The sequence below is a fragment of the Shimia sp. R9_3 genome, from assembly GCF_017743755.1.
Lineage (GTDB): Bacteria > Pseudomonadota > Alphaproteobacteria > Rhodobacterales > Rhodobacteraceae > Shimia.
In genome coordinates, this window is record NZ_JAGHRP010000001.1 from 911,601 (window position 1) to 959,491 (window position 47,891).

General features: G+C 60.4%; 52 protein-coding genes and 1 tRNA gene (1 of these 53 only partly in view). 33 read left to right on the plus strand and 20 right to left on the minus strand.

Annotated elements, in window-relative coordinates:
- The 5 genes in view from cofE to cofG are tightly spaced (each overlapping or abutting the next) and all read right to left on the minus strand, a layout consistent with a single transcriptional unit that may run on beyond the window.
- A protein-coding gene (gene cofE, locus J7412_RS04270) for a coenzyme F420-0:L-glutamate ligase (protein WP_209077373.1) crosses the window boundary here: on the minus strand, nt 1-293 show its 5' portion. The gene continues 472 nt to the left of window position 1, outside the view; the window shows 293 of its 765 coding nt (coding positions 1-293); its start codon is at nt 291-293; its stop codon lies off the left edge, out of view.
- Complete coding sequence (cofC, locus tag J7412_RS04275) at nt 290-919, minus strand: 2-phospho-L-lactate guanylyltransferase (protein ID WP_209077374.1); 630 nt, start codon at nt 917-919, stop codon at nt 290-292. The genes cofE and cofC overlap by 4 nt, the downstream gene beginning before the upstream one ends.
- Entirely contained in the window at nt 916-1,887 is a 972-nt protein-coding gene (gene cofD / locus J7412_RS04280; protein ID WP_209077376.1) for a 2-phospho-L-lactate transferase, read from the minus strand. The genes cofC and cofD overlap by 4 nt, the downstream gene beginning before the upstream one ends.
- Nucleotides 1,884-3,140, minus strand: a complete 1,257-nt coding sequence (gene cofH, locus J7412_RS04285) for a 5-amino-6-(D-ribitylamino)uracil--L-tyrosine 4-hydroxyphenyl transferase CofH (RefSeq protein ID WP_209077378.1) — start codon at nt 3,138-3,140, stop codon at nt 1,884-1,886. The genes cofD and cofH overlap by 4 nt, the downstream gene beginning before the upstream one ends.
- On the minus strand, nt 3,119-4,267 hold the full coding sequence (gene cofG / locus J7412_RS04290; protein ID WP_209077380.1) for a 7,8-didemethyl-8-hydroxy-5-deazariboflavin synthase CofG: 1,149 nt from the start codon (nt 4,265-4,267) through the stop codon (nt 3,119-3,121). The genes cofH and cofG overlap by 22 nt, the downstream gene beginning before the upstream one ends.
- A gap of 471 nt (nt 4,268-4,738) precedes the next feature.
- Between cofG and J7412_RS04295 the strand changes: the two genes are divergently transcribed.
- From J7412_RS04295 to J7412_RS04325, 7 genes are all read left to right on the plus strand, one after another.
- Nucleotides 4,739-5,572, plus strand: coding sequence for a xanthine dehydrogenase family protein subunit M (locus J7412_RS04295; RefSeq protein ID WP_209077382.1), 834 nt, complete (start codon nt 4,739-4,741; stop codon nt 5,570-5,572).
- An 11-nt stretch (nt 5,573-5,583) separates the two neighbouring features.
- Nucleotides 5,584-6,078, plus strand: coding sequence for a (2Fe-2S)-binding protein (locus J7412_RS04300; RefSeq protein ID WP_209077384.1), 495 nt, complete (start codon nt 5,584-5,586; stop codon nt 6,076-6,078).
- Nucleotides 6,075-8,504 (plus strand): aerobic carbon-monoxide dehydrogenase large subunit, encoded by a 2,430-nt coding sequence (locus J7412_RS04305; protein WP_209077386.1) that lies wholly within the window; start codon nt 6,075-6,077, stop codon nt 8,502-8,504. The genes J7412_RS04300 and J7412_RS04305 overlap by 4 nt, the downstream gene beginning before the upstream one ends.
- Before the next feature lie 80 nt (nt 8,505-8,584).
- Entirely contained in the window at nt 8,585-9,451 is an 867-nt protein-coding gene (locus J7412_RS04310) for a MoxR family ATPase (protein ID WP_209077388.1), read from the plus strand.
- On the plus strand, nt 9,451-10,653 hold the full coding sequence (locus tag J7412_RS04315; protein ID WP_209077390.1) for a VWA domain-containing protein: 1,203 nt from the start codon (nt 9,451-9,453) through the stop codon (nt 10,651-10,653). Before J7412_RS04310 ends, J7412_RS04315 begins: the two co-directional genes overlap by 1 nt.
- Before the next feature lie 27 nt (nt 10,654-10,680).
- The gene (locus J7412_RS04320) at nt 10,681-11,451 is read left to right on the plus strand and encodes an XdhC family protein (RefSeq protein ID WP_209077392.1); all 771 of its coding nucleotides are present in this window, start codon (nt 10,681-10,683) and stop codon (nt 11,449-11,451) included.
- Nucleotides 11,452-11,566: 115 nt separating this feature from the next.
- Nucleotides 11,567-12,019, plus strand: a complete 453-nt coding sequence (locus J7412_RS04325; protein WP_209077394.1) for a carbon monoxide dehydrogenase subunit G — start codon at nt 11,567-11,569, stop codon at nt 12,017-12,019.
- 76 nt (nt 12,020-12,095) lie between these two features.
- On the opposite strand, the gene J7412_RS04330 is transcribed toward J7412_RS04325, so the two are convergent.
- Nucleotides 12,096-12,172, minus strand: a tRNA-Met gene (locus J7412_RS04330).
- 300 nt (nt 12,173-12,472) lie between these two features.
- Between J7412_RS04330 and phnC the strand changes: the two genes are divergently transcribed.
- From phnC to J7412_RS04355, 5 genes are all read left to right on the plus strand, one after another.
- A complete protein-coding gene (phnC, locus tag J7412_RS04335; RefSeq protein ID WP_209060066.1) occupies nt 12,473-13,297 on the plus strand; it encodes a phosphonate ABC transporter ATP-binding protein in 825 nt (274 codons plus the stop codon).
- A gap of 58 nt (nt 13,298-13,355) precedes the next feature.
- The gene (gene phnD / locus J7412_RS04340; protein WP_209060068.1) at nt 13,356-14,258 is read left to right on the plus strand and encodes a phosphonate ABC transporter substrate-binding protein; all 903 of its coding nucleotides are present in this window, start codon (nt 13,356-13,358) and stop codon (nt 14,256-14,258) included.
- 71 nt (nt 14,259-14,329) lie between these two features.
- Nucleotides 14,330-15,232: a phosphonate ABC transporter, permease protein PhnE gene (gene phnE / locus J7412_RS04345; protein WP_209077396.1), complete on the plus strand. Its 903-nt coding sequence runs from the start codon at nt 14,330-14,332 to the stop codon at nt 15,230-15,232.
- Nucleotides 15,229-16,554, plus strand: coding sequence for a phosphonate ABC transporter, permease protein PhnE (phnE, locus tag J7412_RS04350; RefSeq protein ID WP_209077398.1), 1,326 nt, complete (start codon nt 15,229-15,231; stop codon nt 16,552-16,554). Before phnE (J7412_RS04345) ends, phnE (J7412_RS04350) begins: the two co-directional genes overlap by 4 nt.
- Nucleotides 16,555-16,682: 128 nt before the next feature.
- Complete coding sequence (locus tag J7412_RS04355) at nt 16,683-17,300, plus strand: chloramphenicol acetyltransferase (RefSeq protein ID WP_209077400.1); 618 nt, start codon at nt 16,683-16,685, stop codon at nt 17,298-17,300.
- A 33-nt stretch (nt 17,301-17,333) separates the two neighbouring features.
- On the opposite strand, the gene J7412_RS04360 is transcribed toward J7412_RS04355, so the two are convergent.
- Complete coding sequence (locus J7412_RS04360) at nt 17,334-18,515, minus strand: alpha-D-ribose 1-methylphosphonate 5-triphosphate diphosphatase (RefSeq protein WP_209077403.1); 1,182 nt, start codon at nt 18,513-18,515, stop codon at nt 17,334-17,336.
- A gap of 84 nt (nt 18,516-18,599) precedes the next feature.
- A complete protein-coding gene (gene phnF / locus J7412_RS04365; protein WP_209077405.1) occupies nt 18,600-19,331 on the minus strand; it encodes a phosphonate metabolism transcriptional regulator PhnF in 732 nt (243 codons plus the stop codon).
- Between the two features lie 96 nt (nt 19,332-19,427).
- On the opposite strand from phnF, the gene phnG reads away from it, so the two are divergent.
- Genes phnG through phnN form a run of 8 tightly spaced genes read left to right on the plus strand, consistent with a single transcriptional unit; the run spans nt 19,428 to nt 25,067 of the window.
- Nucleotides 19,428-19,871: a phosphonate C-P lyase system protein PhnG gene (phnG, locus tag J7412_RS04370; protein ID WP_209077407.1), complete on the plus strand. Its 444-nt coding sequence runs from the start codon at nt 19,428-19,430 to the stop codon at nt 19,869-19,871.
- Complete coding sequence (gene phnH / locus J7412_RS04375) at nt 19,871-20,440, plus strand: phosphonate C-P lyase system protein PhnH (RefSeq protein WP_209077409.1); 570 nt, start codon at nt 19,871-19,873, stop codon at nt 20,438-20,440. Before phnG ends, phnH begins: the two co-directional genes overlap by 1 nt.
- Nucleotides 20,440-21,534 carry a carbon-phosphorus lyase complex subunit PhnI gene (locus tag J7412_RS04380; RefSeq protein ID WP_209077410.1) on the plus strand — a complete coding sequence of 365 codons (1,095 nt, stop codon included), beginning with the start codon at nt 20,440-20,442 and terminating at the stop codon, nt 21,532-21,534. Before phnH ends, J7412_RS04380 begins: the two co-directional genes overlap by 1 nt.
- Nucleotides 21,531-22,133, plus strand: a complete 603-nt coding sequence (locus J7412_RS04385) for an HAD family phosphatase (RefSeq protein WP_209077412.1) — start codon at nt 21,531-21,533, stop codon at nt 22,131-22,133. Before J7412_RS04380 ends, J7412_RS04385 begins: the two co-directional genes overlap by 4 nt.
- The gene (locus J7412_RS04390) at nt 22,130-22,999 is read left to right on the plus strand and encodes an alpha-D-ribose 1-methylphosphonate 5-phosphate C-P-lyase PhnJ (protein ID WP_209077414.1); all 870 of its coding nucleotides are present in this window, start codon (nt 22,130-22,132) and stop codon (nt 22,997-22,999) included. The genes J7412_RS04385 and J7412_RS04390 overlap by 4 nt, the downstream gene beginning before the upstream one ends.
- A complete protein-coding gene (gene phnK, locus J7412_RS04395) occupies nt 22,996-23,766 on the plus strand; it encodes a phosphonate C-P lyase system protein PhnK (protein ID WP_209077416.1) in 771 nt (256 codons plus the stop codon). The genes J7412_RS04390 and phnK overlap by 4 nt, the downstream gene beginning before the upstream one ends.
- Nucleotides 23,767-23,823: 57 nt before the next feature.
- Nucleotides 23,824-24,513, plus strand: a complete 690-nt coding sequence (gene phnL, locus J7412_RS04400; protein WP_209077418.1) for a phosphonate C-P lyase system protein PhnL — start codon at nt 23,824-23,826, stop codon at nt 24,511-24,513.
- Nucleotides 24,513-25,067: a phosphonate metabolism protein/1,5-bisphosphokinase (PRPP-forming) PhnN gene (phnN, locus tag J7412_RS04405; protein WP_209077420.1), complete on the plus strand. Its 555-nt coding sequence runs from the start codon at nt 24,513-24,515 to the stop codon at nt 25,065-25,067. The genes phnL and phnN overlap by 1 nt, the downstream gene beginning before the upstream one ends.
- On the opposite strand, the gene J7412_RS04410 is transcribed toward phnN, so the two are convergent.
- Nucleotides 25,049-25,732, minus strand: a complete 684-nt coding sequence (locus J7412_RS04410; RefSeq protein ID WP_209077422.1) for a DUF1045 domain-containing protein — start codon at nt 25,730-25,732, stop codon at nt 25,049-25,051. The genes phnN and J7412_RS04410 overlap by 19 nt on opposite strands.
- Before the next feature lie 52 nt (nt 25,733-25,784).
- Here J7412_RS04410 and J7412_RS04415 point away from each other — a divergent pair, with 52 nt between their 5' ends.
- A complete protein-coding gene (locus J7412_RS04415; protein ID WP_209077424.1) occupies nt 25,785-26,930 on the plus strand; it encodes an alpha-D-ribose 1-methylphosphonate 5-triphosphate diphosphatase in 1,146 nt (381 codons plus the stop codon).
- Here J7412_RS04415 and J7412_RS04420 read toward each other — a convergent pair.
- The 3 genes from J7412_RS04420 to J7412_RS04430 form a co-directional block, all read right to left on the minus strand.
- Nucleotides 26,927-27,409 carry an N-acetyltransferase gene (locus J7412_RS04420; RefSeq protein ID WP_209077425.1) on the minus strand — a complete coding sequence of 161 codons (483 nt, stop codon included), beginning with the start codon at nt 27,407-27,409 and terminating at the stop codon, nt 26,927-26,929. The genes J7412_RS04415 and J7412_RS04420 overlap by 4 nt on opposite strands.
- Nucleotides 27,410-27,457: 48 nt before the next feature.
- Nucleotides 27,458-27,844, minus strand: coding sequence for a VOC family protein (locus J7412_RS04425; RefSeq protein ID WP_209077426.1), 387 nt, complete (start codon nt 27,842-27,844; stop codon nt 27,458-27,460).
- 104 nt (nt 27,845-27,948) lie between these two features.
- The gene (locus tag J7412_RS04430; RefSeq protein WP_209077429.1) at nt 27,949-29,547 is read right to left on the minus strand and encodes a phosphoenolpyruvate carboxykinase; all 1,599 of its coding nucleotides are present in this window, start codon (nt 29,545-29,547) and stop codon (nt 27,949-27,951) included.
- Between the two features lie 374 nt (nt 29,548-29,921).
- Between J7412_RS04430 and J7412_RS04435 the strand changes: the two genes are divergently transcribed.
- The 7 genes from J7412_RS04435 to J7412_RS04465 are packed head-to-tail and all read left to right on the plus strand — an operon-like array spanning nt 29,922 to nt 35,346.
- On the plus strand, nt 29,922-30,623 hold the full coding sequence (locus tag J7412_RS04435) for a response regulator transcription factor (RefSeq protein ID WP_209060121.1): 702 nt from the start codon (nt 29,922-29,924) through the stop codon (nt 30,621-30,623).
- A 33-nt stretch (nt 30,624-30,656) separates the two neighbouring features.
- Nucleotides 30,657-32,342, plus strand: a complete 1,686-nt coding sequence (locus J7412_RS04440) for a sensor histidine kinase (RefSeq protein ID WP_209077431.1) — start codon at nt 30,657-30,659, stop codon at nt 32,340-32,342.
- A gap of 3 nt (nt 32,343-32,345) precedes the next feature.
- The gene (locus J7412_RS04445; protein ID WP_209077433.1) at nt 32,346-32,822 is read left to right on the plus strand and encodes an HPr kinase/phosphatase C-terminal domain-containing protein; all 477 of its coding nucleotides are present in this window, start codon (nt 32,346-32,348) and stop codon (nt 32,820-32,822) included.
- A gap of 9 nt (nt 32,823-32,831) precedes the next feature.
- Nucleotides 32,832-33,755, plus strand: coding sequence for an RNase adapter RapZ (rapZ, locus tag J7412_RS04450; RefSeq protein ID WP_209060124.1), 924 nt, complete (start codon nt 32,832-32,834; stop codon nt 33,753-33,755).
- Nucleotides 33,752-34,144, plus strand: coding sequence for a PTS fructose transporter subunit IIA (locus tag J7412_RS04455; protein ID WP_209060126.1), 393 nt, complete (start codon nt 33,752-33,754; stop codon nt 34,142-34,144). The genes rapZ and J7412_RS04455 overlap by 4 nt, the downstream gene beginning before the upstream one ends.
- Nucleotides 34,145-34,157: 13 nt before the next feature.
- Nucleotides 34,158-34,427, plus strand: a complete 270-nt coding sequence (locus tag J7412_RS04460) for an HPr family phosphocarrier protein (RefSeq protein WP_209060263.1) — start codon at nt 34,158-34,160, stop codon at nt 34,425-34,427.
- Between the two features lie 31 nt (nt 34,428-34,458).
- On the plus strand, nt 34,459-35,346 hold the full coding sequence (locus J7412_RS04465) for a lysophospholipid acyltransferase family protein (RefSeq protein ID WP_247743737.1): 888 nt from the start codon (nt 34,459-34,461) through the stop codon (nt 35,344-35,346).
- A 133-nt stretch (nt 35,347-35,479) separates the two neighbouring features.
- On the opposite strand, the gene J7412_RS04470 is transcribed toward J7412_RS04465, so the two are convergent.
- A complete protein-coding gene (locus tag J7412_RS04470) occupies nt 35,480-36,355 on the minus strand; it encodes a 3-hydroxybutyryl-CoA dehydrogenase (RefSeq protein ID WP_209077437.1) in 876 nt (291 codons plus the stop codon).
- A gap of 161 nt (nt 36,356-36,516) precedes the next feature.
- On the opposite strand from J7412_RS04470, the gene J7412_RS04475 reads away from it, so the two are divergent.
- Nucleotides 36,517-37,353 (plus strand): DUF6473 family protein, encoded by an 837-nt coding sequence (locus tag J7412_RS04475; RefSeq protein ID WP_209077439.1) that lies wholly within the window; start codon nt 36,517-36,519, stop codon nt 37,351-37,353.
- A 75-nt stretch (nt 37,354-37,428) separates the two neighbouring features.
- Here J7412_RS04475 and J7412_RS04480 read toward each other — a convergent pair whose 3' ends face one another.
- The 6 genes from J7412_RS04480 to J7412_RS22095 form a co-directional block, all read right to left on the minus strand.
- Nucleotides 37,429-38,358, minus strand: coding sequence for an FAD-binding protein (locus tag J7412_RS04480; protein WP_209060135.1), 930 nt, complete (start codon nt 38,356-38,358; stop codon nt 37,429-37,431).
- Nucleotides 38,358-39,116, minus strand: a complete 759-nt coding sequence (locus J7412_RS04485) for an electron transfer flavoprotein subunit beta/FixA family protein (protein WP_209060137.1) — start codon at nt 39,114-39,116, stop codon at nt 38,358-38,360. Before J7412_RS04485 ends, J7412_RS04480 begins: the two co-directional genes overlap by 1 nt.
- Before the next feature lie 288 nt (nt 39,117-39,404).
- Entirely contained in the window at nt 39,405-39,977 is a 573-nt protein-coding gene (locus tag J7412_RS04490) for a cob(I)yrinic acid a,c-diamide adenosyltransferase (protein ID WP_209060139.1), read from the minus strand.
- A gap of 4 nt (nt 39,978-39,981) precedes the next feature.
- The gene (locus J7412_RS04495) at nt 39,982-40,185 is read right to left on the minus strand and encodes a twin transmembrane helix small protein (protein WP_209060141.1); all 204 of its coding nucleotides are present in this window, start codon (nt 40,183-40,185) and stop codon (nt 39,982-39,984) included.
- Nucleotides 40,186-40,264: 79 nt separating this feature from the next.
- Nucleotides 40,265-41,098 (minus strand): SDR family NAD(P)-dependent oxidoreductase, encoded by an 834-nt coding sequence (locus J7412_RS04500; RefSeq protein ID WP_209077441.1) that lies wholly within the window; start codon nt 41,096-41,098, stop codon nt 40,265-40,267.
- 87 nt (nt 41,099-41,185) lie between these two features.
- On the minus strand, nt 41,186-41,794 hold the full coding sequence (locus J7412_RS22095; RefSeq protein WP_209077443.1) for an SH3 domain-containing protein: 609 nt from the start codon (nt 41,792-41,794) through the stop codon (nt 41,186-41,188).
- A 162-nt stretch (nt 41,795-41,956) separates the two neighbouring features.
- Here J7412_RS22095 and J7412_RS04510 point away from each other — a divergent pair, with 162 nt between their 5' ends.
- Entirely contained in the window at nt 41,957-44,302 is a 2,346-nt protein-coding gene (locus J7412_RS04510) for a DNA topoisomerase IV subunit A (RefSeq protein ID WP_209077445.1), read from the plus strand.
- Nucleotides 44,303-44,611: 309 nt separating this feature from the next.
- Nucleotides 44,612-45,346 (plus strand): transporter substrate-binding domain-containing protein, encoded by a 735-nt coding sequence (locus J7412_RS04515; RefSeq protein ID WP_209077447.1) that lies wholly within the window; start codon nt 44,612-44,614, stop codon nt 45,344-45,346.
- A 75-nt stretch (nt 45,347-45,421) separates the two neighbouring features.
- Here the strand turns inward: J7412_RS04515 and J7412_RS04520 are convergent, their stop codons facing one another.
- A complete protein-coding gene (locus J7412_RS04520) occupies nt 45,422-46,825 on the minus strand; it encodes a cytochrome P450 (protein WP_209077449.1) in 1,404 nt (467 codons plus the stop codon).
- 124 nt (nt 46,826-46,949) lie between these two features.
- On the opposite strand from J7412_RS04520, the gene J7412_RS04525 reads away from it, so the two are divergent.
- Nucleotides 46,950-47,573: a hypothetical protein gene (locus J7412_RS04525; protein WP_209077451.1), complete on the plus strand. Its 624-nt coding sequence runs from the start codon at nt 46,950-46,952 to the stop codon at nt 47,571-47,573.
- 101 nt (nt 47,574-47,674) lie between these two features.
- On the plus strand, nt 47,675-47,891 hold a 217-nt coding region (locus J7412_RS04530; protein WP_247743738.1), incomplete at its 3' end, for a GTP-binding protein.

The window sequence follows — 47,891 nt, forward strand, 5'->3', positions numbered from 1 at the left end:
TCGGGGTGTTTCCAGCTTTTGACCACGCGCGCGCTTTCGCGCAGCACCACCTCGACCTTGCGCGGGTCTTTGGAGATGCGCTGCGCCAATGCGTTTGCCTCCTCACCCGGGGTGACGGTGGCGAGATCAACCAGCAGCCCTTCGGCTTTGGACACCACCTTCTGGGCGACGATCAGAATGTCATTGGGCTCCACGCCGATTGGCTCCAGAGCCTCGGCAAGAATGGCGGCGAGATCGTCGCCGGGGTGGATTTCGGGGATGCCGGGGACGGGGATGATGGAAAGCGCGCTCATAGGGCCTGTTGTCCTGTGGAGGGGCGTTGGCGCAGCTGTTGGATCTGGGCCAAATCGCGGGTGGTATCGACGTCAAAGCGCAGGGTGCTGCTGCGCAGGATGTGGCAGGCGAGACCCGCGCGGGCGGCGGCTTTGCGATGCGCGCGGAAGGAGCCTGGGCCAAAGCAGAACGCGAACTCGGCCTCTGGATGAAGCATCAGACAATTGGTGCCGCCATCGCTGGACTCACAGAGCGCCGCGGCGGTGGGCGGCAGGGCGAGTCTCGAAAGCTGCGCGATGTCGGTGGCGGAGAGCAGGGCGAGATCGCCGGGCAGGATGGCCAGATGGGCACAGCCTTGCTCTGCGGCCCAGAGCTTGGCCTGCGCGCAGGCGCTGTTGAGGCCCTGTGCCGCTTCTTCCATCAGCACGGCGGCCCCGCGCGCTTGCGCTTCTTCGGCAATGAGGGAGCTGGCAGTGACCACCACCACCGAGGCGCCACATTGCGCCGCTGCGATCTGATCAAGCGTGCGCAGGAACAGGGAGAGGGCAAACCTCTGCCGCTCTTGCGGGGGCAGGGCCTCGCTGAGGCGGGTTTTGGCCTGTTTCGGGTCTTTCATCGGGATGGCGATCAGCAGCTTGCCCGTCATGCGCAGACCTCATCCGGGGCAGGGGCTGAGGGAGACAGGTTGGCGAGATGCAGCAGGCGCTGCGCCAATGCGCATTTGTCGGCGCGGGTTTTCATCACGGTTTGCTCGGCATGCAGGGGCAAGCCGGTTGCCACCTGATCCCCGGCGTCGGTGCCGTCGATCACCAACCCGTCGATCAGCCCATCGTAGAGATCGGCGATATAGGCGGTGGAGGGCGTGTGACCGAGGCTTTGCAGCATTTTGTCCGCCGGTCCTTTGAGCGCGCGACCTCCCACAAAGGGGCTGACCGCAAGGCGGAGGGCGGCGGCCTGTACCAAGGTCTCCCCGATCCCGGGAATGCCGAGAATGGGCATGATCGACATCAGGGGATTGCTGGGGGCAATCACGATCAGGTCGGTGTCGGTGAGCGCGTCCAGTGCCGCCGGATTGGCGCGGGCGGTTTCCTGCCCCTCATAGGCCAGATCGCGCACCGCAGGGCGGCATTGGTCGCGCACGAAGTACTCCTGAAAGCTTTGCCAGCCGCTTTCTGTACAGACGCGGGTTGGCACTTGATCCTCGGTTGAAAGGAGCAGTCGCGCGGAGATGCCAAGGGCTTTGGCGATGTGATCTGTGATGTCTTGGCGCGCGCGGCCCTGCACCAATTGCATGGTGCGGAAGATGTGCAGGCCGAGGTCACGGTCGCCCAGCGTCATCCATGTTTCTTGTCCCAGATCCTTAAGGACCGAAAGCGCGCGCAGGGCGTCGTCTTCCACACCCCAGCCCTGTGCGCGGTTGATGCGGTCGCTCAGCGTGTAGAGCATGGTGTCCACATCCGGTGACACCCAGAGGCCGTGGAAGCTGTCGTCATCGCCGATGTTGCAGATCACGCGCAGATCAACGTTTTCCAGATGCGCAAAGCCTTCGGCCATTTTGGCACCGCCAACGCCGCCAGCGATCAGGGTGACACGGGTTTTAGACAGGCCGGTCATTCTGCGGCCACCCGTGTGGTGTCTTCCTCAAGGAAGGCCAGCGGGTCCTGCCCCTCACGGGCGACAAGCGGCGCTTGGGTGTCAGGTGTGTGATCGTCGTAGGTTTCCAGCGTGTCATAGACCGTGTTGCGGCGCACGGGGATGCGGCCTGCGGCGCGGATGATCTCGACCATTTCGGCGGCCATGATCTCCTGCCCGTTTTTGGCACCGGCAGAGCGGCTGATGCTTTCGTTCATCAGCGTGCCGCCCAGATCGTTCACGCCGCGATCCAGCATGTAATGCGCGCGCTCGGCGCCAAGTTTGGTCCAGCTCACCTGAATGTTGTCGATTTGGCCGTGCAGGAAGATGCGGCTGACGGCGTGCATCTTTTCGGTTTCGTCATGGGTCGGGCCGGGGCGGACAATTTCCGGGTTGGCGGTGAAGAGCGGGGAATCCTCATGCACAAAGCTGAGCGGGACCAGCTCGGTGAAACCGCCAGTGTCTTTCTGGATGTCGCGCAGGATGCGCATGTGCTGCGCCCATTGCTTGGGGCCGTCGATATGGCCGTACATGATGGTGGCGGTGGTTTTCACCCCGACGGAATGTGCGGCGCGGATGATCTCGACCCAGCGCTCGGCGCTGAGCTTGTTCTTGGTCAGCTGTTTGCGGATGTCCGTGTCCAGAATTTCGGCGGCGGTGCCGGGCATTGAGCCAAGACCGCATTCTTTGAGATCCTGAATGAAATCGGCAAAGGACAGTTTGGTTTTGGCTGCGCCGTACCAGACCTCAAAGGGCGAAAACGCGTGGATGTGCATGTCGGGCAGTTCTGCCTTCAGCCCGAGCAGCAGATTGCGGTATTCCTGTCCGGACATCTTGGGGTGCAGGCCGCCCTGAATGCAGACTTCGGTGGCGCCGCGGTTCCAGGCCTCCACAGCGCGGGCGACAACCTGATCCACATTGAGCCACTCGGCTCCCGCATCTTCGCGGCGTTTGGCAAAGCCGCAGAATTTGCAGCCCATGTAGCAGACGTTGGTGAAGTTGATATTGCGGTTCACAACAAAGCTGACCTGATCGCCATTGGCGCGGTGGCGCAGCTGGTCCGCAACCGCAGAGATGGCCGCGATGTCCGCGCCCTGCGCGGCAAAGAGGGTTTCGCCCTCCTGTTCGCTGATCTCCTGACCGTCGAGGGATTTCTCTAGGATAGCGCGTACGGCAGGCGAAGTGCCGTGCAGCGAAACGGGGGTGGGGCCGTTCACGCGGTTGTGGTCAAACATGTCTCTTCCTCCTGTTGCAGCGCGAGCCCGTCTGCGCGGGCCTGTGCCTTGGCGCGCTGTGCCAATTCCGGTGCCATGAAGCGGGCGCTGCGCTTGAGATAGGCGGGGTAAACGGTGAGGCGTTCCTGCAGCTGGTGGCCGGTGCGCGCGGTGTTTTCGGCCAGCGTGCGGATCTCGGGCCACTCGTGCTGCGGGTTGATAAAGTCGATGGTCACCGGGCTGATGCCGCCCCAGTCGTTGATTCCGGCGCTGAGATATTCCAGATGCCGGGCGCTGAGGTTCGGCGGTGCCTGAAGGCTGACATCTGCGGGCAGGATCAGGCGCGCGGCGGCGAGCGTTTTGAGCATGTCCTGAAGGCTGGGCTCTGGATGGTGCTCCATGGCGATGCCGGGTTTGGCCTGAAAGTTCTGAACGATCACCTCCTGCACATGGCCATAGGTCAGATGGCTTTCGCGAATGGCGTGCAGGGCCTCTATGCGTTCTTCCCAGGTTTCGCCGATGCCGATCAGAAGACCGGTGGTGAAGGGGATCTCAAGCCGCCCGGCGCGTTCCAATGTGCGCAGGCGCTGCACCGGGGTTTTGTCAGGGCAGGCGTAATGCGCCATGCCTTTTTTCATGAGCCGCCGACTGGTGGTTTCCAGCATCATGCCCATGGAGGCGCTGACCGGTTTGAGCTGTGCCAGTTCGTCCTCAGTGAGAGAGCCTGCGTTGACATGGGGCAGCAGGCCGGTTTCATCCAGCACCAGCCGGCACATGTCGCTGAGATAGTCGACCAGAGTGTCATAGCCATAGGCCGCCAGCGCCGCGCGGGCCTTCTCATAGCGTTTCTCTGGCTTCTCCCCGAGGCTGAAAAGCAGCTCTTTGCAGCCCTTGGCTTCGCCGCGTTTGGCGGAGGCCAGAACCTGTTGAGGAGACATGAGCTGCGCGGCCGGATCATCGGGGTGTTTGACAAAGGTGCAGTAGCCGCAGGTGTCGCGGCACATGTTGGTCAGGGGCACAAAAACCTTGCGCGAGTAGGTCACCGTTTTGCCCCAGTGGCTGTCACGCATGTCACGTGCCCGCGCCATTAGCGTCTCCAGATCAAGGGCTTGCAGTGCGTCTGCCGTCAGTTTGAGTGGGTCGGTCATGGGGCCTCCTGTTGGAGGTAGGGTTTGACCAATTGATCAAAAAAGCCAGAAAAAAATTTTACCAAAAGATAAAATAAGCAAAATAGTCAGGAATCCGTGTGGTTTTGATGAAATTGCGGGCGGTTTGGGAGGGGGGCGGCGCAGCTCAGCGCCAGATTGCGCCGAGAGAATCGGTTTTGCCCCTCAGAGGAGATTCGCCTTTTTGTGATGTTTGAGGCGGGCGGGCAGGGTTTGCGGCGCTCTAGAGGCCCGCGTGTGACGCGGCAGGCTCGTCAGCGGAGGACGGCGTGCGGCTTGCGGAGTATCAGCGGCGTATCTGGTGGATTTTGCGGTTTTCGCAACTCGTGCAGCCTATTCGCATTTCGTGCAACGAACCGCGCGGGCTGTTTTTAAAGGCTGGCGCGGGTCCTCTGCTGTTGGCGGACTGGATGTCGGAGGCGCGCACTGGGCGTGCCAGGGAGGACAAGCCAGATGATACCAGCGGGGTTCGAGTACCACCGTCCGTCTGACATTGCGTCAGCGGTTTCGATTTTGCAGGAACATGGAGATGAGGCGCGGGTGATCGCGGGCGGGCACAGCCTGATCCCGATGATGAAACTGCGCATGGCCGATATGGGCCACCTGATTGATCTGCAGGATATTGATGCCTTGAAGGGCATTGAGATCGGCAGCGATGCGGTGACCATCGGGGCGATGGTGACACAGCATGAGCTGATCACACATGAAGGACTGTCAAACGCCGTGCCCCTAATAAAAGAGGCGGCGCTTTTAATTGCGGATCCGCAGGTGCGCTACATGGGTACGGTGGGCGGCAATGTCGCCAATGGCGATCCGGGCAATGACATGCCGGGGTTGATGCAGTGCCTGAACGCAACCTTTGAGCTGAGCGGGCCGGATGGGGTGCGCGCAGTGGCGGCGCGCGAGTTTTATGAGGCGGCTTATTTTACCGCGCGCGATGATGAGGAGATCCTGACGCGGATCACCATTCCTGTGCCCGCAAGTGGCACCGGCTATGCCTATGAAAAGCAGAAGCGCAAGATTGGCGATTATGCCACGGCGGCGGCGGCTGTGATGATTGGCGGCGGTACGGCGTCGGTGGCGATGACCAACCTCGCGGACACGCCGATCTGGTCTGACCCGGCTGGCGCGGCGCTGGCGGCGGGGGACGTTGACGGCTGTGTCAGCGCGATGATGGGTGCGATTGATCCGGTGGCGGACAACCGTGGCCCCATCGAATTCAAGAAACATGTGGCTGCCGTGATCCTGCGCCGCGCGATTGACCGCGCGCAGAGCCGTGCGAGATGAGGGGGGAAATCATGTCAAAGATGCATGTAAAGATGACCGTGAATGGCAAAGAGGTGGAAGGGCTTGCGGAGCCGCGCACGCTTTTGATCCATTTCCTGCGCGAAAACCTGAACATTACCGGGCCGCATATCGGCTGTGAAACCTCCCATTGTGGGGCTTGTACAGTCGATCTGGACGGCAAGTCGGTCAAAAGCTGCACCGTGTTTGTGGCGCAAGCGCAGGGCAAAGAGCTGACCACGGTGGAAGGTCTGGTGAATGAGGACGGCAGCCTTGGTGTGCTGCAGGAGATGTTCCGTGAGCACCACGGGTTGCAATGCGGCTTCTGCACGCCGGGGATGATCACCCGCGCGCACCGACTGTTGCAGGAGAATCCGACCCCAACCGAGGAAGAGATCCGCTTTGGCATGGCGGGCAATATCTGCCGCTGCACCGGATACCAGAATATTGTGAAGTCGATTGCGGCTGCGGCGGACACGCTGAACGCTCAGAAGGAGGCGGCAGAATGAATGATCTGACCCCAACCCCCGAAGAACGCGCCGCCAATCTGAAAGGCATGGGTTGCGCTCGCAAGCGCGTGGAAGACGTGCGCTTTACCCAAGGGCGCGGCAACTATGTAGATGACATCAAGCTTGATGGCATGCTGTTTGGCGACTTTGTCCGCTCGCCCTATGCCCATGCGCGGGTGGTGAGCATCAATTCTGAGGAGGCCATGAAGGTTCCCGGCGTGGTGGCGGTGATCACTGCGGCAGATCTGGAACCGCTTGGTTTGCACTGGATGCCGACACTGGCCGGTGACAAGCAGATGGTGCTGGCGGATGGCAAAGTGCTGTTTCAGGGCCAGGAGGTGGCCTTTGTGGTGGCCGAAGATCGCTATGCGGCGGCCGATGCAGTGGAACTGGTGGAAGTCGAGTACGAAGAGCTTCCGGTCATCGTGGATCCGTTTGAGGCGCTGAAATCCGATGTGGTGCTGCGCGAGGATACGGTGGACGCGAACGGCAAGGCCACCGACGGCGCGCATGGTCCGCGCAATCACCCCAATCACATCTTCACCTGGGAACAGGGGGATGAGGCGGCAACTGAAGCGGTGATGGCGGAGGCTGAAGTGGTCGCGGAAGAGACCATGTATTACCACCGCACCCACCCGTGCCCGCTGGAAACCTGCGGCTCTGTGGCCTCGATGGATAAGGTGACCGGCAAGCTCACACTCTGGGGTACGTTTCAGGCGCCCCATGCGATCCGCACCGTGGTGTCGCTGATTTCCGGCATTGAGGAGCACAATATCCGGGTGATCAGCCCCGATATCGGCGGCGGCTTTGGCAATAAGGTGGGCGCTTATTCGGGCTATGTCTGTTCGGTTGTGGCCTCGATTGTCACCGGTAAGCCGGTGAAATGGGTCGAGGACCGGATGGAAAACCTGATGACCACGGCTTTCGCGCGGGATTATTGGATGAGCGGCAAGATTTCCGCCACAAAGGACGGCAAGATCACCGGGTTGCATTGCCATGTGACCGCTGATCACGGCGGCTTTGACGCCTGCGCTGACCCGACCAAGTTCCCCGCCGGGTTCATGAACATCTGCACCGGCTCTTATGACATTCCGACAGCCTATCTGGCGGTGGATGGGGTTTACACCAACAAAGCACCGGGCGGGGTGAGCTATCGCTGTTCCTTCCGCGTGACGGAGGCGGTGTACTTCATCGAGCGGATGATTGAGGTGCTGGCGATCAAGCTCAATATGGATGCCGCCGAGCTGCGCCGGATCAACTTCATCAAGAAGGAGCAGTTCCCTTATCAGTCGGCGCTGGGCTGGGAATATGACAGCGGCGATTACCACACCGCCTGGGACAAGGCGATGGAGGCTGTGGACTACCAAGGCCTGCGCGCGGAACAGGCGCAGCGGATTGAGGATTTCAAGGCCGGCAAGACCCGCAGCCTGATGGGCATTGGTCTGACCTTCTTCACCGAGATTGTCGGGGCGGGACCTGTGAAGAACTGCGACATCCTTGGGCTGGGTATGTTTGACAGCTGTGAGATCCGCATTCACCCGACGGGCTCTGCGATTGCGCGGCTGGGCACGATCAGTCAGGGGCAGGGACATGCGACCACATTTGCGCAGATCCTCGCCTCCGAGATTGGTCTGCCTGCGGACAGCATCACCATCGAGGAAGGCGATACGGACACCGCGCCTTATGGGCTTGGCACCTATGGGTCACGCTCTACCCCGGTGGCGGGGGCCGCGACAGCGATGGCGGGACGCAAGATCCGTGCCAAGGCGCAGATGATTGCGGCTTACTTGCTGGAAGTGCATGACGATGACGTCGAATTTGACGTGGATCGTTTTGTGGTCAAAGGCGCGCCGGAGCGGTTCAAGACGATGAAAGAGATCGCCTTTGCCGCCTATAATCAGGCCATTCCGGGGATTGAGCCGGGGCTTGAGGCGGTGAGCTATTATGATCCGCCCAATATGACCTATCCGTTTGGCGCTTATGTCTGTGTCATGGACATTGATGTGGACACCGGTGTGCCGGAAATCCGCCGCTTCTATGCGCTGGATGACTGTGGCACGCGGATCAACCCGATGATCATCGAAGGGCAGATCCATGGGGGCCTGACCGAAGCGCTGGCCGTGGCGCTGGGGCAGGAGATTGCCTATGATGAGATGGGCAATGTGAAGACCGGCACGCTGATGGATTTCTTCCTGCCCACATCCTGGGAAGTGCCAAACTATGAGACAGACTACACCGTGACCCCAAGCCCGCACCATCCGATTGGCGCAAAAGGCGTGGGCGAGAGCCCGCATGTGGGTGGTGTGCCCTGTTTCTCCAATGCGGTGCATGACGCCTTTCGCGCCTTTGGTTTGACGCAGACCAATATGCCGCATGATCACTGGCGGATCTGGAAGACCGCCAACGATCTGGGCCTGCACGGCTGATCCGCTAAAGACCTCGCCCGCGTTGCGGGCGAGGGCCTCCGGCGGGGATATTTTGAGAATGAGAAGGTGAGGGGCGCGCGATGAGCGTGAACGATGTGCAATCTGCCTTGGCGGAAGAGGGCTATGTGGCGGATGCGCGCCTTGCGATGGCGCTGCATCTGGCGGAGACCCTGGGGCGGCCCTTGCTGCTTGAGGGACCTGCGGGGGTTGGCAAGACCGAGGTCGCCAAGGCGATGGCAGCGGTGCATGAGACCAAGCTGATCCGGCTGCAGTGCTATGAGGGGTTGGACGCAAGCCACGCGATTTATGAGTGGAACTATCAGCGGCAGCTTTTGGCGATCCGCGCGTCTGAGGCGCAGGGCGGCATGGCGGAGGCGGCGCTGTTTGGGGAAGATTATCTGTTAAAACGCCCGCTGCTGGAGGCGATCACACAGGAGCAGCCGCCAGTCTTGTTGATTGATGAGATCGACCGGGCGGATGAGGAATTTGAGGCCTATCTTTTGGAGGTGCTGTCTGATTTTCAGATCACCATTCCGGAGGTGGGAACCGTGGAGGCGGTGACACGCCCGATGGTGATTTTGACCGCCAATGGCACGCGGGAGCTTTCAGACGCGCTGCGGCGGCGGTGTCTTTATGCCTATGTGGAATATCCGGATCGGGAGACCGAGCTGGCGATCCTGCGCACACGCATGCCGGAGATGGAAGGTCTGTTGGCGCGCCAGATTGTCGGCGTGGTGCAGGATCTGCGCCGTGAGGAGCTAGAGAAGGCGCCGGGTGTGGCGGAGATGCTGGACTGGGCGGCGGCGCTGGCGGGACTTGGGGTGAATGATCTGGCCCAGAGCCCGGAGGCGGTGCAGGCGACATTGGTGTGTCTGCTCAAGACCGCGGCGGATTATGACGCCGCCCCACGTGAGGTGATGGACCGGTTGATTGGGAAGGTTGCCTGATGCAGGTGACGCGGTTTCTCTCCCGTGCCGAAGGTTTGGCGGATCGCATGGCGGGGTTCATGGCGCATTTGCGTATGAATGGCTTGCCTGTGGGCGTGGCGGAGACCGGCGATGCGCTGGCCGCTTTGGCGGCGGTGGAGGCGACAGATGTGGATCAGGCGCGTGAAGCGCTTTGTGTGTTGCTGTCTGGCGATGCGGAGAGCTGGCGCAAGTTTGACGACCTGTTTGATGCCTATTGGTTCAATGCGGGCAAACAGCGGCAGGGTACGGCAAAAAGCGATCATGTGAAGGTGCAGGCAGCGCGGCCTTTGCTGTGGCAGACGCATTTTTGTGAGAGTGCTGAGGGTGATGCGGAGGGTAGCACCGAGAGTTCAGAAGACGCCTTTGCACCGGATGAGGGTGATGGGGAGTCTGAGGGCACCGATGGGCGGCTGATTGCGACGCGGACGGACAACCTCTCCCGGCGGGATTTACGTGAGTTGATGGATGAAGACAGCTTGCGGCGTGCCGAAGCGGCGGCGGTGAGAATTGCGCGGGTGATACGGGATCGGCGCTCGCGGCGGCGCAAACAGGCGCTGCGGGGGCAGCAACTCGACATGCGGCGCATTCAACGGGCGTCTCTGGCACGTGGTGGCGAACCAATGGAGCTTCACCGGCGGGCGCGGCCGCCAAGACCGATGCAGATTGTGGCGCTGTGTGATGTGAGCGGGTCGATGACGGTTTATGCGCGGGTGTTTCTGGCCTTTCTCAAAGGGCTGGTGAGCAGTGAGACGCGCACCGATGCCTATCTGTTTCACACCCGGCTGATGCGGGTGACTGATGCGATGCGCGATCATGACACGCTGCGGGCGGCCTCTCGGCTGTCGCTGATGGCGGAGGGCTTTGGCGGGGGTACGGATATTTCCGGATCGCTGGAGCGTTTCCTGAACGGTTATGGCGCGCGGGCGCTGAACGGTCGGACGGTCGTGATCATCCTGTCGGATGGCTATTGCACCTCTGATCCGGAGGCGCTGGGCGCGGCTTTGGCAAAACTGAGGAAAAAGGCGCGACGGATTGTTTGGCTCAACCCGCTGAAAGGCTGGCGGGATTATGCGCCGGTGGCGGCGAGCATGCGGGCAGCGCTGCCCTATCTGGATGCACATCTGCCAGCGAACACGCTTGAGGCGCTTGGCGCGCTGGAGCGAGAATTTGCCCGCCTGTGACGGTGCGTGGCTTTGAGGGAGGAGCGCATGGAGGCGTTTGACATATTTGATACGGTGGCGCGGCTGCGTGAAGAGGGGGCGCCGTTTTGCGTCGCCACTGTGGTGCGCACCGCCGATGTGACCTCTGCCAAAGCAGGGGCGAAGGCGGCGGTCACGCAGAGCGGTGAGATCATCGGGCATTTGGGCGGGGCCTGTGTGAAACGCGCGGTCAAAGAGGCGGCGGCAGAGGCCCTGGTGGCAGAGACGCCGCGCATGATCCGGGTGAAGCCCTCCGACAAAGTGGTGACCTTGCTGGATCCGGACGGGGTGCAGACGTTCAAGAGCGGTTGCCCGTCAGGCGGCACCGTGGATGTGCTGATCGAGCCCTATCAACAGGCGCAGCGGTTGGTGATTTTTGGCGACACACCGATTGCACAGGCGGTGGCGGCCCATGCCACGCTGGCCGGGTTTCGGGTGTGCCGTGGGGATGAGGGTGTGGGCCAGATCGAGGCGCGTGATTTTGTGTTGGTGGCCTCGCAGGGGCAGCGGGACAGCGATGCGCTGCGCTCCGCGCTGGAGACCCCGGCGCGGCGGGTGTCGATGGTGGCGAGCCGCAAAAAAGCGACGGTGCTCTGTGAGAAGCTGATCGCGGCGGGGCTGGAGGAGGCCAGGGTTGGGCGGCTGAAGAGTCCGGCGGGGCTCGATATTGGCGCGGTGGACCCGCATGAGATCGCGCTGTCGATCCTTGCGGAGATCGTTCAGTGGCGCCGGATGGATCAAGCGGAAGCGGGAGAGGGCGGCGATGAGAAACTTGCTTGAGAGATGGCGGGCGTTTTGGGCCCCACGTGAAGATTTGACACCGGAGCAGGCTGCAGAAGAGGCGCTTCGGGTGTTTCCCAAATGTTGTTGAGAGCAAGAAAGGCAGAGAGACCAGATGGAACTAAAAGATGAGATTCGCATTTCGGCACCCCGCGACGTGGTGTACCGGGCGCTCAATGACCCGGAGGTGCTGAAACAGTGCATTCCGGGCTGTGAAGAGCTGGAGCAGCACACGCTGGAGCATCTGGAGGCCAAGGTGGTGCTGAAAATCGGCCCGGTGAAAGCGAAGTTTGCGGGAGAGGTGTTTCTGGACACCAGCGGCGCGCCGGATGGGTTCACGCTCAAAGGTGAGGGCAAAGGCGGCGCGGCGGGGTTTGCAAAGGGCGGTGCAGAAGTCACCTTGGTTGAAGATGGTGCGGAGACCGTGCTGAGCTATGAAGCCAAGGCAGAGGTCGGCGGCAAGATCGCTCAGCTGGGCAGCCGGCTCATCCAAGGCACGGCGAAGAAACTCTCGGCGAAGTTCTTTGCACAGTTTGCGGAAGTTGTTGCGGAGCAGACAGCGGCGTAGGCAGGGATCTAATATCCACTCACGGATCCAAAAAAACGAAACCCGGATGGCGATCCATCCGGGCTTCTGGAATTCTTGGTGGCGGTACAGGGACTTGAACCCCGGACACGCGGATTATGATTCCGCTGCTCTAACCAACTGAGCTATACCGCCGTAAGTGAGGTGCGATTTAGGGTGTTCCTGAGGTGGGGTCAAGAGAGAAATCTGCATTTCTGCGCGGGTTTTTTGATTTCGGAAAACCAGAGCGGCGCGGCGCGGAGGTTCCGCTGTATTTTGCGCTGAAATCGCCTGTTTTTCGGCAAGCGGAGACTGTCACGGTGGCCCAACGGCGTTCACGGAGCCGTGGCAAAGGTTAAAATTGCGCCGACTTCCGTTACAGAAACTTCATCATACTGACAATTAAGCTTTGGATTCGGCCTGTAGCCAGCGCCCATCGAATGGTGGGGATAGGCCGTGCTAAAAGTAGAAAAACTGACCAAAGCCTTTGGTCCAAATGTGGCTGTCGACGCGGCCAACTTCGTTGTCGAGAAGCCAGCAATGATTGGGATCATCGGGCGCTCTGGGGCCGGTAAATCCACCCTGCTGCGGATGCTGAACCGTCTGACGGAAGAAACCAGCGGGCAGATCATCTTTGAAGGCACCGATGTGACCGCGCTTAAGAACGGTGACAAGCGTCGCTGGCAGAGCGAATGCGCGATGATCTTTCAGCAGTTCAACCTCGTGCCGCGGATGGATGTGGTGAGCAATGTGCTGCATGGCACGCTCAACCGCCGCAGCACGCTGGCAACCATGTTCAACCTGTTCCCCAATGAGGACATCCACCGCGCGATCGACATTCTGGATCGCCTCGGCATTGCAGAACATGCCGCCAAGCGCGCCGAAGCGCTGTCTGGTGGGCAGCAGCAGCGTGTGGCGATTGCACGTGCGCTGATGCAGGACCCGAAGATCATTCTGGCGGATGAGCCGATTGCTTCGCTCGATCCGATGAACGCGCAGGTGGTGATGCAATCGCTGCGCCAGATCCACGAAGAAGACGGCCGCATGGTGATCGCCAACCTGCACACGCTGGACACCGCGCGGCGCTATTGTGACCGTGTGATCGGCATGCGCGACGGGCGCATCGTGTTTGACGGCACGCCCGCGCAGCTGACCACCGGTGTGGCGCGCGACATCTATGGCGCGGATGCCTCTTTTAGCGAAGCGGCCACCTCGACCGAGATCGAGACGCTGGACCGCACCGACGCAGAAGTCGGCCGCAAGACCCCTGAATACGCCTGAGTTTCATCACACCCCACGTCACAGAAGCGTGGGGTTTTTTATCAACCGGAGAGAAACGATGAAAAAACTGATTGCTGCCGTTCTGGCGACCACTGCCCTGACAGCCCCTGCGTTTGCTGAAGAGATCAGCGAATTCCGCATTGGTCTGCTGGGTGGCGAAAACGCCCAGGACCGTCTGAACAACAACGAGTGCCTGCGCGCCAAAACCGAAGAAGTGCTGGGTGTCCCAACCAAGCTCTTCGCCCCTGCCGACTACAACGGCGTGATCCAGGGTCTGCTGGGTGGCACCATCGACATGGCATGGCTGGGCGCATCCGGCTACGCAAAGACCTACCTGTCTGACCCTGAGGCGGTTGAGCCGATCCTGGTGAAAGTGAACGTGGACGGTGGCTATGGCTACTACTCCATTGGTTTTGCCCGCAAAGACAGCGGTATTACCTCGCTGGAAGACATGAAGGGCAAGACCTTCGGCTTTGGTGATCCGAACTCCACCTCCGGCTTCCTGATCCCATCCATCGAGATCCCTGAAGTGACCGGCGCGACCATGACCTCCGGTGACTACTTCGGCGAAGTAAAATTCTCCGGTGGCCACGAGCAGACCATCGTTGGCGTGAACAACGGTGACTTTGACGGCGGCGTGACCTGGGCTGACGGTCTGGGCGAGTGGGAAGACGGCTACAACTCCGGCGCGCTGCGCCGTGCGGTTGATGCGGGTCTCGTGGACATGAACGAGCTGGTGAAAATCTGGCAGTCCAAGCCGATCCCAGAAGGCCCAATCGTGCTGCGCAAGGCGCTGCCGGAAGACGTGAAAGTGAAATTCACCGCGCTGATGGCCTCCCTGCCATCCATGGACCCAGAGTGCGCCTATGGCGTGCTGTCCGGTGAAGCCAAAGGCGTGCAGCCAATCAGCCATGACGCTTACGAAGTGATCATCGAAGCACGCAAACTGAAGTCCAACTAAGACGACTTCACCACTTTGAGCAGGCCCTGTGCAGATGCGCGCGGGGCCTGTTTCCTGACTGAGGGGCTCCCATGACAGATTTGACCGGTAGCGGCACTGGCAGCCGTAACGCGGGCGGCGTGCGCGCGGATTACATGGCGCAGGTGCGGCGCAAGCGGATGATGGACGGCATCATCCTCATCGTTTTCATCGCTTTGATGACGACGGGTTTCATGATTGCGGATGACCGCAATGCCGGTGGGTTCTGGGACGGGTTGCACCGTCTGTTTGATTTCCCCAAAGAGGTGCTGGGCGAGGCCTTTGAAAAGGCTGCTGATCTGCCTGCGCATCTGCTCAAATTCCTGCCCTCGCTGATTGAGACAATCAACATTGCGGCGGCCTCCACACTGATTGGCACGATGCTGGGCATGGTGCTGTCGCTTCTGTCCACACGTGGCATGGCCAAATGGCCGCGCCTCATTCCGCTGTTCCGCCGGATCATGGACATCATGCGCGCCATGCCCGAGATCGTGATTGCGCTGGTTTTGATCTTTGTGATGGGCGGCGGGCCGGTGCCGGCGATGGTGGCGATTGCCTTCCACACCGCGGGCGCGATGGGCAAGCTGTTCTCCGAGGTCAATGAAAACGCTTCGCTCAAGCCCGTGGAGGGGCTGCAATCTGTCGGCGCAAGCTGGACCCAGCGCATGTGGCTTGGGGTGATCCCGCAGGTGGCGCCGAACTACTTCAGCTACGGCCTGCTACGCTTTGAGGTGAACATCCGTGCCTCCGCCATCCTTGGTTTCGTGGGCGCAGGCGGCATCGGCTATGAGCTGCGCAACGCGATGAGCTGGGGCAAAGGCCAATATGATGAGGCTGCCGCGATCTTCATCCTGCTGTTTGTCACCATTGTGGTGGTGGACCAGCTGTCCTCGCTGGTGCGCGAGCGCCTGACGCACGGCAAATCTGAGCAAAAATTTGAGAAGGCCTCGGCATGAGTATCGCAGCCAATGAAACCGATTTCCTGAAGGTTCAGGCGGATCGCCATTTTGCCAGAAAGAAGCTAGTGAGCTTTGGGCTGCCAGCGCTGGTGATTGCCTATCTGACCTATATCTTCTTCATCTTTGACATTCCCGGTCTGGCGCAGCGCTTTGAGGCGGACAATGCCCGCGCGCTGGTGGCGGACAGCTACAGCTACAAAACCCATGTGGCGCGTGACAATCGCTCTGGCGCGGTGTCTGTGGCCATCGAAGGGGAGCGCAAAGGCACCTATCCTGAAGGTACCTCTCCTGAGTGGGTCACGCTGGGGGACACCGATACGGTGATCGATCTGGGTGATGGCCATGTGGTGACCTATGGCGCAGACAATTTTGTCAGCTACGACGTGCCGGGCTATGGGCTGATCACCGCGCAGCCGAGCCGCGCCAAAGGCGTGCAGGCGATGCTGCCCGAAGGCGAAACGCCTGACTGGATCAATGCCTCCAAGAACCGGATGACCATCACCACCGATGCCGGGCGTCTGACGGTGACGCGCAACCGCACTGAGGTGTTCCGGTATTTCAACGGCTGGGAGCTGTTCTTCTTCACGCTTGATAGCCCCTACCACGGGATGCCTGTGGGCGAAGTGATGTCGCGCGCGCTGGGCGGTGAGGCGGCTGCGATCTGGCAGGATTTCTGGACCAACAAGATGTGGCGTCACCAGGATGTGGCCTGGGCGATCTTTGAAACCATCCTGATGGCTTTCCTTGGCACCATGGGCGCGGCCATTGTGGCGCTGCCGCTGGCCTTTCTGGCGGCTAAGAACTTCACGCCTTTTGTGGTGCTGCGTCAGATCACGCGCCGTATCTTTGACTTCTTCCGCGGTGTGGATGCGCTGATCTGGACGATTGTTCTGGCGCGCGCTTTTGGGCCGGGGCCACTCACGGGCGCGCTGGCGATCCTGATCACCGACACCGGCTCTTTTGGAAAAATGTTTTCGGAAGCTCTGGAAAACGTCGATCAAAAGCAGATCGAGGGCATTCAGTCGACCGGGGCCAAGCCGGTGCAGCGTTATCGCTTTGGGGTGATCCCGCAGGTGACGCCGATCCTGATGAGCCAAGTCCTTTATTTCCTGGAATCCAACACCCGCAGCGCCACCATCATTGGTGCGATCACCGGCGGCGGCATCGGCTTGATGCTGACACAGGCGATGATCACGCAGAAAGACTGGGAAGAGGTCACCTATTACATCGTGCTGATCGTGCTTATGGTGATGGTGATGGACTGGTTCTCCGGCTGGCTGCGCCGCAAGCTGATCACCGGGGACGAAAGCGGCCATTGATCCGCGACAAGAGTTTTGCCTTCGGCGAGGATATTTGGAGAATGAGAAAGCATGGGCATGCCCCGTCTTTCCTCTTGCCAGAAATATCCCCGCCGGAGGCACAAAAGTTCACACAACAGGAGCCGCAAATGGCCAAGCTCTCCGCAGAGACGCCGCTGATCCACCCGGACTGTATTTTGCACGACGCGACTTTTGGGCGTTATGTGGAGATCGGGCAGGGCAGCCGGATCATTTCAGCGCATTTTGACGACTATTCCTATTGCGACCGTATGGCGGAGGTCGCGAACGCCAAGATTGGCAAATTTGCCAATATCGCCGCTTTCAGCCGGATCGGGGCGACGGATCACCCGATGGAAAACGCCTCGCTGCACCACTTTCTCTATCGCTCAGATGACTACTTTGACGATGCAAAACCGGATGCGGCGTTTTTTGCCCATCGTCAGAGCCGGGTGGCCACCATTGGCCATGACACCTGGATTGGTCACGGCGCGATGATCAAGCCGGAAGTCACGCTGGGCCACGGCAGCATTGTGGCGAGCGGCGCGGTGGTGACCAAAGATGTGCCACCTTACATGATTGTCGCCGGCATGCCCGCCACCCCGCTGCGGCGGCGGTTCAGCGAGAATGTGTCTGAGCGGTTGATGGCGCTGGCCTGGTGGGATTGGGACCACAGCCGGTTGCGCGCAGCATTGACGGATTTTCGCGCGCTGAAGGCAGAGGCGTTTCTGGAGAAATACGGGGGCTGAGGCGGTATTCCCAGCCCTCCCTGAGGCGGCGGGTTATTCCGCCGCCATTTTTGTGTCTGATGTCGCGTCAAAGAAACGGTGGGCCACGTCGCCAGAAAGGTGGCTGATGCGTCCGCCTGCGATGGTGCCTTCAATCGCATGGGTCTCCGGATGGACAATGGCGATGTCGGCGCGTTGGCCGAGATCCAGCGTGCCGCGATCGTCCATCTCCATGATGCGTGCCGCATTGGTGGAGATCATCGCCCAGGCGGTGGGCAGATCACAGAGACCGTCGTCCACCATGCGGAAGGCGGCTTTGGAGAGCGCGGGGTAGTGATAGTCTGACACCAGCGCATCGCAAAGGTCATCAGCCACCAAGCGTGCGGCCTGAATGTTGCCGGCCTGGCTGCCGCCGCGCACGATGTTGGGCGCGCCCATCACCACGTGATCACCAACCGCTTTGGCCACGGCTGCGGCGCTGCGCGCTGTTGGGAACTCACAGACCCGCGCGCCAAGCACGGAATAGCGTTCCCGTGTGTCACCGTCAGGATCGTCGTGGCTGCCGTAGCGCACGCCGAGCTGGTCAAAGGCCTCAGCCAGCGCGCAGAGGTGGCGGGGCACCTGCGGGCTTTCATCAAAGGCGGCGCGGACCAGTGCCATATGCTCTTCTGGTGTGCGCCCGGCGCCTTTGGCCCAATGGGCAAGGTTTTCCGGTTTCTCGCGGGCCAGATAAAGCGCCTCTTCGAGGTGGTTGTTGAAGACCACATAGTCGACTTTGTGTTTCTCAACCGCTGCCAGAAGCCGATCCCGCGTGGTCACCGTGTGGGTTTCACAGCGGATCTGGATGCGCAGATCGGTGTGGGCATGTGGTCGGTAGGCATCGAGTGCGGCCAGCAGGGTTTCGGCCGCATCGGGGCCACGGTGGCCGCCTTCCCAGCTCCAGCTTTGGGCGAGCCATGCGGTGGTCACCCCATTGGCGGCGGCGTCGCGGTCGGTGCCGCGCAGGCCCATGTCCACAGGGAATGGCGCAGAGGGGCGCGGCGCGATGTGGCGCTCAAAGGCATCGCCGTGCAGATCAATGATGCCTGGCATCAGCAGATAGCCGGAGAGATCTACCTCCGCCTGTGTGCCGTCGACAATCAGGCCGTCCGCGAAGGACAGCGGGGCATCCTGCAGCATGCCGTCGCGCAGGACGTGTGCACCTGTGAGGCGCAGAGACAGAGAGGATCTGGACATAAGAATGCTCTTTTGGTGTTTTCGCTCTCTCTACGTCCCTTATGTGTCGGCTGCGTGACGTCTGCGGCCTGTTGGGCAAATTATTCAATCAGTAAGTGTGAGGGTGACGCGGTCGCCGGCAAACCAGGTGATGCCAAATTCGACCGGATTGCCCGCCGGGTCGATGTTGATCGCTTTGGTGCGCAGGACGGGATCGCCTTCGCTGATGCGCAGGTGCAGGGCTTCGGTGGCGCTGGCGCGCCGCGCTGTCAGGCGGGTTGAGGCGCGAGTGTAATCCGCCACGCCGTTTTCCTTGAGCGCCGCCGTGACAGAGCGCAGGCGCGAAAGCTGTTCCGGCAGATCGGGAAAGCGCGCCGCCGGGAAGACGCTTTTGAAAAGGGCGATCGGGTTGCCGTCTGCGAGCGACAGACCGTCATAGACGTGGACCTCTGCCCCTTCCTGCAAAGCGAGCGCTGTGGCTTCTGCGGCATCTGCGCTGCGGGTTTCCAGATGCAGCACCTCTTTGCCCGGCAGACGCCCGGCCTGCGCGATGTTGCGGTGAAAGCGCACCCGTTTGCCGATGGCATAATCAGTGGGCACCTGCGCCACAAACACACCAGCGCCGCGTCGGGCGTGGACCAAGCCGTTGTCAGACAGCGATTTTAGCGCGTGGCGCACGGTGTGGCGATTGACGCCAAAGCGGCCGGAGAGCTCGGCCTCGGTGGGCAGTTTGTCCCCCGGACCATAGCGGCCTTCGGCAATGTCTTCGGTCAGTGTGTTGGCGATGGATTGCCAGATCGGGGTGCGTTTGGCGCTCATGTTGCGGGTCTCTGTCATGAAAACTTCATGGGGGGATGGATTGCGCGACTCGCGATGTGTCCCTAGGATTTGTCTAGTTGTATAGGAAAATAGACAAATCGACAAGGTGTCTAGATGACCGCAGAAAATAACAGACGCGCCTGGATGTCGCTGCTCGCGAAAGCGCCCGCAGACCGGCTTTTGGCACTTTGGCAAGAGCATGGCGCAGCGCCGGCATTTCACTGGCTGCGCGCGCCGGAGATTGGCGCAACCATGGTGCGAGGACGCCTTGGCGGCACCGGCGCGCCGTTCAACCTCGGAGAGATGACGCTGACCCGCTGTGCGTTGCAGCTGGAGAGCGGGGAGGTCGGCCATGGCTATGTGCAGGGGCGTGACAAGCAGAAGGCAGAGATTGCCGCGCTGGTGGATGCGCTGATGCAGGGGCCTGAGGCGGAGGCGGTGGATGCCGCGATCCTGACGCCGCTGGGCGATGAGCTTGCGGAGGCTAAGACCGCGCGGGCGGAGAAGGCAGCGGCCACAAAGGTGGATTTCTTCACCATGGTGCGGGGAGAGGATTGATGAACGCAGATGTTCTGAAAGGCGGATTTGCCAATGCGCCGGTGGATGCGGCGCATGCGTTTCGCGCAGCCATGAATGTGATGGCGCGACCCGGTACAATTGAGACTTTGGTGGGCGCGGTGCCACCTGCTCCGATGTCCACGGCGGCAGGGACGCTGATCCTGACGTTGTGTGATCCGGACACGCCGTTGCATCTGGCAGGCGACTGGGATTGCCAAGAGGTGCGGGACTGGATTGCCTTCCACATTGGGGCACCCATCGTTGGGGCCACACATGCGATGTTTGCGGTTGGCGACTGGGACGCTCTTGCGCCGCTCAACGCGTTTGCCATTGGCACGCCGGAATATCCGGACCGCTCTGCCACATTGATTGTGGAGCGCGACGCGCTTGCGCAAGAGGGCGCGACCCTGCGTGGGCCGGGCATCAAGGAGACGGCTGAGATGACGCTGCCGGAAGCAGAGGCGTTTCAGATGAATGCGTTGCTGTTCCCGTTGGGGCTCGATTTCTTCTTCACCTGCGGGGATCAGGTCTCCGCGCTGCCAAGAACAACGAAAGTGGAGGCGGCCTGATGTATGTTGCAGTGAAAGGCGGCGAGCGCGCGATTGACAATGCGCATGCGTGGCTGGCCGAGGAACGACGCGGTGATCTGAATGTGGCGGAACTCTCCGTCGTCCAGATCCGCGAACAGCTGAGCCTTGCAGTGAACCGGGTGATGGCTGAGGGATCGCTTTATGATCCTGATCTGGCGGCGCTGGCGATCAAGCAGGCGCGCGGTGATATGATTGAGGCGATTTTCCTCATTCGCGCCTATCGCACGACGCTGCCGCGATTTGGCGCATCTGCGCCGGTGGAAACCGCGGAGATGGCCTGTGACCGTCGGATTTCGGCGACCTTCAAAGATGCGCCGGGCGGGCAGGTCTTGGGGCCGACGTTTGACTACACGCACCGCCTGTTGGATTTCGCTTTGGCCGCAGAAGGCGAGACGCCTGTGGTCGAGCGCGGTGAGGCGCGCACGGAAGCAACGCCGCATATCACCGAGTTTCTCAACAAAGAGGGGCTGATCCAGACGGAAGTTAGCTCGGAAGAAACGCCGGGGGATTTGACTCGTGAGCCGCTGGAGCTGCCCGCCAACCGCCCGCTGCGCCTGCAGGCGTTGACGCGGGGCGATGAGGGGTTTGTTCTGTCGATGGCTTACTCCACACAGCGGGGCTATGCGCGCAACCACGCCTTTGTGGGGGAGCTGCGCATTGGCAAGGTCGCGGTGGAGATGGAGATCCCAGAGCTGGGCTTTGCCATCGAGATCGGCGAGATCGAGCTGACGGAATGTGAGACGGTGAACCAGTTTCAGGGTTCCAAAACCGAGCCGCCGCAGTTCACACGTGGCTATGGGCTGGTGTTTGGTCAATCTGAGCGCAAGTCGATTTCTATGGCGCTGGTGGACCGCGCGCTGCGTTGGCAGGAGCTGGGCGAAGACAACCTCGGCGCGCCCGCGCAGGATGAGGAGTTTGTGCTCTATCATTCTGACAACATTCAGGCGACGGGGTTCCTCGAGCACATCAAGCTGCCGCATTACGTGGATTTCCAGTCTGAGCTGGAGCTGATCCGTAAGCTGCGCCGTGAGGCGATGGAAAATGTGGCACCGGTGCAGGAGGCGGCGGAATGACCCCTTCTGTTGTGGTTTTTGATATCGGAGGCGTGCTGGTGGACTGGCAGCCGCATCTGGCCTGGGCGGAAGAGTTTGAGACGGAGGCGGACACGCTGGCGTTTATGGCGCGGGTCGACTTCTTTGCGCGCAATCTGCGGGGCGACAGTGGTGAGCGATTTGCCGATATGGCGCGGGAGCTGGAGGATCCAGAGGATCAGCGGCGGCTAGCGGCTTATGTCCCGAACTATGCCAAGACGGTCGTGAGCGCTTTCGCAGGAACCTGGGACATTCTGGACGAATTGAAATCCAAGGATGTCCCGGTGCACGCGATCACCAACTGGTCGGCGGAAACCTGGCCAGAGGGGTTGAAAATCCACCCGCGTCTGGGGGAGGTTTTCGGTACTTTGGTGGTCTCTGGCGAGGAAGGTGTGATAAAGCCGGATCCGCGTATTTTCGAGATGCTGTGCGAGCGCGCCAGTGTCGCGCCTGCAAACTGTGTTTTCATTGATGACAGTCCCAAAAATGTGGACGGCGCTAAGGCAGCCGGATGGGACGCAATCCATTTCACCGGAGCCGAGGCATTGCGCGCGGCGCTGGAACAGAGGGGCTTGCTATGAGCGATTATAACTTTGCCTATCTGGATGAGCAGACCAAGCGAATGATCCGTCGGGCGATCCTCAAGGGGCTGGCGATTCCGGGCTATCAGGTGCCCTTTGCCAGCCGTGAGATGCCGATGCCTTATGGCTGGGGCACGGGGGGCGTGCAGGTCTCTGCCGCAACGCTGACGCCTGAGGACACGCTGAAGGTGATCGACCAAGGCGCGGATGACACGACCAATGCTGTGTCGATCCGCAAGTTCTTTGAGAAGACCGCAGGTGTGGCGACCACGGAAGAAACCGCGCAGGCGAGTGTCATTCAGACCCGCCACCGCATTCCCGAAGAGGCGCTGCGCGAGGATCAAATCCTTGTCTATCAGGTGCCGATCCCGGAGCCGCTGCGCTTTCTGGAGCCTTCAGAGGTGGAAACCCGCAAGATGCACAGCCTTGAGGAATACGGCCTCATGCATGTGAAACTCTATGAGGACATTGCCAAACACGGGGCGATTGCCACCTCTTATGCCTATCCGGTGAAGGTGGAGGGGCGCTATGTGATGGACCCGAGCCCGATCCCGAAGTTTGACAATCCGAAGATGGAAATGGCGGCGATCCAGCTGTTTGGTGCGGGGCGGGAGCAGCGGATTTATGCGCTGCCGCCTTACTGTCAGGTGGTGAGCCTTGATTTTGAGGATTTCCCCTTTGAGGCCAGCAAGGCCGATCACCCCTGTGACATGTGTGGTGCCGAGGACAGCTATCTGGATGAGGTGATCATGGATGATGCGGGCAACCGGATGTTTGTCTGCTCTGACACGGATTATTGCGCCAGCCGCCGTGCCGCCGGGCATGTGGGGGCGCAGGCCGCAGCACTTGAGGAGACAGCCGCATGACGCCGCTTCTGAAAGTTGAGAATATCAGCAAGTACTATGGCAACCGTATTGGCTGTCAGGACGTGAATTTTGATCTCTACCCCGGAGAGGTCATGGGGATTGTTGGGGAAAGTGGCTCTGGCAAGTCCACTTTGCTCAACTGCCTTGCCGGTCATCTGACCCCGGAAACGGGCGAGGTGCTGTTTGAGATGCGCGATGGTGCGATGCGGGACACGGTCACCATGAGTGAACCGGAACGTCGTATGCTGAGCCGCACCGACTGGGCTTTTGTGCACCAGCACGCCCGAGATGGGCTGCGCATGAATGTGAGCGCAGGCGGCAATGTGGGTGAACGGCTGATGGCCGTGGGTGCACGCCACTATGGCAATATCCGCGAAGAGGCAATTGACTGGCTGGGCCGTGTGGAGATCAACGAGAGCCGTGTGGATGACCGCCCGACGCAGTTTTCCGGCGGGATGCAGCAACGCCTGCAGATAGCGCGCAATCTGGTGACCGGACCGCGGCTGGTGTTCATGGATGAGCCGACAGGCGGGCTTGATGTCTCTGTGCAGGCGCGGCTTCTGGATTTGCTGCGCGGATTGGTGCGTGAAATGGGCTTGAGCGCCATCATCGTGACCCATGATCTGGCGGTGGTGCGCCTGCTCGCGGATCGGTTGATGGTGATGAAGGATGGCCATGTGGTGGAGACCGGACTGACCGATCAGGTACTGGATGATCCACAGCATGCCTATACGCAGCTGCTGGTCAGTTCCGTTCTGCAAGTTTGACAGGTTGGGGGCTGTCTGCCCCCAAACCCCCGAGGATATTTGGGAATGAGAAATCAGATGATTGAGATTAGAGATCTGAGCAAGACTTTCACCCTGCACAATCAGGGCAGCGCGGTGATCCCGGTGATGGACGGCGCCAACCTGAGCGTGGCGCGCGGGGAATGTGTGGCGCTGACCGGGGCGTCTGGTGCTGGCAAATCCACTCTGATGCGGATGATTTATGGCAACTATCTGGCCGCCGGTGGGTCAATTGTCGTGGATGGCGTGGATGTGGTGCAGGCCGAGCCGCGCGAGATCCTGGCGCTGCGGCGTGAAGTGCTGGGCTATGTGAGCCAGTTTCTGCGGGTGGTGCCCCGGGTGCCGACGCTGGATGTGGTGGCAGAGCCACTGCTGGCTGTTGGCGTGGAGGCCGAAGCAGCGCGGGAGCGTGCGCGGGATTTGCTGACCCAGCTGCGCATTCCGGAGCGGCTCTGGCAACTGAGCCCGACGTCGTTTTCCGGTGGGGAGCAGCAGCGGGTGAATATTGCGCGTGGCTTTGCCCATAGCTATCCAGCGATGTTGCTGGATGAGCCGACCGCCTCGCTGGATGCGACCAACCGCGCCACGGTGTTGGGGCTGATTGAAGAGGCCAAGGCGCGTGGGGCGGCGATTGTTGGGATTTTCCACGATGAGGCGGCGCGCGGTCAGGTCTGTGATCGGGAGATTGATGTGTCGGTCTTCACACCCGGTTTGAAAGGGGCTGCGTGATGGCAGACACTGGATTGCCTGTGCGGGTTGTGGGGGTTGTTGGCCCCTCTGGCGTGGGCAAGGATACGGTGATGGAGGCCATGGCGGCGGCACGTGCCGATGTGGAGTTGGCGCGGCGGGTGATCACGCGTGCGGCGGGTGCGGGTGGAGAGAACTCGATCGGCGCGACGGATGCGGAGTTTGATGCGCTGGTGGCGCAGGATGCTTTTGCGCTTTGGTGGCCCGCACATGGGCTGCGCTATGGCGTGCCGCGTGAGGCGCTTCAGCAGGCGGGCGCGCGGATTGTGCTGGTGAACCTGTCCCGTGGTGTACTGGATCAGGCGCGCGCGGCGTTTGAAGATTTTGCCGTGCTTTCGCTGACCGCAGATGTGCAGACGCTGGCGCAGCGTCTGGCGGCACGCGGGCGAGAGACCGAGGCGGAGATTGCTGCACGTCTGGCCCGTGCGGGTGTGTCGCGCCCGACAGGCGCTGATGTGGTCGAAGTGGCCAATGACGGGGCGCTGGCGGCCACGGTGGCCGCCGCGCTTGAGGCGCTTCAGCCGGTGAGGGCGTAGCGGTGGATTTCGTGAAACATCTGGCTGTCGTCTTCGCCCACCAAGGTCAGGCTGCCCACCACAAAGGGCTGTGGCAGGAGCGGTGTGATGTGGGACATAAGCGCGGCCTGGGTTTGCTCGGCATCTTTGCCAAGGCGGCCTGTGAGGGTGATGTGGAAGCGAAATTCTTCCATCACGTAAGGGTAGCCCCATTGCGCCAGAAGCGCTTCTTGCGCGGGCGACAGATTGGCTTGACGGCGGCGCGCCAGCTCGGCTTCAGAGGGCGGGCGGCGGAACCTATCAAGCTCGGTGACCGCGCGCGCGGCCAGTGTGGCCAGCGGGGTTTGATCGCCGTCGATTTTCAGGGCCAGAAAGCTGCCGAGGCGGGCCAATGTCAGACCGGGCAGCGTGACAGGGGGCAGCGTGGTGCAGAGCGTGGCCAGCGCCTCCTGAAGGGCGTCCGGGCTTTGACCATCTGCCAGAAAAAACGGCGGTTTGATGGTGCCGTGCAGCCCGTATTTGCGCGGCGTGGCGGTGATCTCTTCCACGGGGCGCGGAAGATCTGCAATCTCCGGGTGGGGGCAGTGTTTGCCCGCCACAGGATCCCAGCCCAGCCATTGGGCGCCAAAATCTGCCAGGGCTCCGGGCTCTGGCGTGTAGTAAATGCCGTATCGTTTGAACTGCATATTGCCTCTTTCAACTTTTTGACAGCGAATGCCAAAAATGCGTGACACCCACATGACACAAGAGATGATCCTTGCAAATGCCACCCTTGTTTTGCCAACGGAGACCGTGACCGGTTCTGTTGTGGTGCGCGACGGGGTGATTACCGAGATGGATCAGGGCGCGGCGGTGCCTGCGGACGCGGTGGATTGCGAGGGCGATTATGTTGCGCCGGGCCTCATTGAGCTGCACACCGACAATCTGGAGCGGCATATGCGCCCGCGCCCCAAGGTCGACTGGCCGCATCAGGCGGCGATTGTGGCCCATGATGCGGAGCTTGCGAGTGTGGGCATCACCACGGTGTTTGATGCGCTGCGCATTGGCTCTATCCTGTCTGATCCAAGCAAAAAATACGGCAAATATGCCCGGGCTGTGGCCGATGAGATCCTGTCGATGCGCGACAGCGGGGGATTGCGGATCAGCCACCATCTGCACCTGCGGGCGGAGACCTGCTCGGAGACGCTTATTGAGGAGCTGGCGGAGTTTGGCCCTGAGGATCGCGTGGGCATTGTCAGCCTGATGGATCACACGCCGGGGCAGCGCCAGTTCACCGATTTGAGCAAGTTTGAGGCCTATATCCGCGGCAAATACGCCATGGATGCGGAAGGGTTTGAGGACTACGTCGCCTTTTTGCATGGGCTGCATGACCGGCTGGGCAAGGCGCATGAGGAGGCCACCGTGGCGGAGGCCAAGCGCTTTGGGGCTGTGCTGGCGAGCCATGACGACACAACGGAGGCGCAGGTGGCGACCTCGGCGGGCTATGGCATCCATCTGGCGGAGTTCCCGACAACGGTGGAAGCGGCGCGCGCCAATCACGCCCATGGTATTGCCAATATCATGGGCGGGCCGAACCTTGTGCGCGGGGGCAGCCATTCGGGCAATGTGGCGGCGATGGAACTGGCGGAGCTCGATCTTCTGGATATCATTTCCTCAGACTATGTGCCGTCTTCGCTGCTGTTTGGCGCGGTGATGCTTGGCCAGACCTGGGGCAATATGGCCAAGGGGCTGCACACGGTCACTGCGGCACCGGCGCAATACACCAACCTGACGGACCGTGGACGTCTGGATGTGGGCTTGCAGGCGGATATGATCCGGTTCCGGCTGACTGAGGGCGTGCCTTCGCTGCGCGCCGCTTGGCACAAGGGTGTGCGCTCGGCCTAGAGCTTTGCGAAGGCTGGCGCGTATGAGACCGCAAATGGGGTTTTGAGCGCGCCTGCCGCAAGTTCCAGCGCCATGAAATAGGGACCTGCGAATTGGTTGGTGAAGCCTTTGGCCAGCTCAACAGAATAACCAAAGCGGCTGTAGTAGTCGGGGTTGCCAAGCACGAAGCTGGCTTGCCAGCCCTCACGTTGCGCCTGCGCAAGACCGTGGCGGACGAGGGCTGCACCGATGCCCTTTTTCCGGTGATCTGGCGCAACGGACAGCGGGCCAAGGCCCAGCGTGCGCACTGGGGCGGCCATTGGGGAAAACAGGACGTGGCCGATGATCTGGCCGTCTTCTTCTGCGACCAGTGAGAGCGCGGCATCGCCCTCTGCGCGCAGCATGTCGACAAGGCGGGCCTCCTCCGGTTGGCCAAAGGCGGCTTCGGTCAGGCTATGGATGGCGTCGATGTCGGCGGCGGTTTCTGGGTGGATGTGCATTTTGGCGTGCCTTTGGGGGAGGGCGGTGGTGCGCAGGGACTGCGCACCCTACGGGGAGGTGGTGAAAAGGGCGAGTTTGTTGCCTTGGGGATCGCGCAGATAGGCGACGTAGAAATCGGCGCTATAGGCTTCGCGAAAGCCCGGGGCGCCTTCGTTTGTGCCGCCTGCGGAGAGGGCGGCGGCGTGTAGATCGCGCACCTGCTGTTGGCTCTCTGCTTGAAAGGCCACCATGGTGCCGTTGCCCGCAGAGGCCGATGCGCCGTCAAACGGGGCTTTCACATAGAAATCCGGAGAGGTTGGCGGGGTACCGGGTGGGATGTAGCTGAGATCGCCATGATAGTGCTCAAGCCGGTAGCCGAGCGCGGGCAGGAAGGCTGAGTAGAACCGCTCTGCGGCGGGGATGTCGTCTGCGCCGACGGTGATATAGGCGATCATGTGAGGCGTCCTTTCAGGGGAAGCATAGCAAGCAAATCATACGCCGCATGCAAAAAAGCCCCGCGCGGGTGGCACGGGGCTTTTCAATAAAACGAGAGAAGCGCTTAGCCGATGGCGGCGGCTTTCACGTCTGCGTCGATGTAAGGCAGGTATTGCTCGAAGTTGTCGGCAAACATGCCCACCAGTTTGGCGGCTTGTGCATCATAGGCGTCTTTGTCCGCCCAGGTGCCGCGTGGGTCGAGCAGGCTGTCATCCACACCGGGGACAGAGACAGGCACTTCGAAGCCGAAGTTGGCGTCTTTGCGGAATTCCACGTGGTTCAGGGAGCCGTCCAGCGCTGCGGTCAGAAGCGCGCGGGTGGCTTTGATTGGCATGCGGGAGCCGGTGCCGTAAGCGCCGCCGGTCCAGCCGGTGTTCACCAGCCAGCAGGTGGTGCCGAATTCCGCGATCTTCTGGCGCAGCAGGGCACCGTAAGCTTCCGGACGGCGTGGCATAAAGGGCGCGCCGTAGCAGGTGGAGAAGGCCGGGGTTGGCTCTGTCAGGCCACGCTCGGTGCCGGCCATCTTTGCGGTGAAGCCGGACAGGAAGTGGTATTCTGCCTGCGCCGGGGTCAGACGTGCGATGGGAGGCAGGATGCCGAAGGCGTCGCAGGTCAGCATGATCACGTTTTTGGGGTGACCGCCAAGGCCGTTGTCGGATGCGTTCGGGATCGACTCCAGCGGGTAGGCGCAGCGCATGTTTTCGGTGAGGCTCTTGTCCTCAAAGTCGAGCTCTTTGGTCTCTTCGTCATAGACCATGTTCTCGATCACGGTGCCAAACATCTTGGTGGTGGCGTAGATCTCAGGCTCGGCTTCCGGGTTCAGGCCGATGGTTTTCGCGTAGCAGCCGCCTTCAAAGTTGAAGGTGCCACGGTCAGACCAGCCGTGCTCGTCATCGCCAATCAGGGTGCGGTTCGGATCCGCAGAGAGGGTGGTCTTGCCGGTGCCAGAGAGACCGAAGAAGATCGCCGCATCCACAGGGTTGTCTTTGGCGTGGTTGGCGGAGCAGTGCATCGGCATGATGCCTTTTTCCGGCAGCAGGTAGTTCAGCAGGCCAAAGACGGATTTCTTGTTTTCACCGGCGTATTCGGTGTTGCCGATCAGGATCATCTTTTTCTCGATGTTGACCGCGATCACGGTCTCAGAGCGGCAGCCGTGCTTGGCCGGATCGGCCTTGAAGCTTGGGCAGTTGATGATGGTGTAATCGGCCACAAACTGATCCAGCGCTTCGCGGTCGGGGCGGCGCAGCAGGTGACGGATGAAGAGGTTGTGCCACGCAAGCTCGTTCACGACGCGCACGTTGATAGCGTGGGTCGGATCGGCACCGGCGGTAAGGTCCTGAACGAAGTAGTCGCGGCCCTTCATGTGCTCCAGCATGTCGGCATGCAGGCGGTCAAAGGCGCCGCTGGCCATCTCGTGGTTGTTTTCCCACCAGATGGTGTCTTCGGTCATCGGCGTGCGCACGGTGAACTTGTCTTTGGGCGAACGGCCGGTGAATTCACCGGTGCTCACCAGGAAGGTGCCGCCGTTGCCGAGCGTGCCTTCGTTGCGCTTCAGAGCGTGCTCAATCAGCGCTGGCTCCATAAAGTTGTAATAGACATTGCCCAGACCTTCGATCCCTTGATCTTGCAGGCGGAATTGCGGGTTTACCCGTCCAAATGTCATTTCTTACACTCCTGTAGCCGCGTCTGTTTGGCGGCGGTCGTTGATAAACTTCGGAAAGCAATAATCTTGCGCGACCATCATTTCCGATGCGTTACCCGCCGGTCTTAACATGACGTTTCACAATAAGAACAGGCGGGTTTGGCATAGTTAGCGCAACCAAGTGCAGGTTAGCGCAACCAAGTGTTCCGATCGGAAAATTCGCGCAAAGTTTGTCGCCGAAAGTGAGACAATTTAGCCATTGGTTAGCGATTTTGCGGCCTAATGAGTCCGGTTTGAGACCCGAATCGCACTTTTGCGTTGATTGCCTCTGCCTGAGATGCGCATAATACCGCAAAAATTAGGCATAAAATAAGAGCAGTGAGAGGATCCGTCCGATGTCAAGAATTGCCCTTGTGGACGACGACAGAAACATTTTGACGTCGGTTTCAATCACCCTTGAGGCTGAGGGGTTTGAAGTCGAGACCTACAATGACGGCCAGCAGGCGCTGGACGCATTCAACAAGAAACTCCCCGACATGGCGGTGCTCGACATCAAGATGCCGCGCATGGATGGTATGGATCTACTGCAACGGCTGCGCCAGAAAACCACGATGCCGGTGATTTTTCTGACCTCCAAGGATGATGAAATCGACGAAGTGCTGGGTCTGCGCATGGGCGCGGATGACTACGTCAAGAAACCGTTCAGCCAGCGCCTGCTGGTAGAGCGCATTCGTGCTTTGCTGCGCCGTCAGGAAGCTGTGGATGGCGACATTGTCGGCGATACCGAAGACACCAAGATCATGGAACGCGGTGAGCTGACCATGGACCCGCTGCGCCACTCGGTGAGCTGGAAGGGCAAGGACGTGACGCTGACGGTCACCGAATTCCTGCTGCTTCAGGCGCTGGCGCAACGCCCGGGTTTTGTGAAGAGCCGCGACCAGTTGATGGATGTGGCTTATGACGATCAGGTCTATGTTGACGACCGTACCATCGACAGCCACATCAAGCGCCTGCGCAAGAAAATGCGCACAGCCGATCCGGACTTTTCCGCGATTGAGACGCTTTATGGCATTGGCTATAGGTACAACGAAGAGTAACGACACCAGGCCGAAAGGACCGACGTGCGAGATATGGCGCAAGGGCGGGACGGGGACGTTGTTTTGGGTGACGATTGGGTCGCGCCTGAAGCCCGTGCCGAAAGGGAAATGCGAGGCCGGCGCGAACGCCGCCGCCTTTTGCCTCTGAGCAAATCGCCCCTCACGCGAAAGATCATCACCTTCAACCTGATCGCCCTTTGCGTTCTGGTCGCGGGGATTTTGTACCTCAACAGTGCGCGCGACAGCTTTGCCGTGCAGCGCGCCGGTGGTTTGGCCACAGAGGCGCGCCTGATTGCTGGCGCCTTTGAGGCGCAGCTTCCGGCAGGGGCGCCGGTGAACCTTGTGACCAATGACGGGGTTGATGTGGCGGGCACGCTTGCGAAGCTGCCGCTGCAGATGGGCACTACGGTCACTGTGTTTGACTCCGCCCCAAGTGTTGTGGGCTCCAAAGAGGGCATCACCTCAACCGCGCTTGCAGAGGTGCTGTCAGAGCGCCCTGAGGGTACACCTCTGACTTCGGCCCTGAGCCGCGCATGGACAGCGATTTCCGGGCGGGATGGCTCTGAGCCGCGCACAGGCCCGGCGCTCAATGAAGAGCTGAACCGGTTGGCACAGGATGCGGTGGCGGGCAGTGAGAGCCTTGATACGCTGTCCAATGCCACAGGCGAGCGCATTTTTGCCGTGGCGGTGCCGATCAAACAGGGCGCACGGGTGATTGGCGCGGTGGTGCTGACCAGTGCCTCCGGTGAGCTCGATCACATGGTCAGCTCGGAACGTGAGCGCGTTTTGCAGATGTTCCTGATTGCCACTGTGGTCTCTGTTGGCCTGTCGATGGTGCTGGCCTCAACCATTTCCAATCCGCTCTCTGATCTGGCCGCGGCCGCAGAGCTTGGCGGGGACAGCGACAACCGCAAGGTCAATCCTGGCCGGGTGCGTATTCCTGACCTGACCGCGCGGCCTGACGAGATTGGCCGCCTGTCCGGTGCGCTGCGCGGCATGGTGTCTGCGCTTTATGAGCGTATCGACAGCAATGAACAGTTTGCCGCCGACGTGGCCCATGAGATCAAGAACCCGCTAGCGTCATTGCGCTCTGCGGTGGGCTCTCTGCGGGTTGTGAAGAAAGACGAACACCGCGAGAAGCTGTTGAGCGTGATTGAGCACGATGTACGGCGTCTTGACCGTCTGGTGAGCGATATTTCCAACGCCTCGCGGCTGGATAGTGAGCTGGTCAAGGAAGAAGAAGAGAACTTCGACCTGCTGATGATGATTGGCAATCTGGCGCAATATCTGAGCGAAGATGCCAAATCCAAGAACATCGACTTTATTGCAGACCTCCCTGAAGGGCCGATTGAGATCAATGGGCTTGAGGCACGGTTGGCACAGGTGTTTGTCAATCTGATCACCAATGCAATCAGCTTCTGTGAAGAGGGTGATGCGATCCGCGTCTGGGCGCGGCGGCGGGAAAACCGTGTGCTGGTTGTGGTGGAAGACACCGGGCCGGGCATTCCGGAGCAGTCGCTCAACAAGATCTTCAACCGCTTCTATTCGCACCGTCCGGAGTCTCAGTTTGGCAATAACTCCGGTCTTGGTCTTGCGATCTCCAAACAGATTGTCGAGGCCCATGGTGGCGTAATCTGGGCCGAGAACATTCGCCCGACAGATGCGGATGTGACCTCTGAGCCGTTGGGTGCGCGTTTTGTTGTGGGTCTGCCGGTCTGAGCCATGGAGCAGGCGCCGGGCAAACCAGTGAGCGCGTCCAATCCCCCAGAAGACCTGCATGTGGCAGAGACCCTGCTGCATGGCTCCTGCGTGGCGGATGGCGGGCGTGCGGTGCTGATCCGTGGGGCCTCCGGGCGTGGGAAGTCCTCGCTGGCGTTGCAGATGATGGCGTATGGCGCAAAGCTGGTGGCGGATGATCAGACCATCGTGCGCCGCGACGGGGCGGCGCTTTGGGTGTCTGCGCCTGAGACGACGCGCGGGCTGATCGAGGCGCGCGGGGTGGGCATACTGCGTGCGGAGATCGCTGAGATCGCGCAGCTGCAGCTTGTGGTCGATCTGGATCAGACCGAGGTCGACCGGCTGCCCCATCCCAGGCACGCACGCATTCTTGAGCAGGATGTGCCTTTGCTCTGGTCGGTGGACGCCCCATATTTTGCGGCAGCGCTTTTGCAGATGCTGCGCCACGGCCGAAACGCATAAGGACAGATCATGCCCGCCTCTGATAAGCCCTTTCCTCTTGTTTTGCTCACCGGCCCGTCCGGTGCGGGGCGCTCGACCGCGATCAAGGCGCTGGAGGATGTGGGCTATGAAACCATAGACAACCTGCCGCTTGGCCTGCTGGAGCGGTTGCTGTCCGGGCAGCCATTGCGGCAGCCCATGGCGCTGGGGCTGGATGTGCGCAACCGGGATTTCTCGCCGGACGCTTTGCTGGCGGCAATGGAGATTGCGCGTGGCATTCCCAATGCGGCGGCGGATCTCCTGTATCTGGATTGCCGGGCGGAGGTGCTGCGGCGGCGCTATAACGAGACCCGGCGCAGCCACCCGATGGCGCGTCAGGAAGACCCCACCGAAGGCATTGAGCGCGAGCTTTCGCTGCTGAGCGGGGTGCGCACCTATGCGGATGTGCTGATCGACACCTCAGAGCTGAGCCCGCATGAGCTGCGTCAGGCGGTGCAGGCGCGCTTCTCTCAGCTCAACGAGCAGGCGATTGGCCTGACCATTCAATCCTTCAGCTACAAGCGCGGCCTGCCACAGGGTGCGGATATCGTGGTCGACTGCCGGTTTCTGCACAATCCGCATTGGCAGGAAGATTTGCGCGCGCTGGATGGCGGGGATGCCGCCGTTGGCGCCTATGTGTCTGAAGACCCGGGATTTGCGCCGTTTATGGAGCGCATGGAGCAGATGGTGGAAGGGCTGCTGCCGGGCTACATTCGAGAAGGCCGCAGCCATCTGATGATTGCCTTTGGCTGTACGGGCGGCAAACACCGCTCGGTCTTTGTCACCGAAACCATGGCCGAATCCCTTGCAAACAGGGGCTGGCAGGTGTCTATAAGACATCGCGAGCTTAACCGGTTTGCGTCGCTGCCAGCGCGGATACCGGTCAGCCAGGAAGATGGGGAACACACAGTTTGATCGGAATAGTGATCGTCGCGCATGGCGGGTTGGCCAAAGAGTATCTGGCCGCCATGGAACATGTGGTCGGCACGCAGGGTGGCGTGCAGGCGATCACCATTGAGGCCGATCATGACCGGCCACAAAAGCAATCTGAAATTTGTGAAGCTGCGGATTCCGTGGATCGCGGCGATGGCGTGGTCATCGTCACCGACATGTTTGGCGGCTCCCCGTCCAACCTGAGTCTGCGGGCCTGCGCCCCGGCCAACCGCCGGATTCTTTATGGTGCAAATTTGCCAATGTTGATCAAATTGGCCAAAAGTCGCCATTTGGATGTGGCCGATGCAGTTCGCGCTGCGCTAGAGGCCGGTCGCAAGTATATTGACAGCCAAAATATTCAAGCAGGGTAGTGACATGAGCCAGATTGTCCAACGCACGATGCAGATCGTGAACGAAAAAGGCCTGCATGCGCGGGCGTCTGCCAAGCTTGTGGAAGTGGTCGAAGGATTTGACGCCAGTGCCGAAGTCGCAAAGGATGGCTTGAGTGCCGGAGGCGACAGTATTATGGGTTTGCTGATGTTGGCGGCCTCCAAGGGCACCAGCATTGACGTAGAAACCAGCGGGCCAGATGCTCTGGCCTTGGCCGACGCCATTGAGGCGCTTGTCGCAGACAAATTCGGCGAAGGCTTTTAGAACAGGCGCGCGGTGGCGCAGGAAGACGGACTTGGTAGACACGGTGCCAGAGGCGCAGGCGGGCAAACCTGCAAGCGAAACTGACGGTCAGATTTATGACCGCCGTACCCTGACGTATGCCAACTCCTTTGATGACCGCTGGACCGCTTTGGCCATTCGGGTGATTGAATGGTTTACCGGCAAGCTGACCGTTCTGCGCATGGTCAACAAGTTTGAACGCGACAACGAACAGTACCGGGGCCAGAAATTCTGGCGCGGGGCGCTCAATGTCATGGGCATTGAGCTCAAGACGCCTCAGGAGCAGCTTGAGAACATTCCCGCCGAGGGACCTGTTGTGGTGGTGGCAAACCACCCTCATGGCATGGTTGACGGGATGATCTTTGCCGATCTGATTGGGCGGGTGCGTCAGGATTACCGCATCCTCACGCGGTCTGTGCTCACCGGTCTGGATGAGGCGGCCTCAAGCTTCATGATCCCGGTGCCGTTCCCGCATGATCCGGACGCGCAACGCAAGATGGTTGAGATGCGTAGCAAAGCCATGGCGCATCTGAAAGAGGGCGGCGTGGTTGCGCTGTTCCCATCCGGTGTTGTGATGAGCTCTGACAGCTGGTTTGGCCCCGCGATTGAGCGGGAATGGAATGTGTTCACAGCCCAGCTGATCCGCCGCTCCGGTGCGCGGGTGGTGCCGATCTACTATCCGGGGCAGAACAGCCGCGCATATCAGATCGCCAATAAGATTTCCCCGATCCTGCGTCAGGGCCTGTTGCTGCATGAGATTGTGCGCTCTTGCCACAAGCCGCAGAAACCGGTGGTGGGCAAGCCGCTGACGGATGCCCAGATGGAACGCCTGCACACGGACCCGCGTGGCTTTATGGCGTGGCTGCGTCAGCACACGCTGGATTTGGGCAAAGACAGCTGACAGACGCCCGCCATAGGCGAGGCTGACGCTTCATATCTTCTTACAGGGTAGAAGTGCCGGAGGGCATTGTGGCTTGCCGGAGGGCGAAGCACGTGAGGGGCGCGGCGTGGGGCCGCGCGTCCCTCAGAAGTTCTTAGCGGGTCGGGATCGGTGTCTCGCCGCGATAGTCATAAAAGCCGCGCTTGGTCTTGCGACCGAGCCAGCCGGCTTCGACATATTTGGTCAGCAGCGGGCAGGGGCGGTATTTGGTGTCCGCAAGGCCGTCATGCAGCACGTTCATGATCGCAAGGCAGGTGTCCAGACCGATGAAATCCGCAAGCTCTAGCGGGCCCATCGGGTGGTTTGCACCGAGCTTCATGGCGTTGTCGATGGAGGCGACGTTGCCCACGCCTTCATAGAGCGTGTAGCAGGCTTCGTTGATCATCGGGATCAGGATGCGGTTCACGATGAAGGCCGGGAAGTCTTCGGCGCTGGCAGCGGTTTTGCCCAGACGCTCCACGATGTTCAGGCAGGCCTTATAGGTGGGCTCATCGGTGGCGATGCCGCGGATCAGCTCGACCAGCTGCATCATCGGCACCGGGTTCATGAAGTGAAAGCCCATGAAGCGCTCAGGGCGGTCGGTGCGGCTGGCCAGACGGGTGATCGAGATCGAGGATGTGTTTGAGGTCAGGATCGTGTCTGGGCCGAGATGCGGCTTCAGCGTGTCAAATATCTGATGTTTGATCTCTTCCCGCTCGGTTGCCGCCTCGATCACCAGATCGGTGCCGCCCAGATCCGGCAGTTGCAGGGTGGTCTTGATGCGAGCCATGGCCTCCGCCTTTGCATCGGCGGAAATCTTCTCACGGCTGACCTGGCGCTCAAGGTTTTTGTCGATGCGCGTCACGGCGGCATCCAGAGCGTCCTGGTTGATATCATTGAGCAGCACATCATAGCCAGAAAGCGCCATTACATGCGCGATGCCGTTGCCCATTTGGCCCGCGCCAACGACGCCAATCGTTTTGATGTCCATGTCACTTATCCTCTGAGACCTTTGCGAGGACCTTATGCCTGCGTGGGCGACAGCTGCAAGAGGGGGGAGTCGCTAAAACTTATGTCAAAGGCGCGCATTAGCTTTTTCGCAAGAGCTTTGCGCGATTCTCCCAAACGGGTGAGAAAATTAGTGGTGAGAATATGTCTTACGAGAAGATGAAGGGCGGTGAGCTCAATTATGAGCCGTGTCGTTACGGGGAGTCCCGGCTGGCCTTCCGTGGACCGAAGAAAGATCTGGACGCGCCTTATGTTGCGTTTCTGGGTGGGACAGAGACCTATGGGAAATTTGTTGCGCATCCGTTTGTGGAGATGCTGGACGACAGGCTGCCGCTGGACTGTGTGAACCTTGGCTATGTGAACGCCGGGATTGATGCATTTCTGGCAGAGCCAACTGTTTTGGAAATGGCGCAGCGGGCCGAGGTGACGGTGGTTCAGGTCATGGGCGCGCAGAATATGTCCAACCGGTATTACAAGGTGCATCCGCGCCGCAATGACCGGTTCATTGGCGCCTCCAATATGATGCAGATGGTGTTCAATGAAATTGATTTCAGCGAGTTCCATTTTACCCGCCATATGCTGGGCACGCTTTGTGCGCGCACGCCGGACCGCTACTGCATGGTGCGCGATGAGCTGCGCATGGCGTGGAGCGCACGGATGAAGCTGTTGCTGAACACCATTGGCGGCAAGGTGGTGCTGTTGTGGGTGGCTGACCATGCGCCTGACACCGCGCTTGGCACCAGCGGTCTGGGGCCGGATCCGCTGTTTGTGGATCGTCTGATGATTGAAGAGCTGCGCCCGCTGGTCGAAGACGTTGTGGAAGTGGTGCTGAGCGAAGAGGCCATGGCGCAGGGCGTCACAGGCATGGCTTTTGGCGATATGGAGCGCGGTGCGGCGCAACGTATGCTGAGCGTGAAGGGTCATGAAGAGACCGCAGAGGCGCTGGCTGAAAGCCTGCAGGTGCTGATGCCGCTGGCATGAGCCACACGGGCGCCAGACAAAACAAAAAAGGCCCGCCAATCAGGCGGGCCTTTCTGTATCTGAAAACAGTGTCGCTTAGCCGAGTTTTTCGGTCAGAGCAGGCACGGCTTCGAAGAGGTCAGCGACCAGACCGTAGTCTGCCACCTGGAAGATTGGGGCTTCTTCGTCTTTGTTGATCGCAACGATGATCTTGGAGTCTTTCATACCTGCAAGGTGCTGAATGGCGCCGGAGATGCCCGCTGCGATGTAGAGCTCAGGTGCCACAACCTTACCGGTCTGACCGACCTGCCAGTCGTTTGGTGCGTAGCCGGAGTCAACCGCGGCGCGGGATGCACCAACAGCTGCGCCCAGCTTGTCTGCCAGAGCTTCGATGATTTTGAAGTCTTCTTCAGACCCAACGCCGCGGCCACCGGAGACAACCACGCCAGCGGAGGTCAGCTCAGGACGGTCGCTCTCGGCAACTTTGTCCTCAACCCACTCAGACAGGCCTGGGTTTTCGGCTGCGCCGATGGTTTCCACGGATGCGGAACCGCCTTCGCCTGCAGCGTCAAAGGTGGACGTACGGAAGGTGATGACCTTCTTGGCGTCGGAAGATTTCACGGTCTGGATCGCGTTGCCTGCGTAGATCGGACGCTCGAAAGTGTCGCCATCCACAACTGCGGTCACGTCAGACAGCACCATCACGTCCAGCAGCGCGGCCACGCGTGGCATCACGTTTTTGGCGTCGGTGGTGGCTGGTGCAACGATGTGGCTGTAGTCGCCCGCGAGGGAAACGATCAGCGCAGCAGTTGGCTCGGCCAGACGGTGGCCAAGGGATGCATCCTCAGCAACCAGAACTTTGGCAACGCCGTCGATTTTCGCGGCAGCTTCGCCAGCAGCGGCAGCAGATGCGCCAGCGGCCAGAACGGTCACGTCACCCAGTGCTTTTGCAGCGGAGACAGCTTTGGCGGTGGCGTCCAGCGCCAGCTCACCGTTGTTGACTTCTGCGAGAAGAAGAACAGCCATTATACAGCCCCCGCTTCTTTGAGTTTTGCAACCAGCTCATCTACGGAGCCAACCATGATACCTGCGGCGCGCTCAGTCGGCTCGGAGGTTTTCACGATTTCCAGACGTGGGGAGACATCCACGCCGTAGTCGGCAGCGGTTTTCTCATCAAGCGGCTTTTTCTTCGCTTTCATGATGTTTGGCAGAGACGCGTAGCGCGGCTCGTTCAGACGCAGGTCAACGGAGATGATCGCCGGGGTGTTGACTTTGATGGTCTGCAGACCACCGTCCACCTCACGGGTCACAACCGCTTTGTCGCCGTCCAAATCCACTTCGGATGCGAAGGTCGCCTGGGACCAGCCCAGCAGGGCAGACAGCATCTGGCCGGTTGCGTTCATGTCGTTGTCGATTGCTTGCTTGCCGCAGAGCACGAGGCCCGGCTGCTCTTCTTCGACAACTTTTGCCAGGATCTTGGCAACGGCCAGCGGCTCGATGTCCTGATGTACATCGTCAGCAGCCACAACCAGGATGGCGCGGTCCGCACCCATGGCGAGGGCGGTGCGCAGGGTTTCCTGAGCTTGCTTCACACCGATGGAAACGGCGACGATTTCGTCCGCTTTACCGGCTTCTTTAAGACGGATGGCCTCTTCGACTGCAATCTCATCGAATGGGTTCATCGACATTTTGACGTTGGCGAGATCGACACCGGTCCCATCCGCTTTCACGCGGACTTTCACGTTGTAGTCAATCACGCGCTTGACAGGTACAAGTACCTTCATGGGCGTAGACTCCTCAAAGTTTGTCAAAGCCGCCTAGGCAGCTCATCCGAATGCTCTCACGGCGTTGATATATATTCGCGCGCTCAGGAAACAGAGCAAAATCGTCACCTTGCAGCGCAACGACGTCGCGTATTGATGTTTTCACGCGACGTTCTTCAAAAGATTGTTGCCGCGTCGCAGAAAGTTACGTGAGGAGAGTTTGCGTCAATCGTGCCGTTAACGCAAACAGATGGGCCGCTGACCCGGATTTGATTCGCGCTGCTGCGCTTGCAACGGAGGATGCGGGGCTCAGCGGTTGGCGCCGGGCACCCAGAGCACGTCATCCTTGCCGTTGTTGTTGGCCACACGGGAGGCCACGAAGAACCAGTCGCTCAGGCGATTGAGGTAGGTCACCGCGTCGCTGTTCACGTCTTCATGCTGGGCCAGTTCAACCGAAAGACGCTCTGCGCGGCGCGCCACTGTGCGGCAGACATGCAGATGCGCCGCCAGTGCGGAACCGCCGGGAAGCACAAAGCTGCGCAGCGGTTCAAGATCGGCGTTCATGGCGTCGATTTCTTGTTCAAGGCGTGCCACCTGGCTCGCCGCCATGCGCAGGGGCGGGTATTCCGCCTCGGCATCTTTGGCCATATCCGGGCGGCACAGATCGGCGCCAAGATCGAAGAGATCATTCTGGATGCGCATCAACGCGGTGTCCATTTCGCCAACCGCATGCAGGCGGGCCACGCCAACGGCCGAGTTGAGCTCATCAGACGTGCCATAGGCCGCAACGCGCCCGTCGTATTTGGCAACGCGGTCGCCATTGCCAAGTGCGGTTGTGCCCTTGTCGCCGGTGCGCGTGTAGATTTTGTTCAGTACCACCATGTCGTCATCCCCCCTGACGCAGCCAAACAAACGCCAGGATCAGCAAAACCGCCACAAATTGGGCGATCAAGCGCAGGCGCATGATTTTGTTGGCATATTTCTTGTTAAATTCGCCGCCTCTGGCAAACCCGCCGACACCCACCATCAGGATGATCAAAACGCCAATACAGGCGACAGCGGCAACCCAAAAAAGGGGATCATTGGCCATGAGACTGCTCCTCGAGTTTGTGGTGGCTCTGTGTAAACGCTTTGGGCGCAAAAAAGAACCACCAACTCTTTACGCGCGCTCAGCCTTTGGAGATCACCCAATCGAGCGCGCGGGTCGACAAAAGTCGCCGTAGGACGTGCATAAGCCGCGCAGGAAAGGTGATACGGTAGCGCGCGCGCGGTTTTTCGGACTCCAGAGCATGGATCAACTTGTCGCAGACTGCGGAGGCCGGCAGCTCAAACTTATCTGGCGTCTGATCCTCTTCTCTCAGGCGTTCGACCAACCCTTTGCGGTAGTCCTCCGCATGGGGTGAGTTTTCCCAGTCGATCCATTTGAAGAACTGTTTTGCGGCATTGGTGCGGATGTTGGAGGTGATCGGGCCGGGCTCGATCAGGATCACGTGCAGCGGGGTGTCGCGCAGCTCGATGCGCAGGCTGTCGCTGAGGCCTTCCAGAGCGAATTTCGTGGCCACATAGGCACCGCGATAGGGCATGGAGACATAGCCCAGAACAGAGGAGTTCTGAACGATCCGCCCATGGCCCTGTTTGCGCATGATCGGCACCACCTGTCGGGTCAGGTCGTGCCAGCCGATCAGGTTGCTTTCCATCATCTCGCGCAGACCGTCGGTTGGCAGGTCTTCAACCGCGCCGGGCAGGGCGCGCGCGCCGTTGTTAAAGAGCGCATCCAGCGTGCCGCCGGTGGCAGCGAGCACTTCCTCAAGGCCAGTGCGGATGGTTTCCGGATCGAGATAGTCGATGCGCGGGCTTTCATAGCCCATGGCAATCAGGCGGTCGCAGTCTTCCTGCTGGCGGCAGCTGGCGAACACGCGCCAGCCGCGGGCCTTCATGGTTTCAGCGGCTGCAAGGCCAATGCCTGTGGAGCAGCCGGTGATAAGGAGCGTTTTCTGGGTCATAGCGGGACTGGCCTTCTGTTGCGCGCGTTTGCGCGGCACACTAGGCCGGACCAAGACCGGAGCAATAGCCCAGACGTGGCGTCTTACTTAACTGTTAGGTGATGTGATCATTTTTGCGGACATCCAGCCGACAATGCCGCTTTCCTGATCACGCAGTTTGAGCCAGCCGGAGCCGCTTTCACGCAGAATCTGCACTTCCTGGCCCCGCGACAGCACGGCCAGCACGCCATATCCGGTGCCCGGTCCGCCGCGCATGTTCACGCGGGTGCCGCGCACTTGCCGCATATCGGCAGCGGCGCGAGGGGCGGATTCCACTGCGGACACAGGGGTGGCCTCAGCAACGGCCGGAACAAAGGCCGCGTTCGGGGTCTCGTAAGAGGCCAGATTCACGCTGAGCGAGGTGGCAAACACATTGTTGGTGATGCCGGGCTGAACTGCCGGGATGGCCGAGGTTGTACCGGTGGTGCGTGCTGCTGCTGGCGTGGCCCGAACCGTGGGCACAGAGGTTGCGGCGCGCGCAATGGACTCATTTTTGGTGACCGGTGCTGACGTCTCCATGGCAGTGGAGGCGATGGCCTGTTCCGTTTGGGCCGATTCCACGATGCGCTGCGATTTTGGCTCAAAATCCGCGCCGCCGCTGAGTTCCCAGAAGGCCCAACCCATAATGCCGAAACTCACAATGACAAACTTATTCACTTTGTACCCTCCCCAGGGAATCAATAAATCAATACAGACGCGCTTCTTAAGCGCTTGATGCAAAAGATAAACTGAGGAAATCCTTAACTTGTGGGGGAAAAATCGGCGGCTGTTCCCGTGCATGTGCTTTACCGTGACGGCGGCAAAAGTTATCACTCAGCCATGACTGATCTGATCGATGACGACGAGCTCCCCTCTCAGAACGTAACGGAACCGCTGCGGCGCGCGATTGGCGACCGCTATCTGACCTATGCGCTGAGCACGATTATGCACCGCGCGCTGCCAGATGCGCGGGACGGGTTGAAGCCGGTACACCGCCGAATCCTTTACGCGATGCGTGAGCTGAAACTGTCCGCCACCGGCGGCTTCCGGAAATCCGCGAAGATTTCCGGCGACGTGATGGGCAACTATCACCCGCATGGTGATGCCGCGATTTACGACGCGATGGCGCGTTTGGCGCAGGACTTCAACGTGCGCTATCCGCTGGTCGACGGGCAGGGGAACTTCGGCAATATCGACGGGGACAACCCGGCGGCGAGCCGATACACGGAAGCGCGGATGACCTCGGTTGCTGAGGCGCTTTTGGAAGGGCTGAACGAGGACGCGGTTGATTTTCGCGAGAACTATGACGGCACGCTGAGCGAGCCTGTTGTGCTTCCGGCGACCTTCCCGAACCTTCTGGCCAATGGCGCCAGCGGCATCGCGGTGGGGATGGCGACAAACATTCCGCCCCACAACATCAGCGAGCTGTGTGACGCCTGTCTGCATATGATCAAGACGCCGGATGTGCGCGATGACACGTTGCTCAACTATGTGCCGGGGCCAGATTTCCCGACCGGTGGCGTGATTGTTGAGCCGCCTGAAAGCATCGCGCAGGCCTATCGCACCGGGCGCGGCTCGTTCCGTCTGCGCTGTAAGTGGGAGAAGGAAGATCTGGGTCGAGGTCAGTGGCAGATTGTGGTCACTGAGATCCCCTATCAGGTGCAGAAATCCAAGCTGATCGAGAAGCTGGCCGAGCTGATCCAGACCAAGAAGGTGCCTATTCTCGCGGATGTGCGCGACGAGTCGGCAGACGATATTCGCGTCATTCTGGAGCCGCGCAGCAAGAACGTAGAGCCGGATGTTCTGATGAACATGCTCTATCGCAGCAGCGATCTGGAGATCCGCTTCTCGCTGAACATGAACGTCTTGATTGATGGTGTGACCCCGAAGGTCTGCTCCATGAAAGAGGTTCTGCGCGCCTTTTTGGATTTCCGCCGTGAGGTGCTGATCCGCCGCTCCAAACACCGGATGGAGAAGATTGACCACCGTCTGGAAGTGCTGGAAGGCTTTATCATTGCCTTCCTCAATCTGGACCGTGTGATTGACATCATCCGCTATGATGATGCGCCCAAACAGGCGTTGATGGCGGAGAACTGGGATCTGGATCATCCCCGCGCGACCAGTGAGGCGGACTATAAGTCGCCGCTGCCGGGCAGTGGTGCAACCCAGCTGACCGAGGTGCAGGCAGAGGCGATCCTCAACATGCGCCTGCGCAGCCTGCGCCGTCTGGAAGAGCTGGAGCTGATCCGCGAGCGGGATGCGCTGCAGGAAGAGCGCGCTGGCATCGTTGCGCTTTTGGGCAGCGAAGACATGCAGTGGGAGCGCATTTCCGATCAGCTGAAAGAGGCCAAGAAGACCTTTGGCAAAGGCTATGAAGGTGGCGCACGCCGCACCGTCTTTGCCGAGGCGGCTGAGGTGGAAGAGGTGCCGATTGAGGCGATGATCGACCGCGAGCCGGTGACGATTGTGTGCTCTCAGATGGGGTGGATCCGGGCGATGTCCGGCCACATTGATCTGACCCGTGAGCTGAAATTCAAAGATGGTGACGGGCCGCGGTTTATCTTCCATGCGGAGACCACGGACCGTTTGCTGATGTTTGGCAGCAACGGGCGGTTTTATACCCTGAGTGCGGCCAACCTGCCCGGTGGGCGCGGTATGGGTGAACCTGTGCGCCTGATGGTGGATCTGCCCAATGAGGCGGAGATCGTGGACATCTTTGTCCATGCGCCGGAGCGCCGGTTGCTGGTGGCCTCGAGCGCGGGTGACGGCTTTGTGGTGCCTGAAAAGGATGTGATTGCCCAGACGCGGACCGGCAAACAGGTGCTGAACGTCAAGGACGACGTGAAGGCGATGATCTGTAAGCCGGTGGATGGCGATCACGTGGCGGTGGTGTCCAAAAATGCGCGCTTCCTTGTGTTTCCTGTGGATGAGCTGCCTGAGCTGGGTCGCGGCAAAGGGGTGCGCCTGCAGAAGTACAATATGGCGCGCGGCCGTCAGGGCACGCTGGAGCTCGATGGTGGCTTGTCTGACATCACCACCTTCAAGTGGGAAGAGGGCCTCACCTGGGCGATGGGCGGCAGCGGTAAAACCCGCCATGAGCCTGATCTGTCAGACTGGCTGGCGAAGCGGGCCGGGGTGGGCAAGAAGCCGCCTTATGGCTTCCCCAAAGACAATAAGTTCAAATGATTTTCGGGGGCCACTGTGCCCCCGTTCTTCTTTGGTGTGGGGTGTCGGTGTCGTGGTGGGTGATAGGCCCATCCCGTGTCATGACGGCCTATGATTGTGCGCGGCGCTTGGGGAATCTTCTCTTGGTTTTAGGCGCGCAATCCGAGCCGCGTCAGCTCTGTTTCGGCAGCCGCAATGCCTCTCCATTTTGAACCGAATTTTGCTGAGCTGAGTGCTGTGCGCGGGGCCGTTTTTAGACTTTGTTAGCCTGTAAAACCTAGGTCCAGCGCTGGAATACTTATTCATTCGGTCAAAAAAGAAAGCAAAGCCATGAAAACCATTCTTGCAGCCGGCACCCTCGCACTGGCCAGCCTGTCTGGCACCGCCAGCCTTGCAGAAACCCTTGTGGTGGGCGTTGAGAAAATCGACTACCTGCCGCACTACAAGTGGGACGGGAAATCCTACACCGGCTTTGCGGCTGATGTGCTGTCCGCATTTGCTGCGGATGAAGGGCATGAGCTGCAGTTCAAAGCACTGCCGATCAACCGCTTGATGCAGGCAGTGGTGTCCGGGGATGTGGATTTGAAATATCCGGACAATGCCTATTGGTCCGCTGATCTGAAGAGCGGTGTCGAAATGCACTACTCCACCGTGGTCGAGGCGACCGTGGAAGGTGTGATGGTGGTCCCTGAGAACCTCGGCAAACCCGTGGATGAGATCGCGCAGATCGGAACGGTTCTGGGTTTCACAGCCTTTTCCTGGTTGGACCGGATTGAAGCAGGTCAGGTGACGCTGAAAGAAAACCCGAACTTCAGCGGCCTGGTCCGTCAGGCGCTCGCGGGGCGTATCGATGGCGCCTATGCAAACGTGCATGTTCTGAACCGGGTTCTGAGCGAAATGGGGCAGGACGAAGGGGCGCTGGTCTTTGATGAGAGTCTGCCGAATTCGCAGGCGGATTATCATCTGTCCTCCAGCACGCGCGGCGACATTGTTGTGTCTTTCAACGAATGGTTCGCGGCCAATCAGGACACGGTTGCAGCGCTGAAAGAGAAGCACGGCTTCTGATCTGCCTGAGACAAAGATCATATGAAGCGCCGATCATGAGAATGGTCGGCGTTTCTGTTTTGGGGAGTGCTTGGGTTATGGCATCTGTGAGATCTCGTTGGCCTGCAGCCAAACCCCGCCTTCGGGCCTCAACGTGAGGATCATCACTGGCTTTGGCGGGCGGCCTGCGATCTCTTCAAAATGAAAGCGGCGCAGGAGGGTTGCGAGGATGATCACGGCCTCCTGCAGGGCGAAGCTCGCACCGATACAGATGCGCGGGCCGTCGCCAAACGGCAGGTAGGCGTAGCGGTCAATGGCTTTGCGGTTGGCAAAGCGGTCCGGGTCAAAAGCGTCCGGATTGTCCCAGAGCTGGTGATTGCGCTGCAGCGCGTAGATCGGGATCATCACCGTATCGCCGGGATGGATGTCGCGGGCGCAGAGCGAGTCGGCTTTTTGCGCTGTGCGGGAAATGATGCCTGCCGGTGGGTAGAGCCGCAGGGTTTCCTCGACAATCTGGCGCAGATAGGTGAGCTGGTCGACATGGTCGCCGGTGATCGGGGTGTCGCCGCAGACCGCGCTGATCTCGGCGCGCGCTTTTCTTTGCACGTCTTGGTCAAAGGCGCAGAGGTAGAGCGCCCATGCAAGGGTCAGCGCGGTGGTCTCATGCCCGGCGACGATGAAGGTCAGCAGGTTGTCACGCAGCTCTGCGGTGTTCATGCGCTTTTTGGTTTCCGGGTCTTCGCCCGCCAGCAGCAGATCCAGCAAATCCGGCGTGTCCTTTGCGCCGCGTGCGCGCCGGGACTCGATGGCCGTGTCGGCGACCTTTTTCATCTCGACCATGGCCTGGCCGGTGCGGATGCGGCCGGGGCGCGGCACCCAGTCGGGCACGCCCAGCATGTCCAGCAATGAGATTTTGCCGGCCTCTGCGATATAGGCGTCGATGGCCTCATGCACCGCGCCGCTGTCCATCCTGCCATCGCCTGAGAAGGTGACTTCCGAGATCACGTCAAAGGTGGTTTTGACCATCTCATCCAGCAAGTCGACGGCGCGCGGACCTGCGGTGGCGATACGGTCGGCGGCGCGCTCTCCGGCGGCGGCCATGACGGGGGCGAGGTTGCTGATGTTGCGGTGGGTGAACACGGGCGCGGCGGCGCGGCGTTGCCAGCGCCAGTGCGCGCCTTCTGCAATAAACAGGCTGTCGCCGATGGCCGGGCGCAGGATGTTCTTGGTGGCGCGGGACTTGGGATAGTCGTCGACCTTTTCCAGAAGCATCTGCCTGATGGCGCCCGGATCCATCACCATGTGCCAGCGCAGCCCGGTGCGGCCAGACACCATGGGCTGGCGCACGGCGATTTCCGGCAAGATCGAGAGAAGATTGTTGCGCGCCGCCTTGAGCGAGCCCCAGAGCCCAAGCGGCTCGGTGGCGAGTTTGGCGTGAACAGGCAGGGCCTTCGCGCGGTCGGCCTCGGTCAGCTGGGACTGATGTACATCATCTGGCATGTCGATCCTTCTACGCAAAAGTGTAGGCTGCGGATCAACTCAAATAAAGGCCAAGATTGCGTGAAAGCCGGGCATCGGCTATGTGATCGCTCAATCACAACGACGAGCAGCAGGAACAGCTTACATGGGCAGGATCGGGATGTGTTTGGCGGCGTTGGCCGTGCTGGTATCTTGTGGCGCACGCAGCACCGAAGTGACCAGCGAAAAGCTGGACCTCGGAGATTTCACAATGGGCCACAACATTGTGGTGGCGCCGGATCTTCAGAAAGGCCCGCTGTCGCGCGAGTTGCCCAAGGAGCAGTGGATTGCCTCGATGAAGAACGCGGTGGATGCGCGTCTGGGCCGCTATGACGGGGAGCGTCTGGTGCATTTTGGCATCAACCTGTCAGGCTACATGCTAGCGCAACGCGGTGTGCCGGTGCTGTTGTCCACGAAATCTGCGCTGATCCTCACTGTCACCGCCTGGGATGACCGTGCGGGCGCGAAGTTCAACGAAGAGCCCCGCGAGATCATTGTGCTGGAAAGCTTTGGCAGTGGCACGGTTGTGACATCCAGCGGTTTCACCATGACCGCAGAAGAGCAATTGGAAAATCTCACCTTCAACGCAGCGCGTGAGATTGAGCGCTGGATGCATGAGAATCGGGCCTGTCTTGTGGACGATGTGCCCCCTGAAGTGCTGGCGAAATGCTGGCCGTCTGAGAAAGATGAGCGTAAGCGCGCGCAGCTGGAACGAGAGCTGCGTCGATAAACGGCAAACCCGCTTGATTTTTTGCGCGCAACCAAATATGTCGCGCGCGGTAGAGGAAAACGGGCCAAGACCGGCCCCCCACAAAGTAGAAGGCGCCCGAGATGGCTAAGGAAAAGTTTGAGCGCAGTAAACCGCACTGCAACATCGGCACCATTGGTCACGTTGACCACGGCAAAACCACGCTGACCGCAGCGATCACCAAACAGTTTGGTGACTTCAAAGCGTACGACGAAATCGACGGCGCGCCAGAAGAAAAAGCACGTGGCATCACCATCTCCACCGCGCACGTGGAATATGAAACCGAAGCACGTCACTACG

What these genes read in the sequence shown, in the direction of transcription:
- cofC (WP_209077374.1), bottom strand. Translation starts at nt 919, where the DNA reads ATGACGGGCAAGCTGCTGATCGCCATCCCGATGAAAGACCCGAAACAG.
- cofD (WP_209077376.1), bottom strand. Translation starts at nt 1,887, where the DNA reads ATGACCGGCCTGTCTAAAACCCGTGTCACCCTGATCGCTGGCGGCGTT.
- cofH (WP_209077378.1), bottom strand. Translation starts at nt 3,140, where the DNA reads ATGTTTGACCACAACCGCGTGAACGGCCCCACCCCCGTTTCGCTGCAC.
- cofG (WP_209077380.1), bottom strand. Translation starts at nt 4,267, where the DNA reads ATGACCGACCCACTCAAACTGACGGCAGACGCACTGCAAGCCCTTGAT.
- J7412_RS04295 (WP_209077382.1), top strand. Translation starts at nt 4,739, where the DNA reads ATGATACCAGCGGGGTTCGAGTACCACCGTCCGTCTGACATTGCGTCA.
- J7412_RS04300 (WP_209077384.1), top strand. Translation starts at nt 5,584, where the DNA reads ATGTCAAAGATGCATGTAAAGATGACCGTGAATGGCAAAGAGGTGGAA.
- J7412_RS04305 (WP_209077386.1), top strand. Translation starts at nt 6,075, where the DNA reads ATGAATGATCTGACCCCAACCCCCGAAGAACGCGCCGCCAATCTGAAA.
- J7412_RS04310 (WP_209077388.1), top strand. Translation starts at nt 8,585, where the DNA reads ATGAGCGTGAACGATGTGCAATCTGCCTTGGCGGAAGAGGGCTATGTG.
- J7412_RS04315 (WP_209077390.1), top strand. Translation starts at nt 9,451, where the DNA reads ATGCAGGTGACGCGGTTTCTCTCCCGTGCCGAAGGTTTGGCGGATCGC.
- J7412_RS04320 (WP_209077392.1), top strand. Translation starts at nt 10,681, where the DNA reads ATGGAGGCGTTTGACATATTTGATACGGTGGCGCGGCTGCGTGAAGAG.
- J7412_RS04325 (WP_209077394.1), top strand. Translation starts at nt 11,567, where the DNA reads ATGGAACTAAAAGATGAGATTCGCATTTCGGCACCCCGCGACGTGGTG.
- phnD (WP_209060068.1), top strand. Translation starts at nt 13,356, where the DNA reads ATGAAAAAACTGATTGCTGCCGTTCTGGCGACCACTGCCCTGACAGCC.
- phnE (WP_209077396.1), top strand. Translation starts at nt 14,330, where the DNA reads ATGACAGATTTGACCGGTAGCGGCACTGGCAGCCGTAACGCGGGCGGC.
- phnE (WP_209077398.1), top strand. Translation starts at nt 15,229, where the DNA reads ATGAGTATCGCAGCCAATGAAACCGATTTCCTGAAGGTTCAGGCGGAT.
- J7412_RS04355 (WP_209077400.1), top strand. Translation starts at nt 16,683, where the DNA reads ATGGCCAAGCTCTCCGCAGAGACGCCGCTGATCCACCCGGACTGTATT.
- J7412_RS04360 (WP_209077403.1), bottom strand. Translation starts at nt 18,515, where the DNA reads ATGTCCAGATCCTCTCTGTCTCTGCGCCTCACAGGTGCACACGTCCTG.
- phnF (WP_209077405.1), bottom strand. Translation starts at nt 19,331, where the DNA reads ATGACAGAGACCCGCAACATGAGCGCCAAACGCACCCCGATCTGGCAA.
- phnG (WP_209077407.1), top strand. Translation starts at nt 19,428, where the DNA reads ATGACCGCAGAAAATAACAGACGCGCCTGGATGTCGCTGCTCGCGAAA.
- phnH (WP_209077409.1), top strand. Translation starts at nt 19,871, where the DNA reads ATGAACGCAGATGTTCTGAAAGGCGGATTTGCCAATGCGCCGGTGGAT.
- J7412_RS04380 (WP_209077410.1), top strand. Translation starts at nt 20,440, where the DNA reads ATGTATGTTGCAGTGAAAGGCGGCGAGCGCGCGATTGACAATGCGCAT.
- J7412_RS04385 (WP_209077412.1), top strand. Translation starts at nt 21,531, where the DNA reads ATGACCCCTTCTGTTGTGGTTTTTGATATCGGAGGCGTGCTGGTGGAC.
- J7412_RS04390 (WP_209077414.1), top strand. Translation starts at nt 22,130, where the DNA reads ATGAGCGATTATAACTTTGCCTATCTGGATGAGCAGACCAAGCGAATG.
- phnK (WP_209077416.1), top strand. Translation starts at nt 22,996, where the DNA reads ATGACGCCGCTTCTGAAAGTTGAGAATATCAGCAAGTACTATGGCAAC.
- phnL (WP_209077418.1), top strand. Translation starts at nt 23,824, where the DNA reads ATGATTGAGATTAGAGATCTGAGCAAGACTTTCACCCTGCACAATCAG.
- phnN (WP_209077420.1), top strand. Translation starts at nt 24,513, where the DNA reads ATGGCAGACACTGGATTGCCTGTGCGGGTTGTGGGGGTTGTTGGCCCC.
- J7412_RS04410 (WP_209077422.1), bottom strand. Translation starts at nt 25,732, where the DNA reads ATGCAGTTCAAACGATACGGCATTTACTACACGCCAGAGCCCGGAGCC.
- J7412_RS04415 (WP_209077424.1), top strand. Translation starts at nt 25,785, where the DNA reads ATGACACAAGAGATGATCCTTGCAAATGCCACCCTTGTTTTGCCAACG.
- J7412_RS04420 (WP_209077425.1), bottom strand. Translation starts at nt 27,409, where the DNA reads ATGCACATCCACCCAGAAACCGCCGCCGACATCGACGCCATCCATAGC.
- J7412_RS04425 (WP_209077426.1), bottom strand. Translation starts at nt 27,844, where the DNA reads ATGATCGCCTATATCACCGTCGGCGCAGACGACATCCCCGCCGCAGAG.
- J7412_RS04430 (WP_209077429.1), bottom strand. Translation starts at nt 29,547, where the DNA reads ATGACATTTGGACGGGTAAACCCGCAATTCCGCCTGCAAGATCAAGGG.
- J7412_RS04435 (WP_209060121.1), top strand. Translation starts at nt 29,922, where the DNA reads ATGTCAAGAATTGCCCTTGTGGACGACGACAGAAACATTTTGACGTCG.
- J7412_RS04440 (WP_209077431.1), top strand. Translation starts at nt 30,657, where the DNA reads ATGGCGCAAGGGCGGGACGGGGACGTTGTTTTGGGTGACGATTGGGTC.
- J7412_RS04445 (WP_209077433.1), top strand. Translation starts at nt 32,346, where the DNA reads ATGGAGCAGGCGCCGGGCAAACCAGTGAGCGCGTCCAATCCCCCAGAA.
- rapZ (WP_209060124.1), top strand. Translation starts at nt 32,832, where the DNA reads ATGCCCGCCTCTGATAAGCCCTTTCCTCTTGTTTTGCTCACCGGCCCG.
- J7412_RS04470 (WP_209077437.1), bottom strand. Translation starts at nt 36,355, where the DNA reads ATGGACATCAAAACGATTGGCGTCGTTGGCGCGGGCCAAATGGGCAAC.
- J7412_RS04475 (WP_209077439.1), top strand. Translation starts at nt 36,517, where the DNA reads ATGTCTTACGAGAAGATGAAGGGCGGTGAGCTCAATTATGAGCCGTGT.
- J7412_RS04480 (WP_209060135.1), bottom strand. Translation starts at nt 38,358, where the DNA reads ATGGCTGTTCTTCTTCTCGCAGAAGTCAACAACGGTGAGCTGGCGCTG.
- J7412_RS04485 (WP_209060137.1), bottom strand. Translation starts at nt 39,116, where the DNA reads ATGAAGGTACTTGTACCTGTCAAGCGCGTGATTGACTACAACGTGAAA.
- J7412_RS04490 (WP_209060139.1), bottom strand. Translation starts at nt 39,977, where the DNA reads ATGGTGGTACTGAACAAAATCTACACGCGCACCGGCGACAAGGGCACA.
- J7412_RS04495 (WP_209060141.1), bottom strand. Translation starts at nt 40,185, where the DNA reads ATGGCCAATGATCCCCTTTTTTGGGTTGCCGCTGTCGCCTGTATTGGC.
- J7412_RS04500 (WP_209077441.1), bottom strand. Translation starts at nt 41,098, where the DNA reads ATGACCCAGAAAACGCTCCTTATCACCGGCTGCTCCACAGGCATTGGC.
- J7412_RS04510 (WP_209077445.1), top strand. Translation starts at nt 41,957, where the DNA reads ATGACTGATCTGATCGATGACGACGAGCTCCCCTCTCAGAACGTAACG.
- J7412_RS04515 (WP_209077447.1), top strand. Translation starts at nt 44,612, where the DNA reads ATGAAAACCATTCTTGCAGCCGGCACCCTCGCACTGGCCAGCCTGTCT.
- J7412_RS04520 (WP_209077449.1), bottom strand. Translation starts at nt 46,825, where the DNA reads ATGCCAGATGATGTACATCAGTCCCAGCTGACCGAGGCCGACCGCGCG.
- J7412_RS04525 (WP_209077451.1), top strand. Translation starts at nt 46,950, where the DNA reads ATGGGCAGGATCGGGATGTGTTTGGCGGCGTTGGCCGTGCTGGTATCT.